Origin of the sequence: Paraburkholderia elongata (assembly GCF_013177735.1) — a bacterium.
Classification (GTDB): domain Bacteria; phylum Pseudomonadota; class Gammaproteobacteria; order Burkholderiales; family Burkholderiaceae; genus Paraburkholderia; species Paraburkholderia elongata.
In genome coordinates this window covers 114,807-171,800 of sequence record NZ_WOEZ01000245.1, presented here as the reverse complement: position 1 = coordinate 171,800, position 56,994 = coordinate 114,807, and the positions used below count along the sequence as shown (strand labels likewise).

Genomic DNA, 56,994 nt, shown 5'->3' with positions numbered 1-56,994 from the left:
ATTCTCCTGAAGGATCGCCAGAATGCGTCTGTCGATGGCGTCTATCTCTATATTGGCCATTTTCTGCCGTCCATGTAAAAAAATGAGCTAGAAAATAGCTTAATCGTATCTACGCGCGATTAAATTCGCAAGTTTTCGTCGCCAGCCGGCCTTTACACTTGCGTCATTCAGTCGCGCAATGTGCGCGCCCATTAGCTTTGCATGGGACCTGAGTAAGTGCTTTGCATGGGCCCGGAGTAAGTGCTGAAGCACTAACTCCGGCCGACAGCTAAAGCGCTAACTCAGGTCGACACAGGAGACAGACAATGCAGGTTTCAACTTGGGAAAACCCGGTCGGCACCGACGGCTTCGAATTCATCGAATACACCGCACCGGATCCGAAGGCGCTCGGCAAGCTGTTCGAACAGATGGGCTTCACCGCCGTCGCCCGGCATCGTCACAAAGACGTGACGCTGTATCGCCAGGGCGAAATCAACTTCATCGTCAACGGGGAACAGCATTCGTTCGCGCAACGTTTCACGCGCCTGCATGGCCCGTCGATCTGCGCGATCGCCTTCCGTGTGCAGGACGCGGCGAAGGCTTACCAGCAGGCGCTGGAAAAAGGCGCCTGGGGCTTCGACAATAAGACCGGCCCGATGGAACTGAACATCCCGGCGATCAAGGGTATCGGCGACTCGCTGATCTATTTCGTCGACCGCTGGCGCGGCAAGAACGGTGCTGAGCCGGGCACCATCGGCAACATCGACATTTACGACGTCGACTTCGAGCCGATTCCGGGCGCGAATCCGAACCCTGTCGGCCACGGTCTGACCTACATCGACCATCTGACGCACAACGTCCATCGCGGCCGCATGCAGGAATGGGCGGAGTTCTATGAGCGCCTGTTCAATTTCCGGGAAGTGCGTTACTTCGACATTGAAGGCAAAGTGACCGGCGTGAAATCGAAGGCGATGACCTCGCCGTGCGGCAAAATCCGCATTCCGATCAATGAGGAAGGGTCAGACGTAGCCGGTCAGATCCAAGAGTATCTGGACCAGTACCACGGCGAAGGCATCCAGCACATCGCGCTGGGCAGCAACGACATCTATCGCACTGTGGACGGTTTGCGCGCGGCGAACATCTCGCTGCTCGATACGATCGACACGTACTATGAACTGGTCGATCGCCGTGTGCCGAACCACGGCGAGCCGCTCGACGAATTGCGTAAGCGCAAGATCCTGATCGACGGCGCACCCGACGACTTGCTGCTGCAGATCTTCACCGAAAACCAGATCGGACCGATCTTCTTCGAGATCATCCAGCGAAAGGGCAATCAGGGCTTCGGCGAGGGCAATTTCAAGGCGCTGTTCGAATCGATCGAGCTGGACCAGATTCGCCGTGGCGTGGTTCAGGACAAGGCCTAACACTAAAGGCCGGCGCGGAATCTGAGAGAGATAAAAAAGGCGAGGATCTTGCGATCCTCGCCCTTCGTCGTTTATGCCGTTCTCCGATGCCCGGACAACGGCCGATTTTCAACCGACGCGTCGCTTCAGCGACGCATCACGAATTCTGGTCTTCCTCGCCGGCCTTTGTGGATCGTGCAATGCGCTCCATTGCAATGCGTGCTGGCGCGACTTGCGCCGTGCTGGTGATCGCGTTCGACAGCGCCCCTGCGCTGCTCGAGCTTGGGCTCGAGCGCACCGGCGCGCTCATGGCGAAGAATGCGGCCGAAACCATCAGGAACGTCTGGATGTTTCTAGTGTTCATGCGTACTCCTTTTCTGACTGCCCTGCTGTCCTGAAGCTCCACCGAATGCAGAGCGTTGCGCAGACATTGCTCGCAGGTGGGTGTTAGACAGACATTTCAACTGCGGTTCCGCATATTTGTAGTTTTTACAGCTTGTTACAGGGGTGTTCCGGCACTGAAAGTCATCCGATACGCTCCGTGAACATCACGCTGCATTGCCGCATTTTCGCCGCGCTGCGGCGGGTTTTCACCAGTGCTACCATCGCTTAAAACACGTCAATATGGCGACCCCGGCCTTACGCATCCACAAGATGCGGCGGTCCAAAAAAGTTTTGGTGATCCCAAACTCGGTGGAGGAGTACACATAATGAATGCCCCGCTAGACGCAGGTCAGCGAGCCTCGCTCGAAGCCGCGCTATCTTCCGTCACGCTCGACGACAAATACACCCTCGAGCGCGGCCGCGCGTACATGAGCGGCATCCAGGCGCTAGTGCGTCTGCCGATGCTGCAACAGGAACGCGACCAGGCCGCCGGGCTCAATACCGCCGGTTTTATCTCCGGTTACCGTGGATCGCCGCTCGGCGGACTCGACCAATCCTTGTGGAAGGCGAAACAGCATCTCGCCGCGCATCGCGTCGTGTTCCAGCCCGGCGTCAACGAAGACCTCGCGGCGACCGCCGTGTGGGGTTCACAGCAGGTCAATCTGTACCCGAGCGCCAAATACGATGGCGTCTTCTCGATGTGGTACGGCAAAGGCCCGGGCGTCGACCGCTCCGGCGACGTCTTCAAGCACGGCAATTCGGCAGGCTCGGCGCAACACGGCGGCGTTCTCGTGCTCGCCGGCGACGATCACGCCGCCAAATCCTCGACACTCGCGCACCAGTCGGAACACATCTTCAAGGCGTGTGGCCTGCCGGTGCTGTTTCCATCGAACGTGCAGGAATATCTGGACTTCGGCCTGCACGGCTGGGCGATGAGCCGCTACTCCGGCCTGTGGGTGGCGATGAAGTGCGTGACCGACGTGGTCGAATCGTCGGCTTCGGTCGATATCGATCCGCACCGCACGAAAATCATTCTGCCGGACGACTTCGCGATGCCCGAAGGCGGCCTGAACATTCGCTGGCCGGATCCGCCACTAGTGCAGGAAGCGCGTCTACTCGACTACAAGTGGTATGCGGCGCTCGCCTATGTGCGCGCGAACAAACTGGACCGCGTCGAAATCGATTCGCCACATGCCCGTTTCGGCATCATGACCGCCGGCAAGGCGTACCTCGACGTGCGTCAGGCGCTGACCGATCTCGGCCTCGACGACGAAACCTGCTCGCGCATCGGCATCCGTCTGTATAAGGTTGGCTGTGTATGGCCGCTTGAGGCGCAAGGTGCGCACGCGTTCGCGCGCGGTCTCGAGGAAATTCTGGTGATTGAAGAAAAACGCCAGATCCTCGAATATGCGATCAAGGAAGAACTGTACAACTGGCCCGATGCGCAGCGTCCGCGTGTGTTCGGCAAGTTCGACGAAAAGGACGGCGCGGGTGGCGAATGGTCGGTGCCGATGGGCAACTGGCTGCTGCCGGCCCACTACGAACTTTCGCCGGCGATCATCGCCAAGGCGATCGCCACGCGGCTCGACAAGTTCGACCTGCCGTCCGACGTGCGTGCGCGCATTGCGATGCGCATCGCGGTAATCGAAGCGAAGGAAAAAACCTTGGCGCGTCCGCGCGTCGAAGCCGAGCGCAAGCCGTGGTTCTGCTCGGGTTGTCCGCACAACACGTCGACGAACGTGCCGGAAGGCTCGCGCGCGATGGCCGGCATTGGCTGCCACTACATGACCGTGTGGATGGACCGCAGCACCAGCACCTTCAGCCAGATGGGCGGCGAAGGCGTCGCGTGGATCGGCCAGGCGCCGTTCACCAACGACAAGCACGTGTTCGCCAACCTTGGCGACGGCACCTACTTTCACTCGGGCCTGCTCGCGATTCGCGCGGCAATCGCGTCGAAGGCGAACATCACCTACAAGCTGCTCTATAACGACGCGGTTGCGATGACGGGCGGCCAACCGGTCGACGGCGTGCTGACCGTGCCGCAGATCACGCATCAACTCGCCGCCGAAGGCGCGACGAAAATCGTGATCGTCACGGACGAACCGGAGAAGTACTCCGCGAACGTCGGCCTCGCACCCGGCATCGACATTCATCATCGCGACAAGCTCGACGAAGTTCAGCGTCAGCTTCGCGAGATTCCCGGCACCACGATCCTGATCTATGACCAGACCTGCGCGACCGAGAAGCGCCGCCGCAGGAAACGCGGTACGTATCCGGATCCGGCGCGTCGTGTCGTGATCAACGAAGCGGTGTGCGAAGGCTGCGGCGATTGCTCGGTGAAGTCGAATTGCCTCTCCGTGGAGCCGCTCGATACCGAGTACGGCACCAAACGACAGATCAATCAGTCGACCTGCAATAAGGATTTCTCGTGCGTGAACGGGTTCTGCCCGAGCTTCGTATCCGTCGAAGGGGGGCAGTTGCGCAAGCCGAAAGCGGCTTCGGGCATCGTCGGTGACGCGATGCCGCCCGTGCCGGAACCCGAACTACCGTCGATCGCGCGCCCTTATGGGGTGCTGGTGACGGGCGTCGGCGGCACGGGCGTCGTCACGATCGGCGCATTGCTCGGGATGGCCGCGCACCTGGAAAACAAGGGCGTCACGGTACTCGACGTCACCGGCCTCGCGCAAAAGGGCGGCGCCGTGATGAGCCACGTGCAGATCGCACAGAACCCGGCCGACATTCACGCGACCCGCATCGCTATGGGCGAAGCAAGTCTCGTGATCGGCTGCGACGCGATCGTCACCGCCAGCGACGAATGCGTCTCGCGGATGCAGGTGGGCCGCACACGCGTAGTGCTCAATAGCGCGCACACGCCGACCGCCGAGCTCATCAAGAACCCGAACTGGCGCTTCCCGGGCAGCAGCACCGAAGCTGACGTGCGTGCCGGTGCGGGCGACGACGGTGTCGATATGGTCGACGCGAATCACTTCGCCGTCGCGCTGCTTGGTGACGCGATCTACACGAATCCGTTCGTGCTCGGCTACGCGTGGCAACGCGGCTGGGTGCCGCTGACCTATCAGTCGCTGATGCGTGCGATCGAGCTGAACAACGTCCAGATCGAGAAGAACCGTGCGGCATTCGAATGGGGCCGCCGTGCTGCGCACGATCTGGCGGCGGTGCGCACGCTCACCCAGTCGCAAGGACGCGGTGCCGCAGCGGAAACGGCGAGCAGCAAGATCATCTCGCTGCACACGCCGAAGGCGCTCGACACGCTGATCGACAAGCGCGCCGACTACCTTGCAGCATGGCAAAACGACGCGTACGCCGAGCGTTATCGCACCCTTGTGTCGCAAGTTCGTGTGGCGGAATCGACGCTCGATTCGATTGACGGTCAGTTGCCGTTGACCGAAGCGGTCGCGAAGAACCTGCACAAGCTGATGGCGTACAAGGACGAGTACGAAGTCGCACGACTCTACAGCGACCCCGCATTCATCGAAAAACTGAAGGCGAATTTCGAAGGCGACTGGAAGCTGCACATTCACCTCGCGCCGCCGACGTTCTCGAAGAAAGACGCACAAGGTCATCTGGTGAAGAAGAAATACGGACCCTGGGTGTTCAGCGCCATGCACGTGCTCGCAAAACTCAAGTTCCTGCGCGGAACAGCGCTCGACGTGTTCGGCAAGACGGAGGAGCGTCGCACGGAGCGTGCGCTGATCGTCGAATACGAAGCGCTGGTGCGCGAGCTGATCGGCGGCCTGACCGCGCAGAAGCGTGAACTGGCGGTCGAACTGGCGAATCTGCCGGACGGCATCCGCGGCTACGGGCACGTGAAGGAAAATAATCTGAAGGGCGTGCGGGTCAAGTGGAACGACTTGCTGACGCGCTGGCGCTCGCCGGAAGCGGGAAAGACGCAGCACGCGGCATGATCTTGCCGGCTTGACCGGCTGGCGTCGGCCTGAAATGGAAAAGGCGGCTGTCCTCGCGGACAGTCGCCTTTTTTTATGCCTGTTTCGACACGTGATGCGTGTGTACAAGAACAAGCGGTACTGCTCCTTCCAACAACACAACAACCAACCAAAAACAAACAACTACCAAACAGCAACTACAACTACACACTACTACTTCAACTACCGACTGCTACTTCAACTTCCAACTTCAACTTCAACTTCAACTTCAACTGCTACTGCTACTGCTACTGCTACTGCTACTGCTACTGCTACTGCTACTGCTACTGCTACTGCTACTTCGACCACCGACTACTACTTCAACCACCAACTGCTACTTCAACTTCCAACTTCCAACTTCCAACTTCCAACTTCCAACTTCCAACTTCCAACTTCCAACTTCAACTGCTACTTCAACCACCAACTACAACCACACACTTACTACCAGTACTGCAACCCATTGGTACTGCTGTCTTCACCATCAGAACTACTACTGCCACTACGAACTTCTCAACACCAGAGGAAGCGCAGCGCCTGACTCGATGCAAGGATTGACCAGCCAACTGTTCCGTTGCCATCGCGTTGTGCTGCGCCTCAGAAGTAACTTTACAAAAGTGTCACAGCGAATCGAATAGGAGCATTCTTAAAGCTCGCCTAGCTCCCTAAGATTTCCTCAGACCAACGGTCACCAGAATAAGAGCGCGCAAATAGAAAAACGCCACGGAATCAACTTCCGCGGCGTTCTCTTGGCTTTCAAGCGAACGCCGCAATGCGGCGCCGCTTCAAGCATCAACCTATTCGCATTACTGCGCGCTCACCCGCTTGCGTGCGTTGGCCGAAGCCACCGCCGTCATGTTGATGATCCGGCGCACGGTCGCAGCCGGCGTCAGGATGTGCACTGGTTTTTCCGCGCCCAGCAGGAACGGACCCACCGTCACGCCTTCGCCGCCGACCATCTTCAGCAGGTTGTACGCGATGTTCGCCGCTTCGACGTTCGGCATGATCAGCAGGTTCGCTTCGCCAGTCAGCGTCGTGCCTGGGAACGCGGCCTTGCGGACCACTTCCGACAACGCCGCATCGCCGTGCATTTCGCCGTCGATCTGGAGCGAAGGCGCGCGTTCAACGATCAGCTTGCGAGCTGCGGCCATACGTTGCGACGACGCGGACGGCGCGCTGCCGAAGTTCGAATTCGACAGCAACGCAACCTTCGGCGTAATGCCGAATTTTTCGATTTCACGCGAAGCCAGCATCGTCATGTCTGCGAGCTGTTCGGCGGTCGGCGTTTCGTTCACGTACGTGTCGCAGATGAACAGGTTACGGCCAGGCAGCATGAGCAGATTCATTGCAGCGAAGTTCTGCACGTTATCCGCCTTGCCCAGCACCTGCTCGATGAACTTCAGATGCGTGTGGTACTGGCCGATCATCCCGCAGATCATGCCGTCCGCTTCGCCGAGGCGCACCAGGATTGCGCCGATCAGCGTGTTGAACTTGCGCATCGCGGCCTTCGCGACGTCCGGCGTCACGCCTTCGCGCGCGCCGAGTTCGTGGTATGCCTGCCAGCATTGCTGATAGCGCGGATCGTCTTCCGGATCGACGATCACGAAGTCTTCTCCGCACTTCAGCTTCGAGCCCATCTTCTTCAGACGCATCTCGATCACCGATGGACGACCGACCAGAATCGGTTTGGCGATCTTTTCCAGCAGCACGAATTGCGCGGCGCGCAGCACGCGCTCGTCTTCACCCTCGGCGAACACGATACGCGCCACCTCTGACTTCGCCGCGGCGAACACGGGACGCATCACCATACCGGTGCGGTACACGGTCGTGCCGAGCTCTTCGCGGTACGCGTCCATATCCTTGATCGGACGGGTCGCGACGCCCGAGTCCATCGCAGCCTGTGCGACAGCCGGCGCGATCTTGATGATCAGGCGGGGGTCGAACGGCTTCGGAATCAGGTATTCCGGACCGAATTCGAGCGAGTGGCCTTCGTACGCCTTGGCGACCTCATCGCCCTGGTCGGCTTCTTCTGCCAGTTCCGCAATCGCGCGCACGCACGCGAGCTTCATTTCTTCCGTGATCGTGGTTGCGCCGACATCCAGCGCGCCGCGGAAGATGAACGGGAAGCACAGCACGTTGTTGACCTGGTTCGGGTAGTCCGAACGGCCCGTCGCGATGATGCAGTCCGGGCGCACCTTCTTCGCTTCTTCCGGACGGATTTCCGGTTCCGGATTCGCCAGCGCCAGAATCAGCGGCTGCGTGCCCATTTCGGCGACCATTTCCGGCTTCAGCACGCCGGCGCTCGAGCAGCCGAGGAACACGTCGGCGCCGCGGATCGCGTCAGCCAGCGTGCGTGCTTCGGTATTCGCCGCGTAGCGTTCCTTCGACGGATCCAGATTGCCGCGGCCTTCGTAGATCACGCCCTTCGAGTCCGTGACCAGCACGTTCTTTTTCGACAGGCCCAGATTCACCAACAGATCCAGACACGCGATCGCAGCCGCGCCCGCGCCCGAACACACCAGCTTCACTTCGTCGAGTTTCTTGCCGACCACTTTCAGGCCGTTCAGGATCGCCGCCGAAGCGATGATCGCAGTGCCGTGCTGATCGTCGTGGAAAACGGGAATCTTCATGCGCTCGCGCAGCTTCTTTTCGATGTAGAAGCACTCAGGCGCCTTGATGTCTTCAAGGTTGATACCGCCCAAGGTCGGCTCGAGCATCGCAATCGCTTCAACCAGCTTGTCCGGGTCAGACTCGGAGAGTTCGATGTCGAAGACGTCGATGCCGGCGAACTTTTTGAACAGGCAACCCTTGCCTTCCATCACCGGCTTCGCGGCGAGCGGGCCGATGTTGCCGAGACCGAGCACGGCCGTGCCGTTCGTGATCACGCCGACGAGGTTGCCGCGCGAGGTGTACTTCTGCGCGTCGAGCGGGTCTTCATAGATCGCCATGCAGGCCGCGGCGACACCCGGCGAGTAAGCGAGCGACAGATCGAGCTGGTTCGAGAGCGGCTTGGTGGGCGTGACCGAAATCTTGCCGGGCTTCGGAAACTGGTGGTATGCGAGAGCGCTTTGCTTAAGTTGTTCGTCCATTTTATGGCCTGCGAGACGTAAGTAATTGGGCCCGGCACACTGCTCCGTTGGCGTCGCTTCTCGTCTATCGAATGGATAATCGACGGTGGCGGTTTTCGCATGCGCCGGTTGGGCGCGGCGTCGAACCTCGGCGGAGCGCAAGACGGTGCGGAGTGCTACGCGGGTCGGTTAGTGTACACCCCGAATGCGTCGATGCACTGACTGGTTAACGCGGCTCGCCATCGGCGAAACAAGCGCCAGCAATGCTGCAGCGCCGCATCCGGCGGCCGTTTTGCTCACGGCCGTGCACGCGTCATTCGAGCTCAGCGCCGCGTCGTTCGGGAATCAGAAAGAGCGTCGCGAAGACGTCGAGCAGATAGATCGACGCGAGCAAAGCGAGCGCGGCGCCGAACGAATAGCGTGCGGCCAATGCGCCTACGACCACCGGCCCGAAACCGCCGACCGCCCTGCCGACATTGAACAGCACGTTCTGCGCGGTGGCGCGCGCATCGGTGGGATAAAGCTCGGAGATCAATGCGCCATAGCCGCCGATCATCCCGTTGACGAACACGCCCATGGCCGCGCCACCGATCAGCAGCGCCATCGGCGTTGTCAGATGGGCGTAGACGAATACCATCACCACCGCGCCCACCTGGTAGAACAGGAACGTCGGCTTGCGGCCGAACCGGTCGGCGGCCATGCCGAACAGCCAGATGCCACATGCCATGCCGAGAACCGTTGCGGCGGTCCACACGCCGGATTTGGTCAGCGAATAACCGAACGTCTTCGACAAATAGCTCGGAAGCCAGATCATCAGACCGTAATAGCCGAAGTTCTGTACTGAACAGAGAATCGCGACACCGATGCTGGCGCGTGCGGTGCGTCCGTCGGCTACCAGCAATTTGAGCGGCAGCTTACGCATTCCACGTGAGACGCGCTCGGTGAACAGCGCTGGCTCCTCGACGCTGCGCCGCACGAAAAACGACACCACGGCAGGCAACAAGCCAAGCGCGAACATGCCGCGCCAGCCGATCACCGGCAGCAGCAGCGGCGTCAGCAACGCGGCCGCCAGCACTCCGAGTTGCCATCCCAGCCCGACATAGGACGACACGCGCGCCCGCTGCGATGCCGGCCACGCTTCAGCCACCAGCGTCATGCCGATGCCGAATTCGCCGCCGAGACCAATGCCTGCAACGGTCCGATAGGCCAGCAGGTCTGGATAACCCTGCGCCAGCGCGCATAGGCCCGTAAAGATGGCGAAGATCAAAATCGTCCACGTCAGCATCCGCACGCGGCCGAAATAGTCGCTCAACACACCGAAAATCAGACCGCCTGCGACAGCGCCAATCAGCGTCCACGTAACGAGCGAGCCTGCCTGCGCGGAGCTCAAATGCAGATCCGCGGCAATCACCGGCAGCATGAAGCCGAGGATCAGCAGATCGAAGCCGTCCATCGCGTAACCGAGCACCGATGCGATCAGCGCGCGTCCCGCGTAGCCACTTTTGGCAGGGCCGCTTTCGGCGGGTTCGCGGGTCTCAGTGGCAGAAGAAGCGGCAGTCATTGAAAGCATTCCGTAGGACATGGGGGGCGCCCCACATAGAAGGCCGCCCAGGAAATTCGCGTGAGTGTAAAGGCGCCCCAAGCCGCTCACAAGCAACCGAAAAAGCAGGCCAAAAAACACCCCGGGAAGCAGCAACGATGCAGCCCCAAACGAACCTTGCAAGCCCTGCTCAGCGCGGCCGTTATGACCGCCATTCGCGGCCGGCACGCACGACGGCCTCCTCGGGAGGGCCCATTTCGGGTAAAATGTCGGCCTACGCGCGCAGCAAAAACCGGGCTGTACTCCACTGACCGGCCACGTATTCCGCCCATCATGGCGCGGCATACTCCGCTTGCTGCGCCACCGGGCCCCGCGCCCGCTTCTCCTCGCTCATACCCAAGGATCCGCCCATGACAGGCTTCGATCGCCAGACGATCTCCGACACCACCGCCAAGATGCTGCTGGAAGTGCAAGCAGTGCACTTCAACGCGGAGAAACCGTACATTTTCACGTCCGGCTGGGCGAGCCCGGTTTATATCGACTGCCGCAAGCTGATCTCATATCCGCGCGTGCGTCGCGGCCTGATGGAAATGGCCGAAGCCACCATCCTGCGCGACGTCGGCTATGAACAGATCGACGCGGTGGCCGGTGGCGAAACCGCCGGCATCCCGTTCGCAGCGTGGCTCTCCGACCGCCTGATGGTGCCGATGCAATACGTGCGCAAGAAGCCGAAGGGTTTCGGCCGTAACGCGCAGATCGAAGGTCTGCTGACCGAAGGGCAACGTGTATTGCTGGTCGAAGATCTGACCACGGACAGCCGCAGCAAGATCAACTTCATCAATGCGCTGCGCACCGCCGGCGCAACGGTGAACCACTGCTTCGTGCTGTTCCACTACAACATCTTCAAGGAAAGCGTGTCGGTGCTGAAAGACATCGACGTCGATCTGCACGCGCTCGCCACGTGGTGGGACGTGTTGCGCGTCGCCAAGGCAAACAACTACTTCGACGCCAAGACGCTCGACGAAGTGGAAAAATTCCTGCACGCCCCGGCCGAATGGTCGGCGGCACACGGCGGCGCCAACGCAACGCCGCAGTAAGCACAGCCGCTCAATGCGGGTGGAGTGAAAAAGGCCGCCTGTCTCATCGACAGGCGGCCTTTTTTCGTTGAGCTCGCCCAGCCGGACGAAAGTACGGCCGCGGCTAGGAAGCGCTACCGGTATCGTCGACCGAATGCGACGACAGATTCAGCAAGCCGTTGCTCTGCGCGTACTGGAACAACTCGGAATCGCGATCGATCCCAAGCTTGCGCATCGCCGTATTCTTCTGCGTGCTGATCGTCTTGATGCTGCGATTGAGTTGCTCCGCGATCTCCTTGATCGTCATGCCGGACACGAACAGACGCACAACTTCGAGTTCGCGCCGTGACAGCATCACTTCTTCGTTCTTGCCGCCGGCATTCATGCGCAGCGTATCGAGCGACGCCTTGACGGACGGGCTCATGTATTCCAGGTTGCGGCTGACGTGCTGCACCGCGAGCCCGATGTGGCTCAGATCATCCGATTTGTTGACGACCGAGGTCACGCCGAGTTCGCTCAGCCGCTTGAGCAACGCAGCGTTTTCCAGCATCGTCAGCACGACGATGGGAAGGTCGGGGAAATTGCGGCGCAGATAGCCGATCAACGGCAAACCGTCGCCGTATTGGCCGCCTGGCATCGCCAGATCCGTGACCAGCACGTCGCAGTCAATGGTTTGCAGCACCTTGACCAGTTCGGTTGACTGTCGCGCGCGCCACGACCTGCAGACCTGGAAATTTGAGCAAAGCCTGTTCGGCGCCGAACAGTATCACCGGATGGTCGTCAGCGACCACGACCCTGACTGGATCTTGCATTGCCCTCCCCTCGACAGATAAACCGCTCTCCAAAACTTCTGACTTGCCTTTCTATTCTTGGTACTTCAACTGATCGGGTACGCGGTCTGTATTCGCGCGGACAATTCCTCCGACTATAGCCGATTTCGCGCCCACCAAGCCCGCTGGCGGCAACAATGATCTGTCGCCAAGCGAATGTTAGACTTGATTCGACCTTGGGGCACAAAATAGGGACAATAATCCTCACGAGGACAACCGCCTCGCGCCCTGACAGGAGAACCGGCACATGCGCTCGCGTTGCCTGGTTGTTTCGCTTGCTTCGCTGTTCCGTCGTATGCCGTCCCTCACCTGCGCGATGCTTGGTCTCGCGCTATTCGCGGCACATAGCCCTCACGCACTCGCCGAGGGTGCGTTCACGCTGACCAGCGCCAGCTTCCATGCGGGCGGTACCGTAGATGCGGCTCAGGTTTTCAATCAGGATGACTGCAAAGGCGGCAATCGCTCGCCACAATTGACGTGGCACGATGCGCCGACTGGCACGCGCAGCTTCGCGGTCACGGTGTTCGATCCGGATGCGCCTGGCCGCGGCTGGTGGCACTGGGCAGTTGCGGCCATTCCGGCTACCGTCGACAGCTTGCCGGAAAACGCCAGCTCGTCGGGCTTCTTGAAGAAACTCGGCGCGGTCGAAGCGCGCAATGACTTCGATATCGACGGCTACGGTGGCCCCTGCCCGCCGCCCGGCAAACCTCATCGCTACGTCATCACCGTTTATGCGCTCAGCACCGCAGACCTGCGCCTCGCGCAGGGACGGCCGGCGCTCATGTTCGATCACGAGATCAGCACCGCCACGCTCGGCAGCGCGCGGATGGTGGTCAACTACGGACGGTAGCGGCGCCCGTCAAATTCTGTCATTCGCGCACGCTAATGTGCAATCGAGCGGCGTGTGGGCGATGCTTGTCGAAGTCGCGTCGCTGTATGCGCGCACCGTTGCCGTGCTTACCCCTGTTCCTTCATCTTGCCGGAGAGTGCCATGTCGAAGATCGTCATCGTTTATCACAGCGGCTACGGCCACACGAAGAAAGTCGCCGAGGCTGTGCTGGCCGGCACGCTCGAAGCCGGCGCGGCCGCGAAACTCATGCCGGTCGGCGAAATCGACGACGCTGCCTGGGCAGAACTGGCGGCCGCGGACGCCATCATCTTCGGCGCGCCGACGTACATGGGCGGACCGTCCGCCGACTTCAAGAAATTCGCCGACGCGAGTTCGAAACCGTGGTTCGGCCAAACGTGGAAGGACAAGATCGCGGCCGGCTTCACCAACTCGGCGACCATGAACGGCGACAAGTTCTCGACGATCCAGTACTTCGTCACGCTGGCGATGCAACACAGCATGATCTGGGTGGGCACCGGCATGATGCCGTCGAACACCAAGGCCGCGACCCGCAACGACCTGAACTACGTGGGCGGCTTTACCGGCCTGCTGGCGCAGTCCCCGGCGGATGCATCGCCGGAAGAAGCACCGCCCGCGGGCGATCTGGAAACTGCCCGGATGTTCGGCAAGCGCGTTGCCGACGTGACGGCGCGGTGGAACGCGGGGGTTCGATAACGGTCACGCCGACGTCACTTTCGGCACGCATCGTCGTTTTTTCACCCCGTTTTGCACGTCCGCCGCTATCAGGTCTTAAAATAGCGTTCCGGCGCGGTGTCGCGCCCCGTTTCCAGCAAGCCAGTGAGATCGAGATGAGCACGAAAGTTTTTGTCGACGGACAGGAAGGCACGACCGGCCTGAAGATTTTCGAATACCTGTCGCAACGCGCCGATGTGGAGATCCTGCGTATCGAAGAAGCGAAGCGCAAGGACCTCGAAGAGCGCCGTCGTCTCATCAACGCATCGGACGTCACGTTCCTGTGTCTGCCGGACGTCGCCTCGCGCGAGTCGGCATCGCTGGTCGAAAACGATCATACCGTGCTGATCGATGCCAGCACGGCCTTCCGCACGTCGGCCGACTGGGCCTACGGCCTTCCTGAACTGGCCCGCTCGCAACGCGAGCGTCTGCGCACCGCGAAACGCATCGCCGTGCCGGGCTGCCATGCATCGGCCTTCGTACTGGCCATGCGTCCGCTCGTCGAAGCCGGCGTCGTGGCGCCGGAGTTCGCCGCGCACGCTTACTCGATCACCGGTTACAGCGGCGGCGGCAAGAAAATGATTGCCGACTACGAAGCCGGCGGCAACGACAAACTCAAGAGTCCGCGCCCGTACGCACTCGGTCTCACGCACAAGCATCTGCCGGAAATGGCGGCGCATACGGGCCTGAAGTCGGCGCCGGTGTTCACGCCGATCGTCGGCGACTTCTACAAGGGTCTCGCGGTCACCACCTTCTTCTCGCCGAACCAGTTGGCCAAGAAGGCCGCGCCGCAAGACGTGCAGGCGCTGTTCGCCGAGTACTACGCGGGCGAGGCCTTCGTGCACGTCGCGCCGTTCGATGTGGACGCGAACCTCGACAGCGGCTTCTTCGACGTACAAGCGAACAACGACACCAACCGTGTCGACCTGTTCGTGTTCGGCAACGAAGAGCGCTTCGTGACCGTCGCGCGCCTCGATAACCTGGGCAAGGGCGCCTCGGGCGCAGCGATCCAGTGCATGAACCTCGCGATCGGCGCCGCCGAAGAAGCCGGCTTGAAACGCTGAGCAAGTTCGAGATACAGACGGCATCCGCTGTCAATCCGCTGAAAAGCCGGTCTTTGCAGACCGGCTTTTTTGTTTTAAAAAAACCTGCCCTCAGAATCCCTCTTTCGCAGTTAATCAGTAGTAGCCCGCATTACTTTAAAAAGAAAAATCGGACTGCTCATCAACTGACGGTAATTCATCCCTCAAATTGACCCGCGCAGCATAGTTTTCCGCATAGGGAAACTCCGGATTTTTTCTCGAACGGTCGTTCGAAGATGATAGAGCCATTTTGCTGTAACGCTTACCTGGCAAGGGTGTGCGGCGACGCAACGATGCCGCCGCCGAAGCCAAAATTCCTTTTTTGTTTAAAAGCCCCCTCAGGCCCCATGCAGTGCGCGTCCGGCAAAAATTGCGCTGTTTGAATCGGTCTTTTTAGACGGCTCATTCAATTGACAGGCATTAAACGCGCAGCGAAATTAGTTCGCACAATTACATGAAGGGAGACAGCAGCATGTCGCACGCCATTATTCGAGGTCTGGCGATGGCCATTGCCACGGCCCCATTCCTCATCGCTTGCGGTGGCGGCAAGGCCGACAATCCCGGCACGATCAGTGCACCGCAATGCTCGGGCTCAAGCTGCGGCGTGCAAGGTCCGCCGGCTACAGGCGCGGGTGCGGCCGCGCTATGTCCGGCTACCGCCGACATCGTTAAAACGACGTATCTCGGTGGTGCGGGTAGTGGCGAAATCGTGCAGGTGAACATCGACGCGACTGCGATGACGTATACGCTGAAGTGGCTCGAGTCGCCGATTCCGTTGCGCACAGGTCAGGTCACGCCGACGCGCAAGGGTACGCAGATCACGGGCGCGGTGATCCACCCGCCGACCGGCGCGCTGCCGACCGCCGAACAAATACGCTGCGCCTTCATTCTCGGTGCAGGTACCGGCACCGGCGTCGGCGATGGTCAGCCTTATACGACACCCGACTTCGTCAACAACCCGAATCCCCCGATGATCCTCGTCGGCCAGGGCGTGGCCGGTGGCGGGATCCCGGGCGCGACGGTGCAGTTCAGCGGCCTGAACCTTGGCCTGCTTGGCTCAAACGTCGGCGCGGTGCCGAACCGGCATTTTGACTTCTATCCGTTTCTTGGTTTCGCCAGCACGACGACCGATATCACCAAGCTGCCAGGCACTTACAACGGCCTGCTTTATCACCTGACACCGTCGGGCAACTACGCGACGGTCGCGACCAACACGGTCGAAACGTTTGACGCCAGCGGCACCTGTACGAGCAGCAACACTGCTAATCCGAATTACTCGCCAAACGCCGGTGGCTGCCTGACCACCGGCGACCCGTTGACGCTGAACAGCAACGGGTATTTCGATAGTCAAAAGGCACCGCAAATCGTCGCGCAGTTCAAGCTTCCGGTTCTCGGTGCAAGCGGCAAGTCGGGAGTCGCTCACATGATTCTCGGTCAGGTCAACGGCGCCACGGTACCGCTGGTGGTGCGCACCGGTTTTGTCGACACGAGCAATCTGCTGGCGGCAAAGGTCGACGACGAATCCGGCATCGCGATGCTCGCCGCGGCCACGCCGCTTGCATCCGGTGGCTTTGACGGCGGCTACGTCGGCGCGGACTCGAACTTCAAGTACACCGCAACGTTGATCCAGGGCGCGGTCGGCACGTTCATCAATCCGAGCACCTCGTCGGCGGAAAGCGGCTTCGGTCTGGGTTACGGGCTGCCGAGTCCAGGTCTGGTCGGCGTCCAGGACACCAACGGCAAGACCGGTTTTGCGATCGCATCCGGCGGTCTCTACGCCATCGCAATCCAGGGCACGGAGAACGGCGGCATCACGTCGACGTCGGCGAATTCAGACACGCCGAGCGCCCCCTACTTCGGCATCGGAGCCCAGATCAGCAAATAAGGAACGAAGGACCGGCAATGCGCAGTACGAGACATAAATAGAGCAAAAGGTGGCTGGACTGGGAGCCGGCCACACACAACGAGAAAATTCTGGAGGCGGTATGAAATGGAGAATCCTTTCGGTGCTCGCGCTTGCAGCACCGTTGCTGGGGGCGTGCGGTGGTGGCGGCGGCAATGGCGATGGACCGGTGACGGAAGTTCGCTTGTGCCCTTCGTCGCTCGACTACGGCACGGTGTTCACGGGTGGCGGCGGTGACGGCGAACTGGTCAAGCTGCAGATGGACACGACCAAGATGACCTGGCAAATCAGCTACATCGAGTCGCCAATCCCGGCGACCACCGGCACCGTCGCGCCGACGCGCGCCGGCCAGAGCGCAAGCGGCACGCTGACCCAGGAAACCCTGCTGCCGACCAACAAGCTCAATCAGTGCGCCTTCCGCCTGAACGGCGCGAGCCTGGACCCGAATCGTCCGGCGCGGATTTTTGTCGGCGAAGGCGTGGCCGGCGGCACGATTCCGGGCGCGGAAATCTCTTTCGCCGGGATTCTCGGCGTGGGCGCAGTGCCCGACACCAAGTTCCCGTACTACCCGTTCATCGGTTTCTCGTCGATTGAAACGAACGTCGCGAACGTGGCCGGCACCTACAACCAGCTCGGCTATCACCAGGTTCCGTCGCAGAACTTCGCGCCGGTCGCGGTCAATTCGAAGGTCACGATCAACGCGGACGGCACATGGACCGAGTGCGACAACTCTGGCGTCAACGCGGGCAAGTGCCAGCAGCCGGGCACGAACTTCGTACAGTCGTCCGACGGCAGCGGCGCGTTCGAAACCGACAAGTTCCTGGGCCAGGCCAAACCGACGCTCGCCACGACGCCCAAGGCTCGCGGCTACATGATCGTCGGCAAGCTGCGCAACCAGTTGGTGCCTATCCTGGTGCGAACCGGCGCGGCGAACTCGTCGGTGACAACGCCGGTGAATGGCGAACTCGGCCCGTATGCGGACGATGAATCCGGCATCTCGATTCTGGCGCCGCAAAGCTCGATCGCGGTGAACTCGCAAAACGGTGAGTACATCGGCGTGGATAGCCAGTTCGACTATCGCACCACCGCGCTCGAAGGCACGCAGGCCACGCTGCTCGATCCGTTCAATGCATCGCAGGCATCGCTCGCGACGGCGCTGAATCTGGACTTCACACAGACCGTGCCGGGTGTGGTGACGACGACGCAAGTGGGCGCCTCGACGGGCACCACGCCGACCGGAAAGATGATCTTCACAGGTGGCGTGTTCGGCTACCTCGATCTGACCAACGCGGCCTCGCCGTACTTCACGATCGGCGCCTTCGTCCAGTAATGGACGCAGCACGCGCCGCCGAGACGCAAAGAGGCGTTCGCGTCCCGGCTGCTGCGCACAGCAATAGCGCGGCAGCCGGCGTTCACAGAGTATCCAGCGCACAGGCCGGGCAGCCGACCCGCCGCCGCTCGCCGCGCGCGATGAACGCAACGCGCGCCTCAGGAGGAACAACATGAAAAAAATCTATTTCGCGATATTGGCCATCTGCCTGTCGGCCAGTGCGCACGCGCAACACGCGGGCGACAACGTCGCCGTGCTCGGCTGGTTCCACGTCATGCCGCAGGATTCGAGCACGCCGCTGACCACCAACGTCGCCCCAACCCCGATCAATACACCGCTGCGTCTGCCGAGCTCGTTCACGTCTGCCGGCACGGGGTTGTCGACCAGTACTGCCAATACCGTCGGCCTCGTATTCAGCCACTACCTCACCGATCACATCGTCGTGTCGACAGTGGCGGGCGTACCGCCGGTTTTCAAGCTCTACGGGCACGGCACCGTCAAGCCACCGGGACCGGCGGGCGCGCTCGGTCAGCAGGATCTGGGCGATCCGCAGGCTAATCCGATCGTGAAGAGCGTGCGCCAGTGGAGCCCAGCGCTGCTGTTCCAGTACTACTTCAATGCGCCCACCGCGAAGTTCCGGCCGTTCGTGGGCATCGGCGTGTCATATAACTGGTTCTCCGACGTTCAGCTGAGCCAGAACTTCATAACATCGACGCAGAACAATCTCGGCGCGGTGCTGGCAGCGGGTGCGGGCAAACCGGGGCAAACGCAGGTGTCAGCGAAGGCGTCGTCGTCCTGGCAACCGGTGTTCAATGCGGGTCTCGCGTACAACATCACCGACCACTGGGGTCTCGTGGCATCGGTCACGTACATTCCGCTGAAGACCACCTCGTCGGTCATCATCAAGGCGGCAGACGGCACGGAATTGGGTGTGTCGAAGGCGGAGTTGAGCGCAGATCCGATCATTTCGTTCCTGGCCGTCTCATACAAGTTCTGAGTTCGGCGCAGACACGACGAAGCCGGCGGCCCCGTGGAGGGGGCCAGCCGGCTTTGTCTTTTCTGGAGAACGCTGAAAATTCAGGGCAAAAAAAGCCCGCCTAAGTGGGCGGGCTGAATCCATATCAGAGGAGACATGGAGGAGACAAGACGAACTATAGCAAATGATTTGGTGCGTCGCAACATACAAATTAGGGTTGACCCTCAGCGTTGTATTACCGCAACAGGCCCAACAACGCTTTGCAAGCGGTGTTGACTGCCACGCGCGAGCCAGCCGTTCGCCTAATGGCGCACTAGCGCCATCATCGCGCCGAAGCCGACGAACACGCCACCCGTCAGACGATTGAACATCCTGGCGACGCTGCGGCTCTTCAACCGGGCACCAATCCGCGTGCCGAAACCGGCGTACACCAAGTACCAGCTCACCTCGATGACCGCAAAAGTAGCGACGAGCACGCCGAACTGCGGCAGCTTGGGCTGCGCCGCGTCGATAAATTGGGGCAGCAGCGCTGCGGCGAACAGGATGGCTTTCGGATTGCTGCCCGCCACCAGGAAGCCATTGCGAAACAGCGCGAAGCGCGAACGTGTGGGCCTGGCGGACAGTTCGTCGACCGCGCCGGCAGCGCCTTCGTCAGCCGGCGCCCGCCACGCCTTGATGCCCAGATAGACGAGGTACGCCGCACCGATCATCCGCAGTGCGTTGAACATCGCCGGCCACGCCTCGAGAAACACGCCGAGGCCCGCCGCCGACACCGCCAGCATCAACACCAGCGCCGACAGGCAGCCGGCCATGGTCGCGCTGGAACGGCGCAGGCCGTGCTGGGCGCCGTGCGTCATCACCAGCAGCATGTTCGGACCGGGAATTGCGGAAACGACGAAAACAGTGGCGGCGAACAGCCACCAGGTATGCAGACTCATTGGGATCGGCCCAGAAAAGGATCGGGCGACTATTATGCCCGCCCGCACCTTTAAGCGCGCTGAGCGGGCACCCGCGCCCGCTCAGCGCCCTGCCCGCCGCGCCGCCACCTGCCCCAGCACCGCGAAGTCTTTCTCGCCGTCGCCATGCGCCACGGCTTCGATCAGGCTGTCGCGCACCACGCTCGCGATCGGCAACGGCGTCGTGACCGCATCGGCGGCCGCCAGCGCAAGACGCAAGTCCTTCAATCCGAGGCGCGCCTTGAACAGCGCCGGCTCGTAGCGCTGCTCTGCGATCATCTTGCCGTAGCCCGAATAGACCGGTCCAGGGAACAGGCCGCTCGTGATGACGTCGAGGAAATCCTGCATCGCGAGGCCGTGGCCGGTCACGAGCGTGGCGGCCTCGCCGAGCGTCTCGACAGCCGCGCCCAGCATGAAGTTGGCCGCGAGTTTCATCACGTTCGCCTGCTGCGGCAGCGAACCGATGCGCCAGGTCTTCTGGCCAATGGCGTCGAAAATCGGCTGCACGCGGTCGATCGACTCGGCCGGCCCGCCCGCCACGATCGTCAGCTTGCCCGCCGCCGCGACGTCGGGCCGCCCCATCACCGGTGCGGCGACGTAATGGACACCGCGCGAGGCGTGCGCCGTCGCCAGTTCTTCGGCCAGCGCCACCGAGATCGTCGCCATATTCACGTGGATCAAGCCGCGCGGGGCGTGTTCCAGCAGCGACGCGGTGACGACTTCACGCAGCGCGGTATCGTCGGCGAGCATCGAGAACACGGCGTCGCCAGCAAACGCTTCAGCCGGCGTCGCGACGATCCGCGCACCTGCGTCGGCGAGCGGCTGCGCGCGCTCCGGCGAGCGGTTCCACACGCGCACCTGATGCCCGGCTTTCAAAATGTTTGCAACCATCGCGGCGCCCATCTCGCCGAGACCGATAAAACCGATGTCCATCTGTCGCTCCGTCTTCTAAAGAACTGGAAGTAAAGCACACCCATGCGACACGTGCAGGACAGCGCGCAATTAAACACGGTGCGATACTGATGCGATGGTGACCGCGACATTCCGCTTCTATGAGGAGCTGAACGATTTTCTCGCCCGGCCCCTGCGCCGGCGCGCGTTCAGTTACGCCTGCGCGCATGGCGCCACCGCGAAACATATGATCGAAGTGCTCGGCGTGCCGCATACCGAGGTCGAACTGATTCTGGTGAACGGTGAGTCGGTCGGTTTCAATCATCCGTTATCCGACGGCGATCGCATCGCCGTTTATCCGAAGTTTGAAGCGCTCGACATCCAGCCGCTATTGCGCGTGCGCGAACATCCGCTGCGCGTGGTGCGCTTCATTGCCGATGCGCATCTGGGCGGTCTCGCCCCGCTGCTACGGCTCGCCGGCTTCGATACGCTCTACGACAACCACTATCCCGACGCCGATATCGAAGCGCTCGCCGCAGCACAACAGCGCATCGTACTGACGCGCGACCGTGAGCTATTGAAACGCCGCACCATCACACATGGCTGCTACATACGCACGCTGCGGCCGCGCGAGCAATTGCGCGAAGTGTTTGAAAGGCTCGATCTGGCCGGCAGCGCGCAGCCGTTCCGCTTGTGTCTGATGTGCAATGCGCCGCTGCGGCGTATCGCCAAAAATGAAGTCGGCGACCGGGCGCCGGATGGCGTGCTGGAACGGCATAACCAGTTCGTCACTTGCGACGTCTGCCGGCGCGTGTTCTGGGAAGGCACTCACTGGCAACGAATGCGCGCGCTGATGGACAGCGTGGCCGGCGCGCCGGAACGGCCCGCTTGAACACCGCTCGATGGCTCGAACCCCGCGTGGCCTGAGCATCGCTCCCACGCCGCTTGAGTGCGGAATCGCCGCCGCTCGCTCGGCGGGCGCGCGGCGCGATGCGTACAATGCGGGATTACTTATCTGGCAGAGGCCTTCCGTATGGCGATGAAAAAGACCGACCTTGAAAAGAACAAGGCACTCAAGCTGAACAACGCAATGAAACTGTCGACCGCCGACCGCTTCGGCAAAGCCGCTGCTGCCGACCCGAAGCTCGATCGTCGTGAACAGCGCAAGCTCGACCAGGCGCAGGGGCTCGTCGCGTTCGCCTGCAAGCTGAATGGCGACCTGGTCACAGAACTGAAAGAACGGGCCGCGACACATCCGGAAGGCATGACCGGACTGCTGAACGAGGTCATCAAGCGCGGCCTCGCGGGCTAAATCGCCCCCCAAAACCGCTGCCCAATACAAAAAGGCCAGAGCAGAAGCTCTGGCCTTTTTGCTGGCGACGTTTAACCGGCACTGCGCTGCACTCGCCGACTAGCGGCGCGCGGAAGAGAACCGGCAGGGTTCGCCCAGCGAAACCGAGCGTGAGCTTAGTTTTGCGTGCCCTTGTCGTTCGTGCCGGCTGCCGAAGCTGCTGCAGCGACCGGTGCGCGCTTGCCGTGCGTCTTCAGCTTCTTGATGTGGTGCTTCTTCGGCGCGCTAGCAGCAGCTTCCGGCGCTGCTGCGTCCGATGCCTGTGCGAAAGCTTGAACGGAGACCAGCGCGATCGATGCGGCTGCGAGCGAGACGATAACTTTTTTCATGTGTTGTTCCCCAAACCTGGACGACTGAGTCAATGTGAATGAAATAGCTGCACGGTGAAGCAGACAGGGCTTGAGGCGCCTTACCGCTCCCCGCGGGAGAGTATTACGCAGTGTAGGCGGTTTGTCATGCCCAAAACTCGATATGTATTTTCCGGGAGACAGCTTGCTTTCGGCACGCTTTCGCTCGCTAAGCAGCCCGTATTAGGGAGATTACCTAGTCCCGCTTTTAGACCAGGTTTCGCAGCAAACTGGCGGTTTCCTGGAGGGTCGGCAGCACCCGATGCAGCGCGGCATTCGCCGACTCCTGGCCGATCGGCATGCTCACGCTGATCGCCGCCACCACCGAGCCATGCCGGTCACGCAACGGCACCGCGACACCGCGCATGCCCAGCTCCAGTTGCTGATCGGTGACGACATAACCATCGCGGCGGATTTCGCCTAGCACTTCACGCAAGCGCTCGATGGTCGAATACGTATGCGGCGTGAATACCTTGATCTCATAGGACGCCAGCCACTGCTCGATACTTTCCGGCGCCTGGAAGGCCAGCAGGACCAAACCCGCGGACGACAACGGCGCGCTCGCCCGCGAGCCCAGCACGAAACCGACCGCCATCGCCCGGTTCACGCCGTTGCGCGCGACATAGACCACGTCGTGTTCGTCGAGAATCGCGACCAGCGCGGTCTCCTGCAAGGTTGCGGTGATGCGCTGAAGAAACGGCTGCACGGTGCGCGGCAAGCGCGCTGAATCCAGATACGACTGACCGAGCCGCAATACGCGCGGCGCGAGCCAGAACAGCTTGCCGTCGGTATCCACATAGCCGAGTTCGCGCAGCGTCAGCAGATAGCGGCGCGCCGCCGTGCGCGAGAGCCCGGCGCGGGCGGCCACCATGGTCGGCGTCATGCGCGCGTGCTCTTCGTCGAATGCTTCGATGATCGCCAGCGCCTTTGCGGCGCCGGCGATCCAGTCTTTCTCGTCCATTGCGTCTGCCTGAAAGTCAGTCGGCCCGGTGAGCCAGTGATGTCTTGAATTGTCTGCCCGCTGCGCGATTATCGCGCGAGTCGCTCGCCGCGAGTTGCTCACCGTCAAACTGGCTGAAGGCCTATTTGAAGTCCCAGCGCATCTGCTCAGCGATCCCCACCCCTCGCGAGGTCCGTGCACCGACCAACGCGGCGAAAACATGTACGTCCAGGCGGCCGACACCTTCGCGCTGTCGAAACCGCCTTTCACCGCATACGGCTGAAAACGGCTCGCGGCCGCCTGCGCATCGGTAACGCCGAAAAAGGTCTGCGTGTAGCGGCCGCTGCCGGCATGCACGCTGCCCGTGATGCTGACGTCGTTGTCGACGGATTGCAGCACCGGCACGGTCAGATCGACGTGCCCGCTCGTGCCGTGACTCGTGTTGGTAACAGGCTGATCCAGCGTGATGCTGATGGTCGACGGACCGAACAGATGCGCGCCGACCTGCACGGACACCATCACCGAACCGGGAATCCGACCCATGCCCTTCAGGTAGTCGGAGCCCGGCAAATCGGCACGATTGCGGTCGGTCCGGCCGAAGTCATAGCTGAGCGCCGCCGACGCGAACAGGCCATTGGCGAAGGTGTGCTTGTAACCGAGGCCGTCGGTCGGGCTCAGAAAGATGCCGTTGCTGAACTCGGCGGCGATCAGCGGAGCGACAAACGGACGGTAATCGCGGCTGCCCTGATAGCGCGGCGCCACGCCGCCGGCCAGCGAGAACATATAGAAATTCTCGGCGTAGGCCATCGACGAGCAGGTCAGGCCAAACAGCGGAATACACAGATAAGAGAGGCGTTTGCGCACGATCAGGACTTTTTATTTGGGACGGAAGCCGCAGTCTAGGGACGCCGCCTCGCCACGTCTGTCCTGAAGTTGGGGGAATGTGTGCGCAATTGTGTTCAAGTGTTCGCGAATGTTCGCGACGTATCCGGCACGCGTGCGCGCGGATAGAATCGGCGCCTGATAGTGGAGACCGATATGAACGAAGCCCCCCTCAAAACCAGCGTGCTGCTGATCGAGGACGACGATCGCCTCGCTGACGCTTTTGGTTAGCACAGCCGGTTTGCCGGTTTGCCGGTTGCCTGCGCCGGTGAAGGGCTCCGCGCCGCAAGACGCCGTGCATCATGGTTAAGCCGTGAGCTCCTTGTTAGAACAACCGAATTCGAAAAACTGCCTTTGAAACCTGACACACGCCAACACCTGCGCGCCAATCTGCTGATGCTGATCGCGGCCATCATCTGGGGCTCCGCATTCGTCGCGCAACGCTTGAGCCTCGATGCGATCGGACCATTTCTGTTTACCGGGCTGCGTTTCCTGCTCGGCGCGCTAGTCGTACTGACCATGATCGTCTGCGTGCGGCGCTCCGCGCTTGCGGAATTGTCGAAGCGCGAACCCGGCGGCGCACGCGAACTGCTCAGTGCCGGTGTGCTGCTCGGCGTCGTGTTGTCCGCGTCGATTTCGTTGCAGCAGATCGGCCTGCAATACACGAAGGTGGCCAACGCCGGCTTCATCAGTTCGTTGTATGTGGTGATCGTGCCGCTGCTCGGCGTGCTGTTTCGTCATCGAACGGGATTCGGCACGTGGCTCGGTGCGACGCTCGCTGCGCTCGGCATGTACTTTCTGAGCGTCAACGAGCACTTCTCGATCCTGTACGGCGACTGGTATCAGCTTGCCGGCGCGGTGGTGATTTCCGTACAGATGATGCTGGTCGGCCGCTTCGCGCTGCGGCACGACACACTCATGCTGGCGCTCGTGCAGTTCGTGACTTGCGGGCTCGCCTGTCTGGTCGTCGGCCTCGTGATCGAGCCGGTCAGTCTTGCAGTGATCGAGCGTGCCGCGCCGACGATTCTGTACGGCGGTGCGCTGTCGGTGGGCATCGCTTATACGATTCAGGTGGTTGCGCAAAAGTACGCGGCGCCCTCGCACGCCGCGGTGATCTTCAGTATGGAAGGCGTGTTCGCCGCGCTCGCCGGGTGGCTCGTGCTCGGCGAAACACTGTCGGCGCGCGCGCTATTCGGATGCGCGCTCATGCTCACCGGTTTGATCGTGTGCCAGGTGATGCCCGTCAGGCGACGCGAAAGCGAACCTGATCGCTTGCCTCACGAAGCGTGAGGACTTGACCAGTCGCCCGCGCGTCCGCCGTTAAGCGGCACGCGGCTGGGTGAACATCTTGGGTGTATCAGCGGTGGGTGGGAACACACACCAGCAGCCGTCGTCGTGACGAAAGAAAAAGAGACTGCGCGATCCGGCTTCGAGAAAAGTCTCCACGCGCACATAACGCCTGCCGCCCAGGCGGGTGCGGCTGAATTCGGTAACGTGAACCGGAACGGAAGGCCCCGGCGCCAGCCATTTCTCGACCAGAAAACGCAGCGAACGTTCGCTTGCGGCTCTCATGATCCGCTCCGGGCCGGCTTGTCGTGACTCGCCTCGCGTGCGGCTTCGTTGTTTTCGTCGCTGTCGCTGCCATCGTCATCATGCTCGGACGATGCGAGGGATATGGCCCGGTTAGTGGCCGCCGCCCGCAGCGTAGTGCAGTGGCTGGCATGTCTGATATCCGAGAGAAGACGGACTAGCTGTCGTGCTGTTCTGCGTTTCATTGCACCCCCCCGCACTGCACCAATAACCTCATAAAACACTTTAACTTTATGCCTGGATAGGGCGTTGCTGAAATGGTTTTGACTAAATAGCAACAGTTGCGCTTGCAAAAAACGTAGACGCAATCTTTGTACCTTCCAGCTTCAATGTGCACGTCCGGGGGGACTCGGTCTGTGCGGTGGCGAGCGGATGGCATCGACGAAAAACCTGATCCGCGACCCGGTGACATATGGCCGGATGCGCAAGTTATCCACAATTGCCTATGAATAACTTCGGGATAGCGCATCGGACAGCCTGTGTGCGAAATCTTGATAAGACGCGACGCGAGGCAAGCTCCGTCAAAGTTATCCCAGCTTTGTAGTTTTTCTACAGAAGTGTTCCGCAGGGTTATGGTTTTCGCATGACATTGATGTGACGGGGAATTTGAGAGTTATCCACAGAAGGGGTTAACCCTTGTTAACTATTACTACATATATATACGTATGAAGTAAAAGACATAGGATAAGTACCGCTGCGTGATGAGAACAAAGGCGAGATCACAGGCTGATCAGGTCTTGGTCAGCCTGTGATCGCGCAAGCATCGGCAGACGCTTCACGGCGCTATGCTGGCTCCGCTTGCCGGTTGCACCGAAGCAGCCTTGTCGATTGCGTCAGGCATCTCGGGACAAGGCGCCGGAATCGGCGCTTGGACCGGCACCGGCAACATGCGCGTCTCGATGCGGCTGTTCGCGACCGGCTGCGTGCGCACCACTGTTTGCAAATAGTGATCGACGAGGCCGAAGAAGCGATCGTAGAACTTGCCCGACGGAATGGTCTCACTCGAAATCTTGACCATCGCGTCGCTGTTCGAGCGGATCGGCAACGACAGCGAACCCAGCACGCTTAGCCCGACGCTCGCCGACGTATCGCTTTTCTTCAGCGCAAAGCCGTTTTGCACCGCATTGACGTAAACGATGCTCGTATCGCTCGCCTCTTCTCCCGGCGTACACACCACATGAAACTCGACAACGATGTGCGTATCGCCGGTCGGCTGGAAGTTTTTCGTTCCGTCGACTGTATCGGTGCCCGTCATCGTCGTCAGATAGCCCTGACTCAGCAGCGCGCGGCGCGCAGCCTCGCAGGTATCCTTGGTGCTCGAGTTGAAGTTTCGTGCGTAAGGGCTCGCGCCCGTTTCGAACAATTCCTGCTGGAATTTCGGCTGCGGGGCGCTGCTGCAAGCGGCAAGTGTCAGCAAGCCGAGAAGCGAAGCGGCAGTGGCTTTGGAAAACGAGGTGAACATGGTCGATCGGAAGAGGCGCGGCGTGAGCTCGAATGGGAATGCATTGTAGAGCGGTTGCCAGGTGTGCGTAAAAAGCGCGTAGCACGTGTCCCGCACCGGCTTACACACGACGTGACGACTCAATCCGCGGCTTCAGTGCGGGAGCACGACAAAGGGGAAAAATAAGAGGAAGCTGCCGCTCAGTGCGGCGTTGCAGACGATGCGCTTTGCCGCGCCGTCGTGCCGTTCACGCCGGCTGCGTCGGTGGCATTGGTGGCATTGGTGGCCGGTATCGCAAAAACGTCGGCCCAGTTGCCAGGCACCGGACAACGGTCGGCCTCGCACATACCGGCTTGTGCGTCCGGATGCGACGCGACGTCTTGAGGCCCGGCGACGCCAGCGAAATCCTCGACGCGCAAGCTCACCTTTTTCGCGTATGCCTGCGATCCGCCGTAGCTCTTGAGCGCCGCGTTCATGTCGCCGTTTGCCGAACGCATGTAGCCGTACAGGATCGCCGAGCCCACTTCGATGTTGGTGGTCGGCTCAGTGAGGTCCTTGACGTTCCTCAGCAGCCCGCGATGAGCGCCCGGCACCACCTGCATCAACCCGGTCGCGCCGTTGGCGCCCTTGGCCTTTTCCTTGAAGCGGGATTCGATCGAGATGATCGCCAGCAGCAGTGCCGGCGGCAGTGAGTATTTCGACGCGACGGACTGCACCGCGTCGGAAATCTTTTGAGCCTTTTCCTTAGCCAAACCGAATTTCTGCGTCAGATACGCGGACATGCGGTCATTGTTTTCGTCGGCCGTTGCGGTTTGCATCAGGCCGAGCGAAAGCACGATCAGGCAAAGTAACCGGCTCATAAAGGAGGACGGGAAAGAAAGGGGATTCGCGCATTATAGCTCTGCCCCTAAAAGAGGCACCAAGGGCCAAAATTCGTCTTAGGAAAGACGGCCGGCTGGTGCGTCTGCGCCTGCTACTTCGACTGCGCTGATTTCAGCACGTAATCGTCGTTAAGCGTGGCGAGGAAAGCGGCGACGTCATCGATGTCCCGCTCCGACCACACGGGGGCGCTCGCCCGCTTTGCGCCTGAGCGGCTCGTCGCTCGTATCGACGTCACGCGCAACTCCGGATTCCGCGGCACACCGAGCGCTGGACGTTGAAGTCGGTGAAAAGCGGATGAGAGCCGTCGACACCCGATTGATCGATGTGACAGGAGGCGCAATTGCCGCCCGCCGGATTGTCGAACAGTTTTTTGCCTCTTAATTCTTAAGCCGTTAGTTGCAATTTGCCGTCGAGGTAATAGTGGGGGCAACGATCGCTGCGAACCCTCGCCCTCATTGCGCGTAGCGGCGATGCAAGGCTGCCGCCACCTCGGCGAAACGGGCGCGCAACTCGGGCGGCGCCAGCACGTCGGCCTCGGTGCCGAAGCGCAGCAGTTCCGCGCATGCCTGCCTGATCGAGCCGACCGGCAGTGTGACCGTGCGCCAGCCATCGGCCGGGTCCGGCTCGCTGATTTTTGCGGCTGAGCGTGCGAACGTCGAGGTAAAGACTTCGAGCATCTGCATGCCCCACGGCGACAGGCGCAGCGTTGCCTCGCTAGCATGCATCTCTTCGGACAGACGTTGCGTGCTGTCTTGCCAGTAAGCCGCCAGATCGAAGGCGGGGGGCCGCTCGAAAGTCTCGTCCAGCGGGCACAATTCGAGAATGCGCGAAATGCGATAGGTGCGGATGTCCGTGCCGACGCGCCCAACCACGTACCAGGCTCCGCTTTTCAGCACGATGCCGAGCGGTTCGATCCGGCGGAATTTTTCAGCTTTCCAGCTCTGATAGCGAATCTGCAGCGGATGCTGTTCCCATACCGCGCTGGCAATCAACGGCAGATTCGCGGGCTGATCCGCATCGGCGAACCAGGCCGGGGCGTCGAGGTGAAAACGCGAGCGCATGCGCTCCGCGGTCGAGCGCAATTCGATCGGCAGCGCGGCAAGCAACTTGACTTGCGCGCCGGCCATCACGGCGCCGAGACCGAGTGCCTGCACCGGCCCAGGCAAGCCCGCGAGGAACAACGCCTCCGCTTCCTGCGACGACAGGCCGTTCAGACGCGTACGGTATCCGTCGAGCAGACGATAGCCGCCTTCCGCGCCCCGTTCGCTTTGGACGGGGACGCCCGCGGCGCTTAGGGCATCGATATCGCGATAAATCGTGCGCAGCGATACCGCGCATTCGTCGGCGAGCGACTGCGCGGTCACGCGTCCGCCCGCTTGCAAGGTCATCAGAATGGAAAGGAGGCGGCTGGCTCTCATCCGGACAAGTGTAGTCATACCTGACACAAACTGACAGGTATGGGCGCTTAGGATAGAGGCATCCGGCGCCAGATGGACGCTGGCTTTCCCAACGAGACGCTCACTCAGAAGGCTCCCGCCATGACCACCGACCGCACGATCACGCTGTTCCACTCGCCGCAATGCCGCTCTGTCAGCGCACTCACGCTGCTCGAGGAGCTTGGCGCCCCGTATCAGCTGAAAGTGCTGAACATGAAGGCCGGCGAGCAGCGCAAGGCGCCGTATCGCGTGATCAATCCACTCGGCAAAGTGCCGGCGATCCTTCATGGCGACGCGCTGGTCACCGAACAGGTCGCCATCTTTATCTATCTGGCCGACCTTTTCCCCGAAGCGGGTCTCGCACCGGCGCTCGACGATCCGTCGCGCGGGCCGTATCTGCGCTGGTTGGTCTACTACGCGGCATGCTACGAACCGGCGCTGGTCGACAAGGCGATGAAGCGCGAACCGGCACCGCTCGCCACATCGCCGTACGGCGACTTCGATTCGATGCTCGGAACATTGACGAGCCAGCTGCAGGCGTCGCCCTATTTGCTTGGGGACAAGATGTCGGCCGCGGATATCTTGTGGGGCATCGCGCTGCATTGGGGGATGATGTTCAAGCTGGTACCCGAGACGCCGGTCGTACTCGAGTATGCCCAGCGCGTCTGCTCGCGGCCGAGCTTTGTGAAGGTGAACGAGCGGGATGTTGCTCTGGCGGCCGAGCATGAGGCGGCGGTCAAAGCCGCAGGATGATGCTGGCTGCCGGGCCTGCAGTTGTGGTCCAAGACGCGGTAGGCAGGCGGCGGCTGATCGTGCATCCGCTTCAATGCGCCGGGATTTGAGACAATGAGGGCCGCCGGTGAATATCTTCCCGGGACAACCGGGCGTGCCCTGGCCTTTCCGGCAGGTGCCGGCCCATCGAACAAGCGATGTTTTCAGGTATGAGCAAGACCGTATTCATTCCCAGCGTCCCCGCGACGTCGGAGGAAGACTTTGAAGTGTCGGCCACGTCGAAACTGGCCGGCTACCGACGTTTTTTCGGCGTGTTGAAAGTGGTTCGAACCACGGACGGCCGCGTGCTGTTCCCGTTCGACGGCGCGCCGGAACTCGGACCCTACGCGACCAAGCTGGAGGCCGTAGCGGCGGCGCAGGTGTACGGCGAGCACATCGTGATCAGCGACCTGGCGCGTCCGGAGCTGTAAGCGCGGGAGCGCGGGTGGCTTTGGGCTGTTCAGGTTGATCGAGGCAAAAAAAACGGCCGCCCGCAGGCGACCGTTTATTCAGCGTGACCAAGCTAGCGATAGCGGCCTATCAACCTCACTCCACCGTAACCGATTTCGCCAGGTTCCGCGGCTTATCCACATCCGTGCCTCGCGCACAAGCCGTGTGATACGCCAGCAACTGCAGCGGCACCACATGCAGAATCGGCGACAGCAAGCCGTAGTGCTCCGGCATCCGGATCACGTGCAGGCCTTCGTCATTCACGATCTTCGTATCCGCGTCCGCGAACACATAAAGCTGGCCGCCCCGCGCGCGCACTTCCTGAATATTCGACTTCAGCTTCTCCAGCAGCGCGTCATTCGGCGCCACCGTCACCACCGGCATCGCTTCAGTCACGAGCGCCAGCGGCCCGTGCTTCAGCTCGCCAGCCGGATACGCTTCCGCGTGGATATAGGAAATCTCCTTGAGCTTCAGCGCGCCCTCGAGCGCGATCGGGTAATGCAGGCCGCGCCCGAGGAACAACGCATTTTCCTTGCGCGAAAACACCTCCGACCACGCGATGATCTGCGGCTCCAGCGCCAGCACGCTATTCAACGCCGCCGGCAAGTGACGCAGCAGTTTCAGATACTCGGCTTCCTGCTCCGCGCTCACCTGCCCACGCAGCTTCCCAAGCGTCGCGGCCAGCACGAACAGCGCAACCAGTTGCGTCGTGAACGCCTTCGTCGACGCCACGCCGATCTCGCGACCCGCATGTGTCAAGAACGACAATTCCGTCTGGCGCACCATCGCGCTCGTGCCGACGTTGCAGACCGCCAGCGTATGTTTATGCCCCAGCGACTGCGCATGCTTGAGCGCCGCGAGCGTGTCGGCCGTTTCGCCCGACTGCGAGATCACCACCACCAGCGACTTCGGATTCGGCACCGACTCGCGATAGCGATACTCGCTGGCAATTTCCACCTGGGTCGGGATCTTCGCGACCGACTCGAGCCAGTACTTCGCGGTCAGCCCTGAGTAATAGCTCGTGCCGCACGCCAGAATCAGCAGGTTGTCGATGTCCGCGAACACCTTCTCCGCGCCCTCGCCGAATAGCGACGCGTCGAACGAATCGGCTTGCGGGATCGTGTCGGTAATCGCACGCGGTTGCTCGAAAATTTCCTTCTGCATGAAGTGACGATACGGGCCGAGTTCGACCGCGCCGCCGTACGCAGCGACCTGGCGCACTTCGCGTTGCGCTTCATAGCCGTCACGATCGGCGATACGCACACCCTCGAGCGACAGTTCGCAGACGTCGCCTTCCTCGAGGAAGATAAAGCGTTCGGTGCTGCCGGCAAGCGCCAGCGCATCCGAAGCGAGGAAGTTCTCACCGTTGCCGAGTCCCACCACCAACGGCGAACCTTGCCGCGCGCCGACCACCGTATGCGGCTGATTCTTATGCAGCACCGCGATCGCGTACGCGCCGTGCAATTGCGCGACGGCTTCGCGCACCGCCGCGAACAGGTCGCCGCGATACAGGCTGTGAATCAAGTGGGCAATAACCTCTGTATCGGTCTGCGAGACAAACGTGTAACCCTTACCCCGCAGCATCTCCCGCAGTGATTCGTAGTTTTCGATGATGCCGTTGTGTACCAACGCGAGCTCATCTTTCGAGAAGATCGGGTGTGCGTTGTCGGTCACCGGCGCGCCGTGCGTCGCCCAACGCGTATGCGCGATACCCGTGATGCCTTCAAGGTGGCTTTCGTGCACCTGCTCGTCCAGATCGGCAACGCGCGCGACGCTGCGAGCGCGACGCGGCCCGCTGTCGCCGAGCACGGCCACGCCGCATGAGTCGTAGCCGCGATACTCGAGGCGACGCAGTCCTTCGATCAGGACGGGAACGATATTACGTTGCGCAACCGCGCCGACAATGCCACACATGGCTTATTCCTTTTCAGTGCTGGGTTTCAGGGAGCGCGCTCCGCGCGCGCGTCACGCCCATCAACTTTTCTTCTTGACCGGGCGTACATAGCCCGGCTTGCTTGTTTGAGTCTTATCGTTCAGGACCAGCATGTCTTCTTCGACATCCTTCCAGACCGTTGTGCCCGCCGCGATCGTCACGCCGCGCTTCACACGCACAGGCGCCACGAGTTGCGTGTCGGAGCCGACAAACACGTCGTCTTCGATGACCGTACGGAATTTGTTCGCGCCGTCGTAGTTGCAGGTGATGGTACCCGCGCCGATATTCACGCGCGCGCCGATATCCGCGTCGCCGATATACGTGAGATGGTTCGCCTTTGAGCCATGACCGAGCACCGCGTTTTTCACTTCGACGAAGTTGCCGACGTGCGACTCGTCCTGCAATGACGCGCCCGGACGCAGCCGCGCATAGGGGCCGAGCACGACGTTCGCCCCGACTTCGGCGCCTTCGATGTGCGTGAACGCATCGATGCGCGTGCCGGCGCCGATCGTCGCATTGCGGATCACACAGTTCGGCCCGACGGTCACGTTGTCAGCCAAGGTAACGCGGCCTTCGAACACGCAGTTCACGTCGATCGAAACGTCGCGGCCGCATTCGAGCGTGCCGCGCACGTCGAGGCGAGCCGGGTCGGCAAGCGTCACGCCCGCAACCAGCAGCGCTTCCGCGACATCGTGCTGATAGATCCGTTCGAGTTCGGCAAGCTGCTGCTTGCTATTCACGCCGAGCGTTTCCCATTCTTCGTCAGGCTGGGTGGTGACAACTTCAAGTCCCGCCTCGATCGCCATCTCGACTGCATCGGTCAGGTAAAACTCGCCTTGCGCATTGTCGTTTTTCAACGCCGCGAGCCAGCCGCCAAGGCGCTCGGTCGGCGCGACGATGATGCCGGTGTTGATCTCGGTGATCTTGAGTTGCTCGGGCGTTGCGTCTTTCTGTTCGACGATGCGCGACACCCTGCCGTGCTGATCGCGCACGATGCGGCCGTAGCCGCTGGGGTTGTCGAGCGTGACGGTGAGCACGCCGTAGCCGCCCTCGCCCGCGCGATCGGTCAGCGCCTGCAGCGTGCTGGCGCGCGTGAGCGGCACATCGCCGTACAGCACCAGCGTGGGTTCGGACGGATCGAGCAACGGCAGCGCCTGCTGCACCGCGTGGCCGGTGCCGAGTTGCTGTTCCTGCGCGGCGAACTGGACGTCCGGCGCCGCTACCGCTTGACGCACGGCTTCGGCGCCATGACCGACCACCACGACCAGACGCGTGGGCTTGAGCGCGCGTGCGGTGTCGATGACATGAGCGAGGAGCGGCCGGCCAGCCAGGGGATGGAGCACCTTGGGAAGCGCGGACCGCATGCGCTTACCGGTGCCTGCCGCCAAAATCACAATGTTCATGGCGTCGGCAATCAGACGAGTTTCGAGCCGACGATTCTATCATGCAGCCCATAACGACAAAGGCCGCTCGCGCGGCCTTATTACCCTGCGGAATCGCCCGGAAACCTTTGATTTCCGGGCACTTCACGGCTTGTCACATATCGTCGAACTGGACGATCGAGATCGGTTTCGATCCGTTGAGCAGCACGCCCTCGCCGGCATCGGTCGAACACGGCTCTTCGTCGAAGGCGATATCGCCTTGCGGATCGGCCTCGCCGCTTGCACACAGGCCGGCGAACGGGAACAGGTTGTGATCCATCAGATGCGACGGCACGATGTTCGACAACGCATTGAACATGTTCTCGATGCGGCCCGGGAAGCGCTTCTCCCAATCGCGGATCAGCGCCTTCATTTCAGCGCGTTTCAGGTTCGGCTGACTGCCGCACAGGTTGCACGGAATGATCGGGAATTCGCGCAGCTCCGCGTACTTTTCCAGATCGGTTTCCTTCACGTAGGCCAGCGGGCGGATCACGATGTTCTTGCCGTCGTCCGATTGCAGCTTGGGCGGCATGCCCTTCAGCTTGCCGCCGTAGAACATGTTCAGCAGCAGCGTTTGCAGGATGTCATCTCGATGATGGCCGAGCGCGATCTTGGTCGCACCGAGCTCGCCCGCCACGCGATACAGAATACCGCGACGCAAGCGCGAGCACAGCGAGCAGGTGGTCTTGCCCTCCGGCACCAGCCGCTTGACGATGCTGTACGTATCCTGGTTTTCGATGTGAAACGGAATGTCGAGCTGCTTCAGGTATTCGGGCAGCACGTGCTCCGGAAAACCCGGCTGCTTCTGGTCGAGATTCACCGCCACGATGTCGAAGTTGATCGGCGCGCGTTCGCGCAACCGCATCAGGATTTCGAGCATCGCGTAGCTATCCTTGCCGCCCGACAGGCAGACCATCACCTTGTCGCCTTCCTCGATCATGTTGAAGTCGCCGATCGCCTCGCCGACCTGGCGCGCAAGCCGCTTGAACAGCTTGTTGTTCTCGTAGGCTTCTTTCTGCTCGCGGCGCGTGAGCGGCGCTTTGCCCGCAGGAGCGTGCGCGGCCTGAGCCGCCTCAGCGGCCGCGCCGTCGTTCAGGATTTCCTGAGCATTCATGGCTCAATCCTCTTTAATACGAAAGACTTCGACGCCCACCGCGTCGCAGTCGGGATAAACGTCCGGCTTTTCGGTCGACACGCACACAGCGCGCACCTGCGGATGATCGAGCAGTGCCTTGACGAGGTCGTCGCAGAGGGTTTCCTGCAGGTGAATATGGCCTTGTTCGACGCGGCGCGCGATGGTCGAGCGCATGAAATCGTAATCGACGACTTCGTTCAATTTGTCCTGAACCGGCGTGGACAGCGCGAGCGGCACGAACAGTTCGACGTTGATCACGACGCGCTGTTCGCCGCGCTTTTCGAAGTCGTGCACACCGATGTTGATGTGCACTTCGTAATTGCGCAGAAAGAGCCGGCGGCAATCGGCGAGCCGGGGATGCGAAAGAGCGGCAAACATGTTCGTTCCAGTCGAAAAAAGCGTGCGGGGCACGCAAAGGGGCGCTTCAACGCGCGAACGGCCGCCAACTTTAGCCGGCAACCAGCACGCGCGCGGTTCAGGCGCCCGTCAAAAACATTACGTCGCGCGGCAGCGGCACAAGGTGCTGCCCGCCGTCGACCACCAGCGTCGTTCCGGTGACGCCCGCTGCATCGGCGAGATACAACGCGGCGGCGACAATATCCTCCGGCCGCGACGCGCGGCCCAAAGGCGTAGTACGGTGAGCGGCTTCAAAACTTTCCGGCGTTTGATCGCCGGATTGCATCGTCAGACCGGGGGCGAGCCCGACCACGCGCACTTTCGGCGCCAACGCCTGCGCCAGTGCAACCGTCGCTGCCTGCAACGCTGCTTTCGACAGCGTGTACGACAGGTAGTCCGGATTCATGTTGTACAGCTTCTGGTCCAGCACGTTGATGACCACGCCGCGCTGGCTTTCGTCGGTGCGCGCGGCTTCCGGCGTGGCTTCGAACAGCATACGCGCCAGCACGAGCGGCGCGCCGAGATTCATCGCGGTCAGCTTCAGCAGGAGGTCGTAACCGACGTTAAGCGCCGTGTCTTCTTCGAAGCGCGACGCGTTGTTGACGATACACGACGGGCGGCCCAGCGCGGCCATACAGGCGGGCAAAAGCTGCTCCACTTGGGCTTCATCGCCCAATTCCGCGTGCAAAGCCACCGCCCGGCGGCCCAAGGCGACGATTTCCGCGACCACTTCGTCAGCCGCCTCCCGCGACGCGCCGTAATGGACCGCCACGTCCCAGCCACGCGCGGCGAAGCCGAGCGCGAGCGAGCGCCCGATGCGGCGGGCGGCGCCGGTAATCAGCACGATGCGCGGCATTTCGGGCGCGCGAGCGATGGCGGTGTCCAGAGAGGCGGTCATTTACAATGCGGGGATGAATCCGAAAGCTCACCAACCCGATAGTTTACCTGCTCCCGGCCCGAGCGCGCTTGCGCAGTCCGAAGCGCTGGTCGCGCAGATCCGCGCGGAGCTCGAATCGGCAGGCGGCTGGCTGCCATTCGACCGTTACATGCAGCGCGCGCTTTACGCGCCGGGACTCGGCTATTACAGCGGCGGCGCCCGCAAATTCGGCCTGCGCGGCGACGACGGCAGCGACTTCGTGACGGCGCCGGAAATGTCGCCGCTATTCGCCGCAACGCTGGCGCGCCCGCTCGCCGAGGCCTTGCAGGCAAGCGGCACGCGCGACGTGATGGAATTCGGCGCCGGTACGGGCAAACTCGCCGCCGGCTTGCTGAACGCGCTCGACGCGCTGGGCGTCGAATTCGACAGCTACTCGATCGTCGATTTGTCGGGTGAGTTGCGCGAGCGCCAACGCGAGACGATCGAAGCCGCAGCATCGACGCTGGCCGCGAAGGTGCGCTGGCTGGACGCGTTGCCGGAGCAATTCGAAGGCGTGGTGATCGGCAACGAGGTGTTGGACGCGATGCCCGTGCGGCTTTTCGCCTTTACCGGTGGCACCTGGCACGAGCGCGGCGTGGTGTGGCGCGATGATGTGTTTGCGTTCGACGACCGTCCGGTATCCGCGGCTGCGGACATTGCGTTTCTGGCTGAGATCGAAACCGCCGGCGACGACTACGTCACCGAAACGCACGACGCCGCCCGTGGATTCACGCGGACCATTTGCACGATGCTCGCGCATGGCGCGGCGTTCTTTATCGACTACGGTTTTCCGCGTCACGAGTACTACCATGAGCAGCGTGCGCAGGGCACGTTGATGTGCCATTACCGGCACCGCGCGCATGGTGATCCGTTTGTTTATCCGGGCTTGCAGGACATTACCGCGCACGTGGAATTTACCGGCATCGCCGAAGCTGGGGTCGAGGCTGGCGCGGACTTACTGGGGTTCACTTCGCAAGCGCGGTTCTTGTTGAATGCGGGGATTACCGAGGCGTTATCGGCGCTCGATCCTTCCGATACGGCGAGGTTTTTGCCGGCGGCGAATGCGGTGCAGAAGTTGTTGTCCGAGGCGGAGATGGGCGAGCTGTTCAAAGTGATCGCGTTTTCGCGCGGACTGGATGACACGTTGCAGGCTTTTTCCGGCGGCGACCGCTCACATACGCTGTGATTTTTTGCCTTAGGGATTTTCGATGATCCGCTGGCTGTTGACTACGTTTGTGGCGGTGGCGGTGTTGTCGGCCTGCTGGCCGTGGCTCAGGAAGATCGGGATTGGGCGGATGCCCGGTGATGTGACGTTGCGCCTCTTCGGGCGGGAGTATCCGTTTCCGTTTATGTCGACGTTGGTGCTTTCTATGGTTTTGTCGCTTATTGCCAGGGTTTTGTAGGTTTTTTTTGCCTTTGGGGGCGGTATTGTCTGTTTGCCTACGGCGTTGGCCTTTGCCTGATCTGTTTGCCTGCTTGGCGCTTGTCCGTCTGTGTGCCTACGGCGTTGGCCTTTCCTTGATTTCTTAGTGGTTTATTAGCGTCGCCCCTGTGCGGGGCAGGCACTTACTTTCTTTGCCGCCGCAAAGAAAGTAAGCAAAGAAAGCGGCTCACACCGCTAGCGGGTCTCCTGGCTTGGAGGGGGCAGTGGTGCATCTGGAATCTGTGTCCTCGCACCTTCGGCGTTGGTGACAAAGCCGTCATACCTCCCGACTCGCACTGCGTGCTCGTCGGAAGAGTCTGCTAGCAAACCAGTGGTCTATTTTTTGTCTGTCGTTTATTTTTTTGCGGGGCGCTTCCGCGCCCCTCTTCTTTTTCGCTGCGCCGCTGGCTGTCGACAGACCGGTTTTTGTTCCCGTCTTATCTTCTCTCAGGTCAGCCCTGCTCTGTCCATGCATCCGGCAAGCTGTGTGTCAGCGTCGATACGAAGCGCTCTGTTTCCGGTTCGCGTGGTTGCATGAAAATGTCGCGCGATGGGCCCGCCTCGACCACCACGCCGTTGTTCAGAAACACCACGTCTCGCGCAATCGTCGCGGCAAGACGCAAATCATGTGTCGCCATCAACATCGTCATGCCCTCCGTAGCAAGCTGCTTGAGGACGTCCACCACCTCCGCAGCCAGTCCGGGATCCAGTGCCGAAGTGGGCTCGTCGCATAACAACACTTCCGGCGACGGCGCCAGCGCCCGCGCAATCGCTACGCGTTGCTGCTGGCCGCCGGAAAGCGTCGCGGGCCATGCGTCGGCTTTGTGTGCGATGCCGACTTTCTCAAGTAATTCGTCTGCACGTACGCGCGCTCTTTCCTTGTCCCACTTCAGTACGGTCAGCAAGCCTTCCATGACGTTCTGCCGCACCGTCAAATGCGGAAACAACTGGAAATTCTGGAACACCATGCCGGTGCGGCGGCGAATCGTCAGCACCTCCTCGCGCGGTGGCTTGTGATCGCGGCTGAATTCGAGGCGCTGGTCGCCAACTTCAAGTGATCCGGCCTCCGGGATTTCCAGCAGATTCACGCAACGCAAAAGCGTACTCTTGCCGCTGCCGGACGGGCCAATCAGCGCAGTGACGTTGCCCGGCGCGAGTTGCAGGTCCACCGAACTCAACACCCGATTCTCGCCGAAGTACTTGTCGATTTTTTCCAGTCGAATCATCAGTTGCTCGCATGGAAAAGTGCGTGACGGCCGAACTTGCGCTCGAGCCGGACTTGCGCCGACGACAATACCGAACTGAACACGAGATAAACCAGTGCCGCCTCGGTGTACAGAATCAAAGGTTCATACGTCACCGACGCGATCCGCTGTGCCGCCTGGAACACCTCGGGCACCGTCAGTACCGCGGCGAGCGATGTGTCCTTCACCAACGCAATGAACGAGTTCGAGAGCGGCGGCAGCGCAACACGCGCCGCTTGCGGCAGGATCGCGCGGCGCAGCGCCTGTTCACGCGTCATGCCCATCGAGTACGCCGCTTCCCATTGCCCCTTCGGAATCGACTCGATCACGCCGCGTATCACCTCCGAGTTATACGCGCCGACATTCAGCGAAAACCCAATGATCGCCGCCGTCAGCGGGTCGAGCACGATGCCCACGTTCGGTAGTCCGTAGAAAATCACAAACAGTTGCACCAGCAACGGCGAGCCGCGAAACAGCCACACGTAGAAGCGCACGCACGCTACCGCCCACCGCGGGCCGAATAGCCTGACCAGCGCAACAATAAACGCCACGACAATCCCAATGGCGAACGATGCCAATGTGAGCGGAACGGTAAATACAAGCCCCGCATACAGGAGGGGCCACAGCGACTGCGCCATCAGATGCAACCATGCTGGCATGATTCAGACTCGCACGTGACGCTTATTGGGAAACGTCTTTACCAAAGTACTTCTGCGAGATCTTCAAGTACGTGCCGTCTTTCCTCATGTCGGCGAGCGCCTTGTTGATCGCCGCCTGCAACTCGGGACTGCCCTTGCGGATCAGCACCGCGGACTTGTCGCTGCTGTCCGCCGACGTATCGAGCGCGGCGATCTTCACCTTCGCGTCCGGCTTGTGCTTCTTGAAGTCGAGGAACGACAGCGAATCGTTGACGGTCGCATCGACGCGGCCCGCAGTCAACAGGTCGACCGATTCGTTGAAGCCCTGCACGGGAATCACCTCCGCACCATGCGCGGCCGCGATCTTGCCGAAGTTGCTGGTCAGCGTATTCGCAGACTTCTTGCCCTTCAGGTCGTCGAACGTCTTGATCGAATTGTCGTCCGAACGCACGATCAGCGCCGCATGCGAAGTGATGTACGGGTCCGAGAAATCGTATTTCGCCTTGCGCGCGTCGGTGACGGCGACTTCATTGATCACCGCGTCGTAGCGGTTCACATCGAGACCGGCAATCAGGCCGTCCCATTTACCTTCGACGAATTGCGGCTTGACGCCCAGCCGTTGCGCGATGGCTGTGCCGATGTCGACGTCGAAGCCGGTCAGCTTGCCGGATTCATCGTGGTACGTGAACGGTGCGTAGGTGCCTTCGGTGCCGATCTTGAACACGCCCGCGGACTTGATCTGCGCGAGCTCGTCAGCAGCGAAGGCCGGGCTCAGGGTCACCGCTTGCAGCAGCGCGATCAGCAGAATGGAACGAATCGACTTCATCAGGTGGCTCCGTAAAGTTTGCTACGTCAGTTGCATGGTTTGTGTGCGGCATTCCGCCAGCGGTCGGGCCCGGCAGAGTGGGCGGACTGTAGCAAACGGTCTGCGTTTTTACAAAGGATCAGGTTTCCGATCAATATGCGCTTGCGTGCTAAGCGGACAGCCAAGGTGGTTCATACAACGTTGAATTCGCCCCTACAGCAGATAGGGCAGACGCGGCATGCATCGCACCACGGAACACGTGCCGGGCGCCATCAGGGAAAACGCGGGAGGGGTATCGCCACGGCGAATGCGCGGCGTTGAAAAATAGTCGGCGCGGGCGGCACTGCAAGGCCGCCCGTCAGATTGCAAACAGCTTACCGCTCTACCGGATGCGGCTCCTTGCGCTTGTTGGCCACCCGGATCGCATCGAAGTAAGCGGGATTCGGCGGACGCTTCAGATAACGCCCTGCGCCACGCACCGCCCGCAGTTCGCCATCGGTCCATGCCAGCGCGCCGCGCGTGAGAGTATGCATCGCCACGCCCTGCACCGTCATCCCTTCGAACACGTTGAAGTCGACCTTCTGATGATGCGTCTTCACCGAAATCATTTTACTTGCCTGCGGATCCCACACGACCAGGTCGGCATCCGCGCCCACCTGTACTGCACCTTTACGCGGATACAGGTTGAAAATCTGCGCGGCGTTGGTCGAGGTAATGCGTACGAATTCGTTCGGCGTGAGACGCCCGGAATTCACACCGTGATGCCAAAGCACGGCCATACGATCTTCGACGCCGCCGCAGCCGTTCGGGATCTTCGTAAAGTCCTCGCGACCCATGGCCTTCTGCGATGCGCAGAACACGCAGTGGTCGGTCGCGGTTGTGTGCAATTGGCCCGCTTGCAGGCCCCGCCACAATGCCTCGCGATGCTCCGCGGAACGGAACGGCGGGCTCATCACATGCGCTGCGGCGCGGGTCCAGTCGGGATCGCGATACACCGCTTCGTCGATCACCAGATGGCCCGGCAGTACTTCGCCGAACACGCGAAGGCCCTCGCTGCGGGCACGCGCAATCGCGTCCACCGCATCTTTCGCTGACACGTGGACGATATACACCGGCACGCCCAGCACCTGTGCAATGCGGATCGCGCGATTGGCAGCCTCGCCCTCCACTTCCGGCGGCCGCGACAGCGGATGCGCCTCCGGACCCGTAAAGCCTTTTGCAAGCAACTGACGCTGCAACTGAAACACCAGTTCACCGTTTTCCGCATGCACGGTAGGCAGCGCGCCGAGTTCGAGCGAACGCGAGAAGCTGTTCACCAGCACTTCGTCATCGGCCATGATCGCGTTCTTGTAGGCCATGAAGTGCTTGAAACTCGACACGCCGTGTTCGTGCACCAGCGTGCCCATGTCGCGATAGACGGAATCGTCCCACCACGTCACCGCAACGTGAAAGCCATAGTCTGCCGAAGCCTTTTCAGCCCAACCGCGCCACGCCTGGAACGCCTCCATCAACGATTGCTTCGGACTCGGAATCACGAAGTCGATGATGCTGGTCGTACCTCCGGATAAACCCGCGGCCGTACCGGTATAGAAATCGTCGCTGGCTGTTGTGCCCATGAACGGCAATTCCATGTGCGTATGCGGATCGATGCCGCCGGGCATCACATACTGCCCGCCCGCATCCACGATCGTGGCGCCCGCCGGCGCTGCCAGGTCCGCGCCGATCTGCAGGATCGTGCCGCCGTCCTGCGGGTCCGCACACAACACGTCCGCACGATACGTGTTCTCCGCGTCGATAATCGTGCCGCCGCGAATCAGGGTCGTCATGGTGCCGCCTCCTTATGAACTGCTGGTTTCGGTGCTACGTACTTCGTTCGCTTCGTGCGTGGCTCATGCACACTCAGGCACTCGCCACACGCGCACTCGGTCCCTTGCTCAGCTTCATCCACGCGCTATATACGATCGACGCCAACGCGAGTCCGACAAACCAGGCATAGGTATAGAGTGTGTTGAAAATCGCCGGCACATTCGGGAACGATGCCGGAAACGCGGTATGCAAAAAGCCGGGCAGATTCGGTAGCACGCCGATCACGAGCGCCACCACCGCGCCGATATTCCAGCCGCCGGTGTAGCTGTACTCGCCATGCTCGTCGAACAGTTCACGCGGGTCGAGCCGTGTGCCGCGAATCAGGAAGTAGTCGACCATCAGAATGCCCGCCACCGGACCGAGCAAAGCCGAGTAGCCGACCAGCCACGTGAAAATATAGCCCTGCGTGGTGGCGAGAATCTTCCACGGCATCATCACAATGGCGATGGTCGCGGTAATCATGCCGCCGACTCGATACGAAATACCCTTCGGCCAAAGGCTCGAAAAGTCATAAGCCGGGCCGACGAGATTCGCCGCCAGATTGCAGCACATCGTATCCAGCGTCAGGATGATCAACGCAAGGCCGACGCCGATGCCGGTCATGCGGCTCGTCAGGTCGATCGGGTCCCAGATCGCCTTGCCGTAGATCACCACGGTCGCCGACGTCACCACCACCGAGATGACCGAGAGCAGCGCCATCGGAATCGGCAAGCCCACTGACTGGCCGATGATCTGATCGCGCTGCGTTTTCGCAAAGCGGGTGAAGTCGGGAATATTCAGCGCGAGCGTCGCCCAGAAACCCACCATGGCCGTGAGGCCGGGCCAGAAGGTCGCCCAGAACATGCCCTCCTTCTTGCCGCCAGTCACGAATTGCGACGGTGCCGACAGCATCGAGCCGAGTCCGCCCGCCTTCGAGGTGGCCCACCACACCAGCGCGATACACATCACGATCTTGATCGGCGCGGACCAGCTTTCGAGCCAGCGAATCGAATCGGTGCCGTGCACAATGAAGTAAATCTGCAGCGCCCAGAACACGAGGAAACACGCGAGCTGCGCGAGCGAGATGTCCAGGAACGGCAAGGCCGCGCCGTGCAGCGCGTTACCGGTCAGAATGTTCAGCAGCGTGTAGATCGCGCTGCCGCCAAGCCATGTCTGAATACCGTACCAGCCGCACGCGACGATTGCCCGCAGCATCGCCGGCAGTTTCGCACCTTGCGTGCCGAAGGAGGAACGCACCAGCACCGCATACGGAATACCGTGCTTCGCGCCCGCATGCCCGATCAGCAGCATCGGCACCAGCACGATCAGATTGCCGAGCAGCACGGTCGCCACCGCCTGCCACGGCGACATGCCCTCCTCCGTCAAACCGGCCGCGAGCATGTATGACGCGATGTTCATCACCATCCCGACCCAGAGCGCGGCAAAGTGATACCACCTCCACGTGCGCTGGGCGACGCCGGTCGGCGCAAGGTCATCGTTGTAAAGACTGCTGCCCTGCGCGCCGGCCGCAAACTGCGGATCGACGGGTTGCGCTGTTTGCTTCATCGAAAGATCTCCACTGATCGTTGAGGCCCGCGCGGCTTCTGGCGGCGCGTCAGGGCCCTGGGGAAAACTATAGGTTCAGTACAAGCGCTTCGTTTCCTTTCCTACAGGTAGCTCATGTTTCAGGCTGCTTTTGCTGCATGTGCGTGCGCGTGTGCATGCTCGGCGGTTTCAACTGCGTCCGACGTGCCGTTCTCACCGGCATCCACCCGCGCGGGGTTGTTCGGATGCGTGGTCCAGTTCGCGTACTCGCCACTGTCCACACGCTCCATCGTGATGCACTGCTCGACCGGGCACACATGCATGCACAGATTACAGCCGACACATTCGGAGTCCATCACTTCAAAATGCCGGACGCCATCTTTTTCTTTCATAATCGCCTGGTGAGCGGTGTCTTCGCACGCGATATGGCAGAGGCCGCACTGGATGCACTTGTCCTGATCGATGCGTGCCTTGATGTCGTATTTGAGGTTCAGGTACTTCCAGTCGGTGACGTTCGGCACGGCGCGACCTCGAAAATCGTCTAGCGTCGCGTAGCCTTTTTCGTCCATCCAGTTCGAAAGGCCATCGGCAAGATCGGAGACGATACGGAATCCGTAGTGCATCGCCGCCGTGCAGACCTGCACGCTGCCCGCACCAAGCACCATGAATTCGGCCGCATCGCGCCACGTCGAAATGCCGCCGATGCCGGAAATCGGCAGATTCGGTGTTTCCACGTCGCGCGCAATTTCAGCCACCATGTTCAGCGCGATCGGCTTGACCGCCGGACCGCAATAGCCGCCGTGCGTGCCTTTGCCGTCGACCATCGGCAATGGCGACATCGCGTCGAGATCCACCGCGACGATCGAGTTGATGGTATTGATCAGCGACACGCCGTCCGCGCCGCCCTTATAGGCAGCACGCGAACCGAGGCGGATGTCGCTGATATTCGGCGTAAGTTTGACGAGGCACGGCAGCTTCGTGCCTTCCTTGACCCAGCGCGTGACCATTTCGATGTACTCGGGCACCTGGCCCACCGCCGCGCCCATGCCACGCTCGCTCATGCCATGCGGGCAGCCGAAATTCAGTTCGACCGCATCTGCGCCGGTGTCTTCGACGAGCGGCAAAATCCATTTCCAGTCGCGCTCGTTGCACGGCACCATCAGCGAAACGATCATCGCGCGGTCCGGCCAGTCGCGTTTGACTTGCGTGATTTCTTTAAGGTTGATGTCGAGCGGACGGTCGGTGATCAGTTCGATGTTGTTCAGGCCAGCGATGCGCTGGCCGTTCCATTGCACTGCGCCATAACGCGAGCTGACGTTCACTACATGCGGGTCGAGGCCCAATGTCTTCCACACGACCCCGCCCCAGCCCGCTTCGAACGCGCGGTTCACGTTATAGGCTTTGTCGGTCGGCGGCGCAGAGGCGAGCCAGAAGGGATTCGGCGACGTAATGCCGGCAATCGTACAGCGCAGATCGGCCATGTTCGGCTCCTTGGGGACTGCTGTTTTATCTTGGTTTGATGCGTGGCTTAAGCGGCTTTATGCGGTCTTACGCGGCTTTAACCGCTGTGCGGGCGAACTGCGCGTCAATCGCGGCAGCGGCGATCTTGCCGTCCTGCACCGCTTGTACCGTCAGTTCGATCCCATCCGTCGCCGCGCAATCGCCACCTGCCCACACGCCTGGCAGCGAGGTTTGTCCGTTTGCATCGACCGCGATACGGCTGCCATCCAGCGTCAACAGTTCGCGCTCGATTCCGACCGGCACCAGCGTCTGCCCGATTGCCTTGAGCACCATGTCGGCCTCGACCACGAAGCGCTCCTGAGTGCCATCGCTTGATGTGCGTTCGAATTCGACACCTGTGACCACGCCGCCTTCTCCAATCAAACGCACCGGCGTTGCGTGCGTGACGAGCGTGACGCCGTTGGTCTGCGCGAAATCGCGCTCAGCCCACGTTGCGCTCATCGACTCGACGCCGCGTCGATACACCATCGTCACCGACGTCGCGCCAAGTTTGTGGCTTTGCACAGCGGCGTCCACTGCCGTATTGCCGCCACCGATCACGACGACCCGGCGGCCCACCGGCACCGTGCCGAAGTCGCTCGCGGTGCGCACCTGTTCGATGAAATCCACTGCGTTCATCACGCCGCTCAGGTCCTCGCCTTCCATCGCCAATGCGCGCACGCCCGTGAGACCGATCGCGAGGAAGACCGCATCGTATTGCTTCCGCAGCGCGTCGAGATCCACGTCACGTCCAAGCGCGATGCCGTGCCGGATCTCGATGCCGCCGATCGAGCACAGCCACGCCACTTCGCGCTGCGCAAAATCGTCGACGGTTTTATAGGCAGCGATGCCGTATTCGTTCAGACCGCCCGCTTTTTCGTGGGCGTCATAAATGGTCACGTTGTGGCCGGCCAATGCAAGCCGATGCGCACACGCAAGTCCGGCCGGTCCGGCACCGACCACAGCGACATGCCGCCCCGTTTCAGCAGCTCGCTTGAACAGCGCTTCGCCGCGCGTCATCGCCCAATCGGTCGCATGACGTTGCAACGCGCCGATCGCCACCGGCTTCGCATCCTGATGGTTGCGCACGCAAGCACCTTCGCAAAGAATCTCGGTCGGGCAAACGCGCGCGCACATGCCGCCCATCGGATTCGCCGACAGAATGTCGACGGCCGCGCCCTTCAGATTGCCGTTGCTGATCTTGCGAATGAAACTGGGAATGTCGATCTGCGTCGGACACGCGTTCACGCACGGCGCGTCGTAACAGTAATGACAACGGCTCGCTGCCGCGGCCGCGGCACTCGCGTCGAGCAACGGCGCGATATCGGAGAACTCGCACGAGAGTTGATCGGCCGATAGGCGCTGAGCCGCAATATCGCCGGTTTGCTTGATGGCCATACACGTTCCTTCTTCAATGTGAGGACGTAGCCGGTCCCGCCGGCTACGCTGAAGCGGAGCCGGGGCGGCATGTTTTATGGGCACTACGGTGAGGCTGGTGAATCAACCGCAACCACAACCACAACCACAACCACAACCGCTACCGCTAAAGCGTTATGAAACCGGCTCGCACGCTCGTCCGAGCATGGCGTGCAACAAGACGTTAGCGCCCGCTTCGATCCATTCGAAGGTGGCGTCCTCGATCTCGTTGTGACTGATTCCGTCGACGCACGGCACGAACACCATTGAAGTCGGCGCGACCTGCGACAGATAGCAGGCGTCGTGTCCCGCACCGGACACCATGTTGCGATGCGAATAGCCGAAGCGTTCGGCCGCGGCGCGCACGGACTTCACGCAGGCTTCGTCGAAAGCGACTGGCGCGTAGTAAAAGATCTGCTCAAGTTCGGTTTCCAGACCGATACCGCTCGTGATTTTCGCCACGCCCTCGCGCAACGCGGCATCCATCTTCGCAAGCACGGCGTCATCCGGATGACGGAAGTCGACGGTAAAGAACACGCGACCCGGAATCACATTGCGCGAGTTCGGATAGACCTGCATCATGCCGACCGTCGCGCAGCCGAACGGCGCGTGATCCAGCCCGATGCGATTGACCAGATCGACTACGCGCGCGGCCCCGAGCAAAGCATCGCGACGGCGCGGCATCGGCGTCGGACCCGCATGCGCCTCTTGCCCCGTCAGTGTGATTTCGTACCAGCGCTGACCTTGCGCATCGGTCACCACGCCAATGGTTTTTTGCTCGGCTTCGAGAATCGGCCCTTGTTCGATGTGCAATTCGAACGCGGCATGCAAGGGGCGGCCACCGCACGGAAGATCGCCCGCATAGCCGATGCGTTTGAGTTCCTCGCCGATAGTCTTGCCGTCCACGTCCTTGCGCGAGAGGCCGTAGTCCAGCGTGAAAACGCCGGCGAACACACCCGATGCAACCATTGCCGGTGCGAAGCGCGAGCCTTCCTCGTTGGTCCAGATCACCACTTCAACCGGATGCTCGGTCTCGATGCCGTGATCGTTCAGACTACGGATCACTTCGAGTCCGCCGAGCACGCCGTAGATGCCGTCGAAACGACCGCCGGTCGGCTGCGAATCCGCGTGCGAGCCAGTCATGACCGGCAACGCATCGGGGTTGCGCCCGGCGCGGCGCATGAACACATTGCCCATCTGATCGACACTGACCGTGCAACCCGCTTCCTTCGCCCAACTGACGATCAGGTCGCGCCCCTGTTTATCGAGGTCGGTCAGCGCCAGCCGGCAGACGCCGCCTTTGGGCGTCGCGCCGATCTTCGCCATCGTCATCAGGCTGTCCCACAGCCGCTTACCGTCGACCCTGATCGACGTTGCGGGTTCTGCGTGCTTCAGCGCTTCGGATACCGCGTTCATTCGTCTCGCTCCTTTCGGTGAATCGACATGAAACTGGTGCAGGGGCGGCGGGTTTTGGGGCATAGCCGCACGGCGGCGGTGCACACTCGATGCCTTCGATTGCCTCTTCATCAGAGGGCAAACCCTGGGGCATCGCCCGCTATCTCAATCCTGTCCAGTTGGACAGGTTGTAGACGATTAAGCCCGCCAAATCAATCCCTTTCGTACGGTGGGAAACATAGCGAGAAGCGTGCCATTGCACTGCAGCACGCATTTTTCGACGGCCTCGAATGCGCGTGTCCATCCGCGCTCAAACGACTAGAATGAAGCGCGACGCGGCACACATGCCGATGAAGGCCAACATGAGAGACAACAACGTGGCTGCCGACATCACGGAAAACGACGAGACACAGGACGAAACTCGCGCACCTTTGCGGCGGCGCAAGGCGCACATTCGCGAGTCGAATGAAGCGCATTTATTGGCGTGCGCCGAAGCGGTTTTCGCAGAACGTGGCCTCGACGGAACCAGTACGGCGATGATCGCGGAACGCGCAGGCTTACCGAAAGCTAACCTGCATTACTACTTCCCGACAAAACTCGCGTTGTACCGGCGTGTGCTGGAAGACCTGTTCGAAGACTGGCACCGCGCGGCGGATACGTTCGAATGCAGCGACGATCCGGTCGAGGCGATAGGCGGATACGTACGCGCGAAAATGGAGTTGTCACGCCGCAGGCCATTAGGCTCGAAGGTGTGGGCGAGCGAGATCATCCACGGCGCGGAGCATATGGAGGACATTCTCACGGGGCGCGTGAAGCCATGGCTGGACAGCCGGGTGAAGGTCATCGACGATTGGATCGCGCGCGGGCTGCTGGCGCCGGTGAATGCACAAACGCTGATGTACATGATCTGGGCGACTACGCAGCATTACGCCGACTTTGACGCGCAGATTCGCGCGCTTAAAGGCAAGCGCGCGCTGACGCAGAAAGCGTTTGAAGCGACGACGGAGGAAGTCGTGCAGTTGGTGATTCGGGCGTGTGGGGCGGTGTCGCCGGCGCAGGGGAAAGCGAAAGGATCAGCAGACCAATGACTGCATCTAAGTGGTCATTTTGGAGTACAATAATGACTATAGGCAACTGACTATAGGAGCTATTGTGCAAGGCAATCTGGTATCGAAGTCCGAATTCAAGGCCAAGGCGCTCGAATTGTTCCGGCAAGTGGAGGCGTCCGGCGAAAGCTTGATCGTCACTGACCATGGCAAGCCGGCGCTTGAAGTGCGGCCCTATCGCGGTGTAGAACGCAGTCCGCTCGACGTGCTACGCGGCTCGGTCGTGCGTTACGACAATCCCACCGCTCCCATCGGAGAAGACGACTGGGAGGCGACGCAGTGATCGTCCTGGACACCCATACTCTGGTCTGGTGGGTCACCGGCGATCCGACGTTAAGCAAGAAAGCAAAGACTGCCATCGCGCACGAAATGGCCGGCGGGGAAATCATCGTGTCGGCTATTTCCGCATGGGAAATAGCCATGCTGGTGGAGCGAGAAAGGCTCCTACTCTCGATGGATGTCAGCAGTTGGCTCGCTACTGTCTCGGCCATCGAAGCGGTACGCTTTGTACCTGTCGATGTAGAAATCGCAACGAAGTCCGTCGATCTTCCAGGTGAGTTCCATAAGGACCCCGCCGACAGGATGATCGTCGCGACCGCACGCAAGTTTGCCGTACCGCTAGTGACAAAGGACGAAAAGATTCGCGCGTATCCGCACGTTAAAACGGTCTGGTAAGAGCCGCACGGCCCGCAAACATGCGGGCCCACTCCCGGCCGGAAGCTAATCGATCAATACGTCTCCAGATGCAGCCGCCCTTCCCGCTTCAACTTCATCCATAACGCTTCCCAATCGAGCTGGTGCTGTTCGCCGATTTCCTTGAGCGCCTGCAGCACGCCGTCTTCCATACCCTTCAAGCCGCACACGTAGATATGCGTGTTGTCGTCCTTGAGCATGTGCGCGACGTCGCCCGCGCGCTCGCGCATCGCGTCCTGCACGTAGCGCTTGGCCTGCCCCGGCGTGCGCGAAAACGCCAGATTCGTGTCGATGAAATCCTTGGGCAGATTCGTCAGCGGCCCGAAGTACGGCAACTCTTCTTTCGTACGCGCGCCGAAGAACAACATCAGCTTGCCGGTCGCGCCTTTCAGACGACGCCGCCTGCGATACTCGGTCATCGCGCGCATCGGCGCTGAGCCGGTGCCCGTGCAAATCATCAGCAGATGCGAGTTCGGATGATTCGGCATCAGAAAGGTGCCGCCGAACGGGCCGATCACGCTCACTACGTCGCCCTTCTTCAGATCGCACAGATAATTCGAGCAGATCCCATCGAGCGCGTCGCCGTGCTGCTGGGAAACGCGCTTCACGGTGAGAGAGACGTTGTTATATCCGGGCCGTTCGCCGTCGCGCGGGCTCGCGATCGAATACTGCCGTGCGTGATGCGTGCGGCCGTCCGCGGTCGCTCCCGGCGGCAGGATGCCGATCGACTGGCCCTCCAGCACAGGAAAAGGCATCGAACCGAAATCGAGCACGATGTGATGGATGTCGCTATCGGTCGAGCCGTCGGTGAGCCGGTAGTTGCCGACCACCGTCGCGGTAGTTGGCGCCTTGTGCGTGTAGAGATTCACGTACGGTTTCGCAGCTGACCACGGTGGCACGACCGACCCGCGCACGATATCGACTTCAATACCGCTCGCGTCTGCCGGCGCATCGCCTGACGATCCTGCCGCGGCATCTTCCGGCGCCGGCACGGCCATCGTGTTCTGCTCGGGCAGCACGTCCCATTTGAACTGTTCGTCGATGGAATACGCATCGGCTTTCAGCACGGTGCGCCAGTTATCGATCGCGCCGGTCGGACACGGCGGCACGCATGCCATGCAGCCGTTGCAGACATCCGCCTTGACCACATAATTGTTCTCGTCGTGCGTGATCGCATCGACCGGGCAAGTCTCTTCGCAGGTATTGCAGCGAATGCAGATTTCCGGATCGATCAGATGCTGCCTGAGAACTTCGATCGATACTGGGCCGTTCATGACTTCCTCCACCCTATATTCGTGCGAATACGACGCCGCACGCCACACGTTTTTAATCGCCGTACTCAGTTAAAGCGCACGTATTCGAAATCGACCGGTTGACGGTTCACGCCCATTGCCGGCGGCGCAATCCAGTTCGCGAACTTGCCGGGCTCGGTGACGCGGCCCATCAACGAAGAGACATACGCGCGATCTTCCGGCGTGGCGAGCCACTTCGCTTCATTGGCGGCCCATTCGGTCTCGCTGATCACGCGGCCATCCGGCGACACACGGGTACCGGCAAACGTGCCGATCTGCCGGTTGAACGCTTTATGCGGTACCGTCATGCGGAAATCGATGCCGGCCTTTTCGAGCACCTTGTTCCAGCGGCCGACGCCTGCCACCGAATCTTTAATGTAGTCGTCGCGCAGCACTTCATTCATGGCGTTGAGCATCGGCACTTCGCGCTCGACCAGTTTGCCGTCCTGCACGTCGAGCAGCTTGTAGCTTTGTCCGTTCAATTGATGATCGTCGTCGCGCTTGTTCTCTTCATAGCGACCCTTCAGGCCCGAGCTATAGAACGTAGCCGCATTCGATGAATGATCGGCGCCGAACAGATCGATCGTCACCGAGTAATGGAAGTTCAGATAACGCTGGATGGTCGGCAGATCGATCACGCCGGCCGCGCGAATCTTCGCGACGTCGTCCGTGCCCAGTTCATTCATCACTTGCGCAGTGCGCTGAATCACACGCGACACGCCCGATTCGCCGACGAACATGTGATGCGCTTCTTCGGTCAGCATGAATTTCGTGGTGCGCGCAAGCGGATCGAAACCCGACTCGGCAAGTGCCGACAACTGGAACTTGCCGTCGCGGTCGGTAAAGTACGTGAACATGTAGAACGCGAGCCAGTCCGGCGTTTTCTCATTGAAGGCGCCGAGAATGCGCGGATTGTCTTCGTCGCCCGAACGGCGGCCGAGCAATGCTTCGGCTTCCTCGCGACCGTCGCGGCCAAAGTAGCGATGTAGCAGATACACCATCGCCCACAGGTGACGGCCTTCTTCCACGTTCACCTGAAACAGGTTGCGCATGTCGTACATCGACGGTGCGGTCAAACCCAGATGCCGTTGCTGCTCGACCGAAGCCGGTTCTGTATCGCCTTGCGTGACGATGATGCGGCGCAGATTCGCACGATGCTCGCCGGGCACGTCCTGCCACGCAGCCTCTCCCTTGTGCTCGCCGAAATGAATCTTGCGATCCTGCTCGCCGGGCGTGAGAAAAATGCCCCAGCGATAGTCCGGCATCTTCACGTGATCGAAATGCGCCCAACCGCCCGCGTCGACGCTCACCGCCGTGCGCAGATACACGTCATAGCCATGCGAGCCTTCCGGGCCCATATCGCCCCACCACGACAGAAAATTCGGCTGCCACTGTTCGAGTGCGCGTTGCAATGCGCGGTCGTCGGCGAGATTGACGTTGTTCGGAATCTTTTCGCTGTAGTTGATCGTTGACATGGTCGGTTCCTTGGTCGGAATACAGAGCTTGCGGATGAGAGGCGCGTATCAGGCAGGTGGCGCTGCGTTCAGTTACATTGCGTCGCGTCGAAAAGAATCAAACGCGCGAGACGTCGAATTGCGCCTTGCTGCCCTTGCCGTACACCTTGAGCGCGCCCTTCTCGCCCACTGCGTTCGGCCGGTTGAAGATCCAGTTCTGCCATACGGTGAGACGCCCGAAAATACGCGTCTCCATCGTTTCCGGGCCGTTGAAGCGCAGATTCGCTTCCAGACCGGTCAATGCATCCGGCGACATCGCCGCGCGTTCTTCGAGCGCGATGCGGATTTCGTCGGCCCAATCGATATCGTCGGGCGACGCAGTCACGAGGCCAAGACGCTCGGCTTCAACAGGCTTGATCGCCTGGCCGATCTTCGAACGCACCGCGTCGAGCGGTTCGACTTCTTCATAGAAGCGGCGAGCGAGGCGCGATTGATGCGTGACCATCGGATAGAGACCGAAGTTGACTTCCGACAGCGTAATCGCCGGTTCTTCGTCTTCGTTGCTCGGCAGTGCCGCCATATAGCTGCGGTCGGCCGCGAACGCGAGTTCCGCGAAAGTGCCTGCAAAGCACGAGCCCGGTTCGATCAGCGCGAACAGCGAACGCGACGACACGTCGATACGCGCCAGCGTGCGGCGCAACATGCCGATGGTCTCGCGCACGAACCAGTGGTCCTTGTGCTGCAACAGCGTAGCGTCGATGGCGAGCAGGTTACGGGCATCGCCTTCGGTCTTGAAGACCCAGGTGCCGATCTCGAGCTCGTTGGTGCGCATCGACAGGATCGCGTCGTCGAGTTCGCGGGCGAACTGCAGCGGCCACCAGCTCGTGCCGGCGGCAACGATCGCGTCGATATCGGTGGGTTCTCCGGCTTGTGGAGCTTTCGCGGTGAAGGTTGCGATGCGCTTCGCACGATCGATCGTAATGTCGAGCGTTTTATAAGTCAGGCCGTCTTCGCGGTCGGTGCGTCCGATCCGCGTGAGCACCACGCCTTGCGCGTCCGACGGACGATCGCTTTGTTCGGCGAGTTCGAGCGCGCGTGCCTGGATCGTTTGGTCGAACTGATTCGGCTTCACGACTTCATCCACGAGACGCCATGCTTTCGCCCGTTCACCGCGAATGCCTTCAACCACCGTACAGAAGATGTCCGCGCGATCGTGACGCACCTTGCGTTTATCGGTGACGCGCGTCAGGCCGCCCGTGCCCGGCAGCACGCCCAGCAGTGGCACCTCCGGCAGCGACACCGACGACGAGCGGTCATCCACCAGATAGATTTCGTCGCAAGCAAGCGCGAGTTCATAACCGCCACCGGCACACGCACCGTTCACGGCAGCGAGAAACTTCAGACCTGAATGACGCGACGAGTCTTCGAGACCGTTGCGCGTTTCGTTGGTGAACTTGCAGAAGTTGACCTTCCACGCATGCGTGGACAGACCCAGCATGAAGATGTTCGCGCCCGAGCAGAACACGCGGTCCTTCAGGCTCGTCAGCACCACCGTTTTGACTTCGGGATGCTCGAAGCGGATGCGCTGTATCGCGTCGTGCAGTTCGATATCGACGCCGAGGTCGTATGAATTCAGCTTCAGCTTGTAGCCGTCACGGATGCCGCCGTCCTCGGCGATGTCGATGCCGAGGGTCGCGACGGGACCGTTGAAACTCAGCTTCCAATGCTTGTACTGCGAGGGATCGGTGCGGTAGTCGACTGGCGCGATTGCGGTTTCTGCTGCGGACATGGGGCGTCTCCTGACTGGACGATGCAAAACTTGTTTTTTGAACAATAGTGCATCGTCAACCCCATGTAAAGCACTTTAATGCATGTTTTCTAGTAAACCCTGGAACCGCACTACATGTCAGCTCACCCGTGCGTCGTCCGGCGATTCGGCCGCGAGCCTTGCAGCAAGCCGGTCACGCAGCTGCAAGTAGGCGTCGGCCAAGGTTTTTTCGCTGGTATCGAAGATCATGTCGGCACGGCCGTACAGTTCGCCACGCCCCGCCAGGATGCGCTTGAGGTCATCCATCGCTTCTTTATTGCCGGACATCGGCCGCAGGTCGCCTTGCGCGACGACGCGGCGCATATGCTCTTCCGGCGTGGCTTGCAGCCATACGGTGAAGCAGTGCGACAGCAGCGCGTTAAAGGTGCCCGACTCCGACACCAGCCCGCCCGGCGACGCGATCACCGCACGCTCGTGTTCCTGAATCACCGCCTCGAGCGCCCGGTGTTCATAACGCCGGTACGCGCTTGCACCATAGAGGGAATGAATCTCCGACGGCGGGCAGCCGGCGAGTTGCTCGATCACGCGCGTGAGTTCGACGAACGGCACCTTGCGCTCCTGCGCCAGCATCCGCCCAAAGGTCGACTTGCCGGCCCCGCGCAAGCCGATCAGCGCGATCCGGTCCTTGCGATGCGGGTCGCGCGGCGCTTGCGCGAACATCTCGGCAAGCGCCACGCGGGCGCGCTGCAACGCCGCCTGGTCGCGCCCTTGCAGCAGTTCGCGGATCAGCAGCCATTCGGCGGAAGCGGTGGTTTCGTCACCGATCACTTCGGCCAGCGGGCAGTTCAGCGTCGCCGCGATCTGCCGCAGCACGAGCACCGACGCATTACCCACGCCGGATTCCAGATTCGCCAGATGACGCTCCGACAAGCCGGTTTCGGTCGCCAGCGTCTTGCGCGTCATGCCGCGGCGTGCGCGCAGCAGGCGCACGCGCTCACCCATTGCCGTCAGAAAAGGATCGCGCTCTTCGCGCTCGCCGCCGCGGTCCGTTCCGCGGTCAGCCCCGCTGTCGGCCCCGCGGTTGGCCCGACCCGCGCGGCTTGCCTCCTCATCGGCAGGATCGTCCAGCGGCGCTGAAGAGTAATTTGAATTCATGTTTAACTACCTCTTGACTGCGTTACATGTACTATAGTGCTTGACATGGTCATAGTGAACGGTTAATTTTCGCCAAATATTGATCCAATAACAAACGCTGTCGAGGTTTTTCGGCAGCGTCACGGAGACGGCGCAACAACACGCATGAATTAAGGTGCACGCGCTGATCTGGAGGCTTGCATGTCCCCACATGACTTCCAACGCCTGATTGCGGGCGTGACAGAGCAACTCGCCGGCCGGCCGCTCGACGGCACGCTGGCCGCGTGGCTCAACGACACTTATCCCGCGGATGGTGCGACCTTTCGCGATCTGGCGGATGCCTGCCGCATCGGCGTGACCGAAGGCTGGCTGTGCAACCGCGAAGGCGGCGGCATTCGCTATGGTCGGATCTTCAAGGCATTGCCGGATACCCACGGCTTTTCCGTCGACGTAGTCGATATGAAGGATATTGCCGGTCCGCATCACGTTCACCCGAACGGCGAAATCGATCTGATCATGCCGCTCACCGACGGCGCCACCTTCGACGGTCATCCGGCCGGCTGGTGTGTGTACGGCCCCGGCAGCGCGCATCGTCCGACCGTCGCGAATGGGCAGGCGCTGGTGCTGTATCTGCTGCCGCAAGGCGCGATCGAATTCACCCCTACCCCACCTTCCGCCTGAGACTCGCCATGACCGAACTATTGAAAAACTACGTTGCAGGCCAGTGGGTCGCGGGCGGCGGTGAAGGCGTGACGCTGACCGATCCGGTCACCGGTGAAGCGCTCGTGCGCGTGTCGAGCCAGGGCCTGGATCTCACCCAGACATTTGGCTTCGCTCGAGAAGAAGGCGGCACCGCTTTGCGTGCGCTGACCTATGCGCAACGCGCCGTCCGTCTTGCCGAGAT

The 56,994-nt window shown here is 61.3% G+C and carries 50 protein-coding genes and 3 pseudogenes (2 of these 53 running past the window's edge); 21 read left to right on the top strand and 32 right to left on the bottom strand.

From position 1 onward, the window contains the following. Window positions 1-60, bottom strand: partial view of an Lrp/AsnC family transcriptional regulator gene (locus GNZ13_RS42515; protein WP_169491017.1) — the beginning only. Its footprint begins 438 nt before the window's first position; 60 of the gene's 498 nt are visible here — the first part of the coding sequence; the start codon lies at window positions 58-60; the stop codon falls past the left edge of the window. Between the two features lie 245 nt (window positions 61-305). On the opposite strand from GNZ13_RS42515, the gene hppD reads away from it, so the two are divergent. Next, a complete protein-coding gene (gene hppD, locus GNZ13_RS42510) occupies window positions 306-1,403 on the top strand; it encodes a 4-hydroxyphenylpyruvate dioxygenase (protein WP_121108780.1) in 1,098 nt (365 codons plus the stop codon). 136 nt (window positions 1,404-1,539) lie between these two features. Here hppD and GNZ13_RS42505 read toward each other — a convergent pair whose 3' ends face one another. Beyond that, window positions 1,540-1,746, bottom strand: a complete 207-nt coding sequence (locus GNZ13_RS42505; protein ID WP_172176294.1) for a hypothetical protein — start codon at window positions 1,744-1,746, stop codon at window positions 1,540-1,542. A 346-nt stretch (window positions 1,747-2,092) separates the two neighbouring features. Between GNZ13_RS42505 and GNZ13_RS42500 the strand changes: the two genes are divergently transcribed. Beyond that, the gene (locus GNZ13_RS42500; protein WP_172176292.1) at window positions 2,093-5,692 is read left to right on the top strand and encodes an indolepyruvate ferredoxin oxidoreductase family protein; all 3,600 of its coding nucleotides are present in this window, start codon (window positions 2,093-2,095) and stop codon (window positions 5,690-5,692) included. Window positions 5,693-6,513: 821 nt separating this feature from the next. Here GNZ13_RS42500 and GNZ13_RS42495 read toward each other — a convergent pair. Together GNZ13_RS42495 and GNZ13_RS42490 are read right to left on the bottom strand one after the other, a co-directional pair. Further along, complete coding sequence (locus GNZ13_RS42495) at window positions 6,514-8,796, bottom strand: NADP-dependent malic enzyme (RefSeq protein WP_172176290.1); 2,283 nt, start codon at window positions 8,794-8,796, stop codon at window positions 6,514-6,516. A 292-nt stretch (window positions 8,797-9,088) separates the two neighbouring features. Next, the gene (locus tag GNZ13_RS42490) at window positions 9,089-10,336 is read right to left on the bottom strand and encodes an MFS transporter (RefSeq protein ID WP_172176288.1); all 1,248 of its coding nucleotides are present in this window, start codon (window positions 10,334-10,336) and stop codon (window positions 9,089-9,091) included. A gap of 389 nt (window positions 10,337-10,725) precedes the next feature. Between GNZ13_RS42490 and GNZ13_RS42485 the strand changes: the two genes are divergently transcribed. After that, window positions 10,726-11,412, top strand: coding sequence for an orotate phosphoribosyltransferase (locus GNZ13_RS42485; protein WP_154566346.1), 687 nt, complete (start codon window positions 10,726-10,728; stop codon window positions 11,410-11,412). A 103-nt stretch (window positions 11,413-11,515) separates the two neighbouring features. Here GNZ13_RS42485 and GNZ13_RS42480 read toward each other — a convergent pair. Further along, window positions 11,516-12,203, bottom strand: a pseudogene (locus GNZ13_RS42480) (response regulator). Between the two features lie 265 nt (window positions 12,204-12,468). On the opposite strand from GNZ13_RS42480, the gene GNZ13_RS42475 reads away from it, so the two are divergent. From GNZ13_RS42475 to GNZ13_RS42450, 6 genes are all read left to right on the top strand, one after another. Then, entirely contained in the window at window positions 12,469-13,071 is a 603-nt protein-coding gene (locus GNZ13_RS42475) for a YbhB/YbcL family Raf kinase inhibitor-like protein (RefSeq protein WP_172176286.1), read from the top strand. A gap of 141 nt (window positions 13,072-13,212) precedes the next feature. Continuing rightward, a complete protein-coding gene (locus GNZ13_RS42470; protein ID WP_172176284.1) occupies window positions 13,213-13,785 on the top strand; it encodes a flavodoxin family protein in 573 nt (190 codons plus the stop codon). A 134-nt stretch (window positions 13,786-13,919) separates the two neighbouring features. Further along, window positions 13,920-14,867, top strand: coding sequence for an N-acetyl-gamma-glutamyl-phosphate reductase (argC, locus tag GNZ13_RS42465; RefSeq protein ID WP_172176282.1), 948 nt, complete (start codon window positions 13,920-13,922; stop codon window positions 14,865-14,867). A gap of 490 nt (window positions 14,868-15,357) precedes the next feature. Beyond that, window positions 15,358-16,770 carry a DUF2957 domain-containing protein gene (locus tag GNZ13_RS42460; protein WP_172176280.1) on the top strand — a complete coding sequence of 471 codons (1,413 nt, stop codon included), beginning with the start codon at window positions 15,358-15,360 and terminating at the stop codon, window positions 16,768-16,770. Between the two features lie 100 nt (window positions 16,771-16,870). Further along, window positions 16,871-18,118: a DUF2957 domain-containing protein gene (locus tag GNZ13_RS42455; protein WP_172176278.1), complete on the top strand. Its 1,248-nt coding sequence runs from the start codon at window positions 16,871-16,873 to the stop codon at window positions 18,116-18,118. Between the two features lie 172 nt (window positions 18,119-18,290). Next, on the top strand, window positions 18,291-19,115 hold the full coding sequence (locus GNZ13_RS42450) for an OmpW/AlkL family protein (RefSeq protein WP_172176276.1): 825 nt from the start codon (window positions 18,291-18,293) through the stop codon (window positions 19,113-19,115). Window positions 19,116-19,396: 281 nt separating this feature from the next. Here GNZ13_RS42450 and GNZ13_RS42445 read toward each other — a convergent pair whose 3' ends face one another. Together GNZ13_RS42445 and GNZ13_RS42440 are read right to left on the bottom strand one after the other, a co-directional pair. Continuing rightward, on the bottom strand, window positions 19,397-20,032 hold the full coding sequence (locus GNZ13_RS42445; protein WP_172176274.1) for a LysE family translocator: 636 nt from the start codon (window positions 20,030-20,032) through the stop codon (window positions 19,397-19,399). 81 nt (window positions 20,033-20,113) lie between these two features. Continuing rightward, window positions 20,114-20,983 (bottom strand): NAD(P)-dependent oxidoreductase, encoded by an 870-nt coding sequence (locus GNZ13_RS42440; RefSeq protein ID WP_172176272.1) that lies wholly within the window; start codon window positions 20,981-20,983, stop codon window positions 20,114-20,116. Between the two features lie 94 nt (window positions 20,984-21,077). Here GNZ13_RS42440 and GNZ13_RS42435 point away from each other — a divergent pair, with 94 nt between their 5' ends. Next, entirely contained in the window at window positions 21,078-21,833 is a 756-nt protein-coding gene (locus GNZ13_RS42435; RefSeq protein WP_172176270.1) for a Mut7-C RNAse domain-containing protein, read from the top strand. A 141-nt stretch (window positions 21,834-21,974) separates the two neighbouring features. Continuing rightward, window positions 21,975-22,253: a hypothetical protein gene (locus GNZ13_RS42430; protein ID WP_120347940.1), complete on the top strand. Its 279-nt coding sequence runs from the start codon at window positions 21,975-21,977 to the stop codon at window positions 22,251-22,253. A gap of 155 nt (window positions 22,254-22,408) precedes the next feature. Here GNZ13_RS42430 and GNZ13_RS42425 read toward each other — a convergent pair whose 3' ends face one another. The 3 genes and pseudogenes from GNZ13_RS42425 to GNZ13_RS42415 all read right to left on the bottom strand — a co-directional run. Further along, window positions 22,409-22,621: a hypothetical protein gene (locus GNZ13_RS42425; RefSeq protein WP_063497561.1), complete on the bottom strand. Its 213-nt coding sequence runs from the start codon at window positions 22,619-22,621 to the stop codon at window positions 22,409-22,411. Window positions 22,622-22,847: 226 nt separating this feature from the next. Continuing rightward, on the bottom strand, window positions 22,848-23,600 hold the full coding sequence (locus GNZ13_RS42420) for an IclR family transcriptional regulator domain-containing protein (protein WP_172176316.1): 753 nt from the start codon (window positions 23,598-23,600) through the stop codon (window positions 22,848-22,850). Between the two features lie 183 nt (window positions 23,601-23,783). Next, window positions 23,784-24,362 (bottom strand): annotated as a pseudogene (locus GNZ13_RS42415) (MipA/OmpV family protein); the annotation flags it as partial. 453 nt (window positions 24,363-24,815) lie between these two features. Here GNZ13_RS42415 and GNZ13_RS42410 point away from each other — a divergent pair. Then, window positions 24,816-25,751: a DMT family transporter gene (locus GNZ13_RS42410; protein WP_172176268.1), complete on the top strand. Its 936-nt coding sequence runs from the start codon at window positions 24,816-24,818 to the stop codon at window positions 25,749-25,751. A 30-nt stretch (window positions 25,752-25,781) separates the two neighbouring features. Here GNZ13_RS42410 and GNZ13_RS42405 read toward each other — a convergent pair whose 3' ends face one another. The 5 genes and pseudogenes from GNZ13_RS42405 to GNZ13_RS42385 all read right to left on the bottom strand — a co-directional run bounded on the left by GNZ13_RS42405 (window position 25,782) and on the right by GNZ13_RS42385 (window position 29,810). After that, entirely contained in the window at window positions 25,782-26,033 is a 252-nt protein-coding gene (locus GNZ13_RS42405) for a hypothetical protein (RefSeq protein WP_172176266.1), read from the bottom strand. Window positions 26,034-26,826: 793 nt separating this feature from the next. Further along, window positions 26,827-27,513: a DUF2242 domain-containing protein gene (locus tag GNZ13_RS42400; RefSeq protein ID WP_172176264.1), complete on the bottom strand. Its 687-nt coding sequence runs from the start codon at window positions 27,511-27,513 to the stop codon at window positions 26,827-26,829. A gap of 179 nt (window positions 27,514-27,692) precedes the next feature. Beyond that, entirely contained in the window at window positions 27,693-28,352 is a 660-nt protein-coding gene (locus tag GNZ13_RS42395) for a lytic transglycosylase domain-containing protein (protein ID WP_172176262.1), read from the bottom strand. A gap of 113 nt (window positions 28,353-28,465) precedes the next feature. Further along, window positions 28,466-28,794, bottom strand: a pseudogene (locus tag GNZ13_RS54485) (c-type cytochrome); the annotation flags it as partial. Between the two features lie 32 nt (window positions 28,795-28,826). Continuing rightward, window positions 28,827-29,810, bottom strand: coding sequence for a helix-turn-helix transcriptional regulator (locus tag GNZ13_RS42385; RefSeq protein WP_236002421.1), 984 nt, complete (start codon window positions 29,808-29,810; stop codon window positions 28,827-28,829). 102 nt (window positions 29,811-29,912) lie between these two features. Here GNZ13_RS42385 and GNZ13_RS42380 point away from each other — a divergent pair, with 102 nt between their 5' ends. Together GNZ13_RS42380 and GNZ13_RS42375 are read left to right on the top strand one after the other, a co-directional pair. After that, window positions 29,913-30,563, top strand: coding sequence for a glutathione S-transferase family protein (locus GNZ13_RS42380; RefSeq protein WP_172176260.1), 651 nt, complete (start codon window positions 29,913-29,915; stop codon window positions 30,561-30,563). Window positions 30,564-30,751: 188 nt separating this feature from the next. Next, entirely contained in the window at window positions 30,752-31,012 is a 261-nt protein-coding gene (locus GNZ13_RS42375; RefSeq protein ID WP_172176258.1) for a DUF6723 family protein, read from the top strand. A 115-nt stretch (window positions 31,013-31,127) separates the two neighbouring features. Here the strand turns inward: GNZ13_RS42375 and glmS are convergent, their stop codons facing one another. From glmS to GNZ13_RS42350, 5 genes are all read right to left on the bottom strand, one after another. Further along, window positions 31,128-32,945: a glutamine--fructose-6-phosphate transaminase (isomerizing) gene (gene glmS, locus GNZ13_RS42370; RefSeq protein WP_172176256.1), complete on the bottom strand. Its 1,818-nt coding sequence runs from the start codon at window positions 32,943-32,945 to the stop codon at window positions 31,128-31,130. A 60-nt stretch (window positions 32,946-33,005) separates the two neighbouring features. Beyond that, complete coding sequence (gene glmU / locus GNZ13_RS42365) at window positions 33,006-34,367, bottom strand: bifunctional UDP-N-acetylglucosamine diphosphorylase/glucosamine-1-phosphate N-acetyltransferase GlmU (RefSeq protein ID WP_172176254.1); 1,362 nt, start codon at window positions 34,365-34,367, stop codon at window positions 33,006-33,008. Between the two features lie 133 nt (window positions 34,368-34,500). After that, window positions 34,501-35,499 carry a tRNA 2-thiocytidine(32) synthetase TtcA gene (gene ttcA, locus GNZ13_RS42360; protein WP_172176252.1) on the bottom strand — a complete coding sequence of 333 codons (999 nt, stop codon included), beginning with the start codon at window positions 35,497-35,499 and terminating at the stop codon, window positions 34,501-34,503. A gap of 3 nt (window positions 35,500-35,502) precedes the next feature. Continuing rightward, complete coding sequence (locus tag GNZ13_RS42355; RefSeq protein WP_063497570.1) at window positions 35,503-35,898, bottom strand: dihydroneopterin aldolase; 396 nt, start codon at window positions 35,896-35,898, stop codon at window positions 35,503-35,505. A gap of 97 nt (window positions 35,899-35,995) precedes the next feature. Then, window positions 35,996-36,814, bottom strand: a complete 819-nt coding sequence (locus tag GNZ13_RS42350; protein ID WP_172176250.1) for an SDR family oxidoreductase — start codon at window positions 36,812-36,814, stop codon at window positions 35,996-35,998. Window positions 36,815-36,827: 13 nt separating this feature from the next. On the opposite strand from GNZ13_RS42350, the gene GNZ13_RS42345 reads away from it, so the two are divergent. Both GNZ13_RS42345 and GNZ13_RS42340 read left to right on the top strand, forming a co-directional pair. Then, window positions 36,828-38,018: a class I SAM-dependent methyltransferase gene (locus GNZ13_RS42345; RefSeq protein WP_172176248.1), complete on the top strand. Its 1,191-nt coding sequence runs from the start codon at window positions 36,828-36,830 to the stop codon at window positions 38,016-38,018. A 22-nt stretch (window positions 38,019-38,040) separates the two neighbouring features. After that, a complete protein-coding gene (locus GNZ13_RS42340) occupies window positions 38,041-38,235 on the top strand; it encodes a DUF2905 domain-containing protein (protein ID WP_172176246.1) in 195 nt (64 codons plus the stop codon). 472 nt (window positions 38,236-38,707) lie between these two features. On the opposite strand, the gene GNZ13_RS42335 is transcribed toward GNZ13_RS42340, so the two are convergent. The 8 genes from GNZ13_RS42335 to GNZ13_RS42300 all read right to left on the bottom strand — a co-directional run bounded on the left by GNZ13_RS42335 (window position 38,708) and on the right by GNZ13_RS42300 (window position 48,664). Then, entirely contained in the window at window positions 38,708-39,481 is a 774-nt protein-coding gene (locus tag GNZ13_RS42335; RefSeq protein WP_172163055.1) for an amino acid ABC transporter ATP-binding protein, read from the bottom strand. Next, window positions 39,481-40,158 (bottom strand): amino acid ABC transporter permease, encoded by a 678-nt coding sequence (locus GNZ13_RS42330; protein WP_172163052.1) that lies wholly within the window; start codon window positions 40,156-40,158, stop codon window positions 39,481-39,483. The genes GNZ13_RS42335 and GNZ13_RS42330 overlap by 1 nt, the downstream gene beginning before the upstream one ends. Before the next feature lie 22 nt (window positions 40,159-40,180). Beyond that, window positions 40,181-40,963: an amino acid ABC transporter substrate-binding protein gene (locus GNZ13_RS42325; protein ID WP_172163049.1), complete on the bottom strand. Its 783-nt coding sequence runs from the start codon at window positions 40,961-40,963 to the stop codon at window positions 40,181-40,183. Between the two features lie 353 nt (window positions 40,964-41,316). After that, entirely contained in the window at window positions 41,317-42,768 is a 1,452-nt protein-coding gene (gene hydA / locus GNZ13_RS42320) for a dihydropyrimidinase (RefSeq protein WP_172163046.1), read from the bottom strand. Between the two features lie 73 nt (window positions 42,769-42,841). Continuing rightward, complete coding sequence (locus tag GNZ13_RS42315; protein ID WP_172163043.1) at window positions 42,842-44,353, bottom strand: NCS1 family nucleobase:cation symporter-1; 1,512 nt, start codon at window positions 44,351-44,353, stop codon at window positions 42,842-42,844. 119 nt (window positions 44,354-44,472) lie between these two features. Next, window positions 44,473-45,813, bottom strand: coding sequence for an NAD-dependent dihydropyrimidine dehydrogenase subunit PreA (gene preA / locus GNZ13_RS42310; protein WP_172163040.1), 1,341 nt, complete (start codon window positions 45,811-45,813; stop codon window positions 44,473-44,475). Window positions 45,814-45,880: 67 nt separating this feature from the next. Next, window positions 45,881-47,230: an NAD(P)-dependent oxidoreductase gene (locus GNZ13_RS42305; protein WP_172163037.1), complete on the bottom strand. Its 1,350-nt coding sequence runs from the start codon at window positions 47,228-47,230 to the stop codon at window positions 45,881-45,883. Between the two features lie 153 nt (window positions 47,231-47,383). Next, window positions 47,384-48,664, bottom strand: a complete 1,281-nt coding sequence (locus GNZ13_RS42300) for a Zn-dependent hydrolase (RefSeq protein ID WP_172163034.1) — start codon at window positions 48,662-48,664, stop codon at window positions 47,384-47,386. Between the two features lie 302 nt (window positions 48,665-48,966). Here GNZ13_RS42300 and GNZ13_RS42295 point away from each other — a divergent pair, with 302 nt between their 5' ends. From GNZ13_RS42295 to GNZ13_RS42285, 3 genes are all read left to right on the top strand, one after another. Next, window positions 48,967-49,731, top strand: coding sequence for a TetR/AcrR family transcriptional regulator (locus GNZ13_RS42295; RefSeq protein WP_172163031.1), 765 nt, complete (start codon window positions 48,967-48,969; stop codon window positions 49,729-49,731). A gap of 64 nt (window positions 49,732-49,795) precedes the next feature. Next, complete coding sequence (locus tag GNZ13_RS42290) at window positions 49,796-50,032, top strand: type II toxin-antitoxin system Phd/YefM family antitoxin (RefSeq protein ID WP_172163028.1); 237 nt, start codon at window positions 49,796-49,798, stop codon at window positions 50,030-50,032. Further along, window positions 50,029-50,424, top strand: a complete 396-nt coding sequence (locus tag GNZ13_RS42285; RefSeq protein ID WP_172163025.1) for a type II toxin-antitoxin system VapC family toxin — start codon at window positions 50,029-50,031, stop codon at window positions 50,422-50,424. The genes GNZ13_RS42290 and GNZ13_RS42285 overlap by 4 nt, the downstream gene beginning before the upstream one ends. Before the next feature lie 53 nt (window positions 50,425-50,477). Here the strand turns inward: GNZ13_RS42285 and boxA are convergent, their stop codons facing one another. From boxA to GNZ13_RS42265, 4 genes are all read right to left on the bottom strand, one after another. Next, window positions 50,478-51,716 carry a benzoyl-CoA 2,3-epoxidase subunit BoxA gene (boxA, locus tag GNZ13_RS42280; protein ID WP_172163022.1) on the bottom strand — a complete coding sequence of 413 codons (1,239 nt, stop codon included), beginning with the start codon at window positions 51,714-51,716 and terminating at the stop codon, window positions 50,478-50,480. Window positions 51,717-51,781: 65 nt separating this feature from the next. Continuing rightward, window positions 51,782-53,209, bottom strand: a complete 1,428-nt coding sequence (boxB, locus tag GNZ13_RS42275; RefSeq protein ID WP_172163019.1) for a benzoyl-CoA 2,3-epoxidase subunit BoxB — start codon at window positions 53,207-53,209, stop codon at window positions 51,782-51,784. A gap of 97 nt (window positions 53,210-53,306) precedes the next feature. After that, window positions 53,307-54,977, bottom strand: coding sequence for a 2,3-epoxybenzoyl-CoA dihydrolase (gene boxC, locus GNZ13_RS42270; RefSeq protein WP_172163016.1), 1,671 nt, complete (start codon window positions 54,975-54,977; stop codon window positions 53,307-53,309). Window positions 54,978-55,094: 117 nt separating this feature from the next. Next, window positions 55,095-56,111, bottom strand: coding sequence for a helix-turn-helix transcriptional regulator (locus GNZ13_RS42265; RefSeq protein ID WP_172163013.1), 1,017 nt, complete (start codon window positions 56,109-56,111; stop codon window positions 55,095-55,097). Between the two features lie 180 nt (window positions 56,112-56,291). Here GNZ13_RS42265 and GNZ13_RS42260 point away from each other — a divergent pair, with 180 nt between their 5' ends. Continuing rightward, window positions 56,292-56,771: a DUF4863 family protein gene (locus tag GNZ13_RS42260; protein ID WP_172163010.1), complete on the top strand. Its 480-nt coding sequence runs from the start codon at window positions 56,292-56,294 to the stop codon at window positions 56,769-56,771. Between the two features lie 8 nt (window positions 56,772-56,779). Then, window positions 56,780-56,994: the beginning of a 3,4-dehydroadipyl-CoA semialdehyde dehydrogenase gene (locus GNZ13_RS42255; protein ID WP_172163007.1), read on the top strand. Its footprint extends 1,384 nt past the window's final position; only the first 215 of its 1,599 coding nucleotides appear in the window; it begins with the start codon at window positions 56,780-56,782; its stop codon lies off the right edge, out of view.

Coding starts and splice junctions, on each gene's coding strand:
- GNZ13_RS42475 (WP_172176286.1), top strand. CDS start 12,469: ATGCGCTCGCGTTGCCTGGTTGTTTCGCTTGCTTCGCTGTTCCGTCGT.
- GNZ13_RS42490 (WP_172176288.1), bottom strand. CDS start 10,336: ATGACTGCCGCTTCTTCTGCCACTGAGACCCGCGAACCCGCCGAAAGC.
- GNZ13_RS42505 (WP_172176294.1), bottom strand. CDS start 1,746: ATGAACACTAGAAACATCCAGACGTTCCTGATGGTTTCGGCCGCATTC.
- GNZ13_RS42330 (WP_172163052.1), bottom strand. CDS start 40,158: ATGCCAGCATGGTTGCATCTGATGGCGCAGTCGCTGTGGCCCCTCCTG.
- ttcA (WP_172176252.1), bottom strand. CDS start 35,499: ATGAATGCTCAGGAAATCCTGAACGACGGCGCGGCCGCTGAGGCGGCT.
- GNZ13_RS42450 (WP_172176276.1), top strand. CDS start 18,291: ATGAAAAAAATCTATTTCGCGATATTGGCCATCTGCCTGTCGGCCAGT.
- GNZ13_RS42375 (WP_172176258.1), top strand. CDS start 30,752: ATGAGCAAGACCGTATTCATTCCCAGCGTCCCCGCGACGTCGGAGGAA.
- glmS (WP_172176256.1), bottom strand. CDS start 32,945: ATGTGTGGCATTGTCGGCGCGGTTGCGCAACGTAATATCGTTCCCGTC.
- hydA (WP_172163046.1), bottom strand. CDS start 42,768: ATGACGACCCTGATTCGCGGCGGCACGATTATCGACGCGGAGAACACG.
- boxA (WP_172163022.1), bottom strand. CDS start 51,716: ATGAACGGCCCAGTATCGATCGAAGTTCTCAGGCAGCATCTGATCGAT.
- boxC (WP_172163016.1), bottom strand. CDS start 54,977: ATGTCCGCAGCAGAAACCGCAATCGCGCCAGTCGACTACCGCACCGAT.
- GNZ13_RS42350 (WP_172176250.1), bottom strand. CDS start 36,814: ATGACCGCCTCTCTGGACACCGCCATCGCTCGCGCGCCCGAAATGCCG.
- GNZ13_RS42435 (WP_172176270.1), top strand. CDS start 21,078: ATGGTGACCGCGACATTCCGCTTCTATGAGGAGCTGAACGATTTTCTC.
- GNZ13_RS42420 (WP_172176316.1), bottom strand. CDS start 23,600: ATGGACGAGAAAGACTGGATCGCCGGCGCCGCAAAGGCGCTGGCGATC.
- boxB (WP_172163019.1), bottom strand. CDS start 53,209: ATGTCAACGATCAACTACAGCGAAAAGATTCCGAACAACGTCAATCTC.
- GNZ13_RS42440 (WP_172176272.1), bottom strand. CDS start 20,983: ATGGACATCGGTTTTATCGGTCTCGGCGAGATGGGCGCCGCGATGGTT.
- GNZ13_RS42385 (WP_236002421.1), bottom strand. CDS start 29,810: ATGACTACACTTGTCCGGATGAGAGCCAGCCGCCTCCTTTCCATTCTG.
- GNZ13_RS42470 (WP_172176284.1), top strand. CDS start 13,213: ATGTCGAAGATCGTCATCGTTTATCACAGCGGCTACGGCCACACGAAG.
- GNZ13_RS42400 (WP_172176264.1), bottom strand. CDS start 27,513: ATGTTCACCTCGTTTTCCAAAGCCACTGCCGCTTCGCTTCTCGGCTTG.
- GNZ13_RS42430 (WP_120347940.1), top strand. CDS start 21,975: ATGGCGATGAAAAAGACCGACCTTGAAAAGAACAAGGCACTCAAGCTG.
- GNZ13_RS42405 (WP_172176266.1), bottom strand. CDS start 26,033: ATGAGAGCCGCAAGCGAACGTTCGCTGCGTTTTCTGGTCGAGAAATGG.
- GNZ13_RS42345 (WP_172176248.1), top strand. CDS start 36,828: ATGAATCCGAAAGCTCACCAACCCGATAGTTTACCTGCTCCCGGCCCG.
- glmU (WP_172176254.1), bottom strand. CDS start 34,367: ATGAACATTGTGATTTTGGCGGCAGGCACCGGTAAGCGCATGCGGTCC.
- GNZ13_RS42355 (WP_063497570.1), bottom strand. CDS start 35,898: ATGTTTGCCGCTCTTTCGCATCCCCGGCTCGCCGATTGCCGCCGGCTC.
- GNZ13_RS42495 (WP_172176290.1), bottom strand. CDS start 8,796: ATGGACGAACAACTTAAGCAAAGCGCTCTCGCATACCACCAGTTTCCG.
- GNZ13_RS42295 (WP_172163031.1), top strand. CDS start 48,967: ATGAAGCGCGACGCGGCACACATGCCGATGAAGGCCAACATGAGAGAC.
- GNZ13_RS42305 (WP_172163037.1), bottom strand. CDS start 47,230: ATGGCCATCAAGCAAACCGGCGATATTGCGGCTCAGCGCCTATCGGCC.
- GNZ13_RS42455 (WP_172176278.1), top strand. CDS start 16,871: ATGAAATGGAGAATCCTTTCGGTGCTCGCGCTTGCAGCACCGTTGCTG.
- GNZ13_RS42315 (WP_172163043.1), bottom strand. CDS start 44,353: ATGAAGCAAACAGCGCAACCCGTCGATCCGCAGTTTGCGGCCGGCGCG.
- GNZ13_RS42485 (WP_154566346.1), top strand. CDS start 10,726: ATGACAGGCTTCGATCGCCAGACGATCTCCGACACCACCGCCAAGATG.
- GNZ13_RS42300 (WP_172163034.1), bottom strand. CDS start 48,664: ATGAACGCGGTATCCGAAGCGCTGAAGCACGCAGAACCCGCAACGTCG.
- preA (WP_172163040.1), bottom strand. CDS start 45,813: ATGGCCGATCTGCGCTGTACGATTGCCGGCATTACGTCGCCGAATCCC.
- GNZ13_RS42325 (WP_172163049.1), bottom strand. CDS start 40,963: ATGAAGTCGATTCGTTCCATTCTGCTGATCGCGCTGCTGCAAGCGGTG.
- hppD (WP_121108780.1), top strand. CDS start 306: ATGCAGGTTTCAACTTGGGAAAACCCGGTCGGCACCGACGGCTTCGAA.
- GNZ13_RS42265 (WP_172163013.1), bottom strand. CDS start 56,111: ATGAATTCAAATTACTCTTCAGCGCCGCTGGACGATCCTGCCGATGAG.
- GNZ13_RS42460 (WP_172176280.1), top strand. CDS start 15,358: ATGTCGCACGCCATTATTCGAGGTCTGGCGATGGCCATTGCCACGGCC.
- GNZ13_RS42340 (WP_172176246.1), top strand. CDS start 38,041: ATGATCCGCTGGCTGTTGACTACGTTTGTGGCGGTGGCGGTGTTGTCG.
- GNZ13_RS42335 (WP_172163055.1), bottom strand. CDS start 39,481: ATGATTCGACTGGAAAAAATCGACAAGTACTTCGGCGAGAATCGGGTG.
- GNZ13_RS42445 (WP_172176274.1), bottom strand. CDS start 20,032: ATGAGTCTGCATACCTGGTGGCTGTTCGCCGCCACTGTTTTCGTCGTT.
- GNZ13_RS42380 (WP_172176260.1), top strand. CDS start 29,913: ATGACCACCGACCGCACGATCACGCTGTTCCACTCGCCGCAATGCCGC.
- GNZ13_RS42500 (WP_172176292.1), top strand. CDS start 2,093: ATGAATGCCCCGCTAGACGCAGGTCAGCGAGCCTCGCTCGAAGCCGCG.
- GNZ13_RS42395 (WP_172176262.1), bottom strand. CDS start 28,352: ATGAGCCGGTTACTTTGCCTGATCGTGCTTTCGCTCGGCCTGATGCAA.
- argC (WP_172176282.1), top strand. CDS start 13,920: ATGAGCACGAAAGTTTTTGTCGACGGACAGGAAGGCACGACCGGCCTG.
- GNZ13_RS42425 (WP_063497561.1), bottom strand. CDS start 22,621: ATGAAAAAAGTTATCGTCTCGCTCGCAGCCGCATCGATCGCGCTGGTC.
- GNZ13_RS42260 (WP_172163010.1), top strand. CDS start 56,292: ATGTCCCCACATGACTTCCAACGCCTGATTGCGGGCGTGACAGAGCAA.